Genomic DNA, 56,333 nt, shown 5'->3' with positions numbered 1-56,333 from the left:
CCCGGCGGCCACCACCGTGCCGAACCACCTCTGCGTACCGTCGCGTGCTGTGATGCGGCCCAGATCGGCGGTCTCGGTGTGGCCGTCCGCGACCACATCGGCGGCCGCCTCCGGATCGCCGGTGGGCAGCGCGTACTCCCGGGCGTGATCGTTACCGGTGCCGGCCGGGATGACGCCCAACGGGACGCCACTGTTGGCCAGCGACTGTAGAGCCAGGGAGATCACCCCGTCACCGCCGGCGACCACCAGCGCATCCGTGCCGTGCTCGAGTGCTTCCTGCACCAGCCGGGATGCGTGCGCCGCGTCGGTGCCGACGATCGCGGTGACGTCGACACCGCGCTGCTGGAAGCGGGCGATGGCCCGCTCGGCGGCGTGCGGCGCGTTGCCGTGCCCGGAAGCGGGATTGGTCAAGACGGTGACGTGCGTGATCACGGGATCAGCTTGCCGGGGTTGAGAATGCCCGCCGGATCCAGGCAGTCCTTGACGGCCCGGAGCACCTTGACGCCGACGTCGCCCACTTCGTCGGCCATCCACGGCCGGTGATCGGCGCCGACCGCGTGGTGGTGGGTGATGGTGCCGCCGGTACGCATGATGGCCCGAGAGGCAGCACTTTTCGCCGCCTGCCACTGCTCGCTCGGGTTGCCGCGCTGGCCGGCGACCACGGTGAAGTACAACGAGGCACCCGTGGCGTACACATGCGAAATGTGGCACAGCACCAGTGCGGGTGTGCCCGATTCGGTCAGCGAGGTGGTGAGTGCCTCGGTGACGGCTACTTTCAGCGTTTCGAGATTGGACCAGTTGGTGGCGGTTTCGAGGGTTTCGCACAGTGCGCCGGCGGCCAGCAGTGAATCACGCAGATACGGGGCGTTGAAACGACCGTGCTCCCAGGCCTTCGCCGGGTCCTCGCCGAGTGAGGTGGCGCCGTGCTTTTCGAGCAGGGTTCGGGTCTCGCGGTGACGGCTCTCGGTGTGCTCGTCGGTGCCCTCGAAGACGGTGATGGCCAGGCAGCCGCCGGTGATCTGCTGTTCGCCGATCTGCTCGGTGGTGGCCAGGTTGACCCCGGTTTCGGCCTCGTCGGACAGCCGGATGACCGTGGGGCCGGTGCCGGTCTGCACGACGGCCCGCAAGGCGTCGGCGCCGGTGCGGAAGTCGGGGAACGACCAGGCCTCATAGCGGGTGCAGGCGGGGGTGGGATGGACCCGCAGGCGGACGCGGGTGATGACGCCGAACACGCCCTCGGACCCGACGATCAGATGCCGCAGATCCGGACCCGCCGCCGACTCCGGTGCCCGGCCGAGGTCGAGGATTCCGATGGGCGTCACCGCGCGCAGTCCGCGGACCATATCGCTGATCCGGCCGTAGCCCGCCGAATCCTGGCCGGAGGACCGGGTGGCGGCGAACCCGCCGATGGTGGCGAATTGGAAGCTCTGCGGGTAATGGCCCAGGGAGAAACCGTGCTCGCCCAGCAGTCGCTCGGCGTCCGGGCCGGTGACGCCGGCGCCGAGCTCGGCCTCACCCGAAACTGCGTCGAGTGCGTAGAGCTGGTCGAAGCGGCGCAGGTCCAGGGAGATGACGGCGTTGCGCGAACCGCGGTCGGGGTCGAGGCCGCCGACCACGCTGGTGCCGCCGCCGAACGGTACGACGGCGATTCCGTGCCGTGAGCAGTACGCCAGCACCCCGGCGACTTCGTCCTCGGAGCCGGGGGTGAGTACGGCATCGGGCGCGTCCTGGACTTCGCGGCTGGCGCGTCGGAGCAGGTCGAGGGTGGATTTCCCGCCCGCGCGCAACAACCGGGCGTCATCGTCGGTGCTGAGATTCGGCGTGCCGACGATTGCGGCCAAACCATCCTGATCTGTGGTGCTCAACGCGGTCGGGCGCAGTCGGACGTCCTGGGGTGTGAGCTCGTCGGCGTCAGGGGAGTGGACCCCGAGTGCCTGTTCGAGCAATGAGCGGATGCCGTCGGAGAGCGGCTTGGCAGCGGCCGGGTCGCCCCAGGCATTCCATTTCATCGGAGGACGAATCATGAGTTACAGTATTACAGATGTTGTCAATCAGTAATTCTGTTGCCGAATCGGCAGGGATCGAGGACCGGATCCTCGCTGCCGCGGCCAGTTGCGTGCGGGATTACGGCATCGACCGCGTGACCCTGGCCGAGATCGCCCGCCGCGCCCGCGTCAGCCGTCCCACCATCTACCGCCGCTGGCCCGACACCCAGTCGGTCCTGGCGGCCCTGCTCACCCGCAGGATCACCGGCGTCCTGCGCGACATCCCGCGCGGCGGCACCGACCGCGCCGCGATCGTGGAGCGGGTGGTGGCCGTTGCCCAGCGTCTGCGCGACGACGACCTGATCACCGCGGTGCTGCATTCCGCGCCGGAGATGGCGATGGTGTATATCGCGGAGCGGCTGGGCACCAGCCAGCAGATCCTCATCGACGCGCTGGCCGCCGACCTGGCGGTGGCGCAGGCCGGTGGCAGCGTCCGCCCCGGTGACGCCGTCCAGCTCGCCGCGATGGTGCTGCTGATCGCGCAGTCCACCATCCAGTCGGGGCAGATCGTCGAGCCGATTCTGCCCGCCGACGCATTGGCCGCCGAGCTGACCCACACCTTGAACGGATACCTGCGCTGATGGCCGACCGGGCAGCGCTGAACGCCTCTCGACGCGCTCGTGAACTCGACGAGTTGTCCTCTGCGACAGTGGATGTGCTGGTGATCGGCGGCGGAATCACCGGCGCAGGCATCGCACTGGATGCCGCCTCGCGTGGGTTGTCGGTGGCGCTGGTGGAGAAACACGACCTGGCGTTCGGCACCAGCCGATGGAGCTCCAAGCTGGTGCACGGCGGGCTGCGCTATCTGGCCACCGGCAACATCGGGATTGCCCGGCGCAGCGCGATCGAACGCGGAATCCTGATGACGCGCACCGCTCCTCACCTGGTGACGGCCATGCCGCAGCTGGTGCCGCTGTTACCGTCGATGGGCAGGGCCGAGCGGGCGCTGGTGCGGGTGGGCTTCCTGGCCGGCGACGGGTTGCGCCGGTTGGCGGGCACACCGGCTTCCGTACTGCCGCGGTCGGGGCGGGTGCCGGCGGCCCGAGCGATGGAGCTGGCGCCCACGGTGCGCAGGTCCGGCCTGGCCGGCGCACTGCTGGCCTATGACGGACAGTTGATCGACGATGCGCGGCTGGTGACGGCCGTGGCGCGCACCGCCGCCCAGCACGGCGCCCGCATTCTCACCCGGGTGGCGGCCACCGAGGTCACCGGCGACTCGGCCACGCTGGTCGATGGTCGCGGCGGCGCCACGATGCACGTGCGGGCGCGCGCGGTCATCAATGCCACCGGGGTGTGGGCGGGGGAGGTCGATGCCGGGCTGAAGCTGCGGCCCAGCCGCGGAACACATCTGGTGTTCGACGCGCGCGCCTTCGGCAATCCTGTTGCGGCGCTGACCATTCCCATTCCGGGCGAGCTGAACCGCTTTGTGTTCGCGATGCCTGAACAGCTGGGCCGGGTGTATCTGGGGCTCACTGACGAAGACGCGCCGGGGCCGATACCCGATGTGCCGCAAGCAACTCCCGCGGAGATCGACTTCCTGCTCGACACGGTGAACACCGCGCTGGACACGCAGCTGACCACCGATGATGTGCGCGGGTCCTACGCCGGCCTGCGTCCATTGCTGGAGCCAACGGGGGATCGCAGGCCCGGAGCGAAGCGACCCCGGGAAAAGGCACAGCACACCGCCGACATCTCCCGAGACCATGCGGTGCTGGAATCGTCGTCCGGAGTGGTCAGCGTGGTCGGCGGCAAGCTCACCGAATACCGGTACATGGCCGAGGACGTCCTGAACCGGGCTGTGGCGCTACGCGGGTTGGCGGCTGGGCCGTGCCGTACGCAGGACCTGCCGCTGGTCGGCGCCGGTGCCCTCGATCGCGGGCTGCCGCCGTCGCTGGTGGCGCGTTTCGGTGCGGAGGCGGCGAAGGTGATCGCACTGGCCACCTGCGAGCGCCCGACGGACCCGGTGGCCGACGGAGTCGACGTGCTGCGCGCTGAATTCGAATATGCCGTGACGCATGAGGGCGCGCTGACCGCCGACGACATCTTGGACCGCCGGACCCGGATCGGGCTGGTGGCCGAGGATCGACAGCGGGCTTTCGCGGCGGCTCAGGAAGCGATTTCGGCGCGTTCGTAACCGCTCAGCGGTTACGAACGCGCCGAAATCACCAGGTCACAGCGGGATGTTCTTGTGCCGGCCGCGGCGGGGAGCCGCTTCGGCCAGCGCCTGGGTGAGCACGCTGCGGGTGTGGGCGGGGTCGATCTTCTCGTCCACGACACCGATCTCGATGGCGGAGTCCACCCCACCGGCGATGCGCTCGTGCTCGGCGGCCAGTTCCTCGTGCAACGCCTCGCGCTCCTCGGGAGCGGCGGCAGCCAGCTTCTTCTTGTGCAGGATGCCGACGGCGGCCTTGGCGCCCATGACGGCGACCTCGGCTTCGGGCCAGGCGAACACCTTGGTGGCGCCGAGCGAGCGCGAGTTCATGGCGATGTAGGCGCCGCCGTAGATCTTGCGGGTCACCAGCGTGACGCGCGGAACGGTGGCCTCACCGAAGGCGTGCAGCAGCTTGGCGCCGCGACGGACCACGCCGCCCCACTCCTGATCCACACCGGGCAGGTAGCCGGGGACGTCGACGACCACCACGATCGGGATACCGAAGGCGTCGCACAGGCGCACGAATCGTGCTGACTTCTCGGCGCTTTCGGAGTTCAGGCAACCGCCCAGGCGCAGCGGGTTGTTGGCGATCACACCGACCGTGCGACCGGCCAGCCGGCCCAGGCCGACGACGATCGACGGCGCCCAGCGCGACTGGAACTCCTCGAACGGCACACCCTCGTCGAGCAGGGCGGTGATCAGGGGCCGCACCTCGTAGGCGCGCCGGGCCGATTCGGGCAGCAGCGCCTTGAGGTCGGTGTCGCCGGCCTCGGCCTTGGTGCGGTCGAAATGCCCCTGCTGGCAGAACAATCCGACCAGGCGGCGGCCACGCTCGTAGGCGTCGAGCTCATCGTCGGCGACGATGTGGCACACCCCGGACTTCTTGTGGTGGGCGTCGGGCCCGCCCAGGGACACCATGTCGACGTCCTCGCCGGTGACACTGCGCACCACATCGGGGCCGGTGACGAAAACCTTGCTCTCCGGCGCCATGATGATGACGTCGGTCAGAGCCGGACCGTAGGCGGCACCGCCGGCGGCGAAGCCGACGACCACCGAGATCTGGGGGATGAAGCCGGACGCGCGGATCATCGCCTCGAACACCAGGCCGACGGCATGCAGGGCGCGCACGCCCTCGGCCAGCCGGGCGCCACCGGAGTGCCAGATGCCCACAATGGGGCTCTGCTCCTCGATGGCGGTGTCATAGGCGTTGACGATGTGGGCGCAGCCCTCGACGCCCATGGCGCCGCCCATCACCGTGCCGTCGGTGCAGAACGCGATGGTGCGCACCCCATTGACGGTGCCTGCCGCCGCGAGCACGCCGGAGCGGTCACGCTCGTGCAGCAGCTCCACGGTGCCGTCGTCGAAGAACGTGCTCAACCGCAGCAGCGGATCGCGGGGGTCGAGCGACTCGTTGACTGCCTCAGGCGCCATGGTCGTCATATGGGGTATCTCCTAGCGTTTGTTGCGTCAGTACTTGCCGAAGGCGAGTGCGACGTTGTGCCCGCCGAATCCGAATGAATTGTTGATGGCGTATTCATAGTTGCCCGGACGCGGTGAACCGGCGACCACATCGAGGTCGATCTCGGGGTCGAGGTTTTTAAGGTTACGGGTCGGCGGGATGATTCCCTCACGAATCGCGAGGACTGTGAGAATGGACTCAACGGCACCGACGGCGCCGACAGAGTGGCCCAGGGCGCCCTTGGGTGCGTACACCGCAGGCTTGTGAGCGCCGAGGGCGTTGTTGATGGCCTTGCTCTCGGCGACGTCGCCGACGGAGGTGCCGGTGGCATGGGCGTTGACGTGATCGATGTCCGACGGGGACAACCCCGCGAGCTGGACGGCGCGCGTGATCGCGTATCCGGCCTGCTCACCGTTGGGGTCGGGAGCCACGATGTGGTAGCCGTCCGAGGTGATGGACGCACCCATGAGGCGTGCGTGGATGGTGGCTCCGCGCGCCTTGGCGTGCTCTTCGGTCTCGATGACCATCAGAGCGCCGCCCTCGCCGAAGACGAACCCGTTGCGGTCCTTGTCGAACGGTTTGCACGCGCCGGGAGGATCGTCATTGGTGGTCGACAGCACGATGCGCATCTGGGCGAACCCGGCGATCGGCACGGCCTCGATCCTGGTTTCGACGCCGCCGCAGATGGCGACGTCGGCTTCGCCCAGCACGATGTTGCGCCAGGCCTGGGCAACACCTTCGGAGCCGGAGGCGCAAGCCGAGACCGGGGTGACGACCCCGGCCCTGGCTTTGCGCTCCAACCCCACCGCGGCCGCGGCCGCGTTGGGCATGTACATCTGAACTGCCAACGGGGACACGGCTTTCAGGCCTTTGGCCTTCATGCCCTCGTAGGCGAAGAGAAGCTGCTCGGTGGAGCCCATTCCGGTGCCGATCGACACCATCAGGCGGCGGGGGTCCACCTCGGGGCTTCCGGCGTGTTCCCACACCCGGCGGCTCAAGATGGTGGACATCTTCTGCAGGTACGACAGCCGACGCAGTTCAACCCGCGTCAGCTCGCCGTCGAAATCCTCCAGAAGGCGCCCACCGATGCGCACCGGGAGGTCGTACTCCTCGACGAACGGATCGGTCAGAGTGCGGATGCCACTCTCACCGTCGAGCAGTTTCTTCCACGTGGTGTCGGCGTCGGTCGCCAACGCAGTCGTCATCGCATAACCGGTGACAACGACGTTGGGAAAACCGTCCCCCGTCGATAATTTCGACCCCGCCATTACTGCCTGCAGCTTTCTATTGCTCAGTACTTACCAAAGGCCAGAGCGACATTGTGTCCACCGAAACCGAACGAGTTGTTGATGGCGTACTGGAAGTCGCCGTACCGAGGCTCACCCGCAACGACATCGAGATCGATCTCGGGGTCGGGCGTCTCGTAGTTCAGTGTCGGGGGGATCACGCCGTCGCGCAGCGCCAGCACCGTGAGGATCGACTCGAGGGCACCCACGGCGCCGATCGAGTGGCCCAGCGCGGACTTCGGCGCGTAAACCGCCGCATGCTCCACACCGGCGACACGGATGGCGTTGGCCTCCGCGGTGTCGCCGATCGGGGTGGCCGTGGCGTGGGCGTTGACGTGGTTGATGTCCTTGGCGGACAGACCCGCGGTCTCCAGTGCCCGCTTCATGGCACCGCCGGCACGCAGGCCGTCGGCCGCCGGGGCCACCATGTGGAACGCGTCCGAGGTGATGCCGGCGCCCATCAGGCGAGCCAGCGGCTTGGCGCCGCGAGCCAGGGCGTGTTCCTCGGTCTCGATGATCATCATCGCGCCCGCTTCGCCGAAGACGAAGCCGTCACGGTCCTTGTCGAACGGCCGCGACGCGCCGGCGGGATCGTCGTTGCGGGTCGACATGGCGCGCATCATCGAGAACGCCGCGATGGGCAGTGCCTCGATGCCGCCTTCCACGCCGCCGACCACGGCGAAGTCCGCGTCACCCATGACGATCTGGCGCCAACCGTGGGCGATGGCCTCCGAGCCGGACGAACACGCCGACACCGGGGTGATGACCCCGGCGCGGGCGCCCAGTTCCAGACCGGCGACCGCCGCCGCACCGTTGGGCATGATCATCTGAACGGCCAGCGGCGACACCTTGCGGGGTCCGCCTTCGTTCATCGCGTCGTAGGTCTCGACGATCTTCTCGCCGCCACCCAGGCCGGTGCCGATGATGACGGCGAAGCGGTCCGGGTCGACCTCGGGCTTGCCCGCGTTCTCCCAGAGCCGTCCCGACAGCAGCTTCGACATGCGCTGCACGTACGACATGCGGCGCATGTCGATGCGGGTCATGTGGCTGTCGACGTCGTCGACGAGGTGGCCGCCGATACGCACCGGCAGGTCCCACTTGGTGACGAAGTCGTCTTCGAGGACGCGGATACCGCTCTCGCCTGCCAGCAGGCCCTTCCACGTGCTCTCGATGTCCGCGGCGAGAGACGTGGTGGCCTCGACGGCGGTCACGACAACGCTCGGGAAACCGCCGTTAGCCGTGGAAGGCCGGCTCATTCTGCGGAGAACTTCTCGCGCAGGGCAGCAGCAGCCTCGGGGTTCTCTTCCTCGAGCTTCTGGATGTAGGCAACAACGTCACCCACGGTGCGCAGACCGGCGAGGTCCTCGTCGGGGATCTTCACGCCGTACTTGTCCTCGGTCTGCACCGCGATCTCCACCATCGACAGCGAGTCGATGTCCAGGTCGTCGACGAAGCTCTTCTCGGGGGTCACCTCGGACGGCTCGATACCGGTGACCTCTTCGATGATCTCGGCGAGACCGGCGATGATTTCCTGCTGGCTGGCGGCCACTGCGTGGCTCCCTTCATATTTTCTGGAGTCGGACCGGGAATTCGGTCCTGTTCTTGCTTGTCCTGGCTGGCCGGGCGGTCAGAGCTCGGCGAGCGTATCCAGGTCTGCGGGGGTCTTGACGGCGTGCGTCGGCGTCCCCCGAAGTTCACGTTTGGCGATTCCGGCGAGGGTGCCCGCGGGCGGGAACTCGACGATCGCCGCGACACCCAAGTCCCGCATGGTCGCCGTACACAGATCCCAGCGCACCGGCTTGGTCAGCTGAGCCACGAGCTTCTCCATGGCGTCAGCAGCGGAGGCGACGGGCTGGCCGTCGGCGTTCGACAATAGCGTGCCCGATGGTTCATCGGTGCTCACCGCGGCGGCAGCGGCGGCGTAGCCGTCCAGGGCCGAGGCCATGAAGTGGGTGTGGAACGCGCCGGCGGTGGCCAGCTGACGCACGCGGGCCTTGGCCGGCGGGTTCTCGGCGAGCTTGGCCAGTGCTTCGACGCGGCCCGCGGCGACGATCTGCCCGGCGGCGTTGCGGTTGGCCGGAACCAGTTCGAGATCCTCGAGAGCGGCCAGCACCTCGGCTTCGTCACCGCCCAGGATCGCGGACATGCCGGTGGGCTGCTCGGCGCAGGCCTTGGCCATCTCGGCGCCGCGGGTGGCGGCCAGGGCCACCGCGTCGTCGGCGGAGATGACACCGGCGATGGCGTAGGCGGCGATCTCACCGACGGAGTGACCGGCGATGACGAGCGCAGAATCCGAGAACAGGCCGCGCTTCGTCAATTCGTCATGGGCGAGCAGCGTGGCGGCGACGACCAGGGGCTGGGTGACCGCGGTGTCGGTGATCTCCTCGGCGGTGGCGGTGGCGCCGAGCTTGGCGAGGTCGAGCCCGCTGATCTCGGACCACGACGCGATGCGCTCGGCGGCCGAGCTTTCACCGGCGGGCCGGTCGAGCCACGGGGAGAGCATTCCGGGGGTCTGCGAACCCTGGCCGGGTGCGAGCAGCGCGATAGGCGTTTGGGGCACGTTATTAAGAGAACCTTGTGAGAGCCGTTTTGCGCGGTGTAAGAGATTATGAACCTTGTCTTAGGTTTTTGTGGGGAGCCTACAAAACGGCATGTGATGCGACTTCATCGATACGGTTCCGCGATCTAGCGCAGAACTCCTGGGGCGTCAGGGGCCGGTGGGATCTGCTTTGTGACCGGGATCATAAGCGCGTTTGCCGTGCTGGACGATTGCTGGTGATTGTTCAGCCTGCCGACCGTGGTGGCTACGCGCAGGACATAGGCATCGCGGGGGGTGGTGGGATCGCGTCCGGTGAAGTCGGCGATGCGCTTGAGGCGGTAGCGCACCGTATTTGGATGAACGAACAATTGGCGGGCACAGGCCTCGATGGCTCCGCCCGAGTCGAGGTACGCATCCAGGGTCTCGGTGAGCGCGGGGCCGGCGTCGGCGAGTGGGCGCATCACGTCGGTGTGCAGCGCCGCGATGGCCGAGGCGTCACCTTGTAGCGCGCGTTCTGGCAGGAGCTCGCGTGCTGCCACCGGGCGGGGTGCACCGGACCAGCCGACCACCGCATTCATGCCCGAAATCGCTTCGTTGGCGCTGTGGTAGGCCGCGGTGAGCATCGGCGCGGTCGGTCCGACGACCACCGGACCGTCGGAGAACGCGTTGAGCAGATCGGTGAGGAATTTGTCGGTCCGCGACAACTGACCCGACACGATGGCGATGAGATAGGTGCCGTGCACGTCGGTCAGCGCGGCGCGGCCGTGCCGAATGGCGACCGCGCGGACGTCTTCACTGGCGAGCTGGACGCGCCCCGGCGGCGGGGTTCCGACGACGACGGTGGCCGGCGCGGTGGTGTCCCAATTCAGCGCCGCTGCCCGGGACAACAGTTCGGCCCCGGTATCGCCGCGCACCACGGCGTCGACGACGCTGGCCTCCATCCGCGAATCCCACGCACCCCGCGACTCGGCGGCCACGGCGTAGGCCGTCGCCGCGGCGAAAGCGAGGTCGCGGCTGTAACGCAGGATGCCGACCGTCAGCGCTTTGGTCTGCTCGTCGTTACGCCCCAGCATCGGCACCAGTTCTTCGAGGAACTCGGTGGTGACCCGCACCATGTCGACGGTCTGGCGCAGCGCCACCCGGCGGGTCAGGTCCTGGGGTACGAGGGCGAACGCCTCGGCGGTGTAGCCGACGTCGCTGCTGGGGTCGTGCAGCCACTCGGCGAAGTTGACCACCGCGGTCTGCACAACGAGCTGGACGCTGGCCCGCTGGGAGGCCTCGAGTTCGGCGAAGAACGGCAACCGCTCCTGCATGGCCTGCACGGTCTCGGTGGCCAACCGTCCCGAGTACTGCTTGAGCCGGCGACGCAGCGACTCCGGCACGCTCTCGAGGATCTCGAGCGGAGAGCGCGGCTCGAGGAACGGATTGTCTGCCACAGCTAAAAGCTACGCCTCATTTCTGGCGGGAAGCTACAAGCCGTTGCTGAAATGCGGTGAGTGCGCGCTCTCGGAGGAAAATGCGCACTCACCGCAGTCTCGGCGAGGTGTCAGGCGCTGCCGGTGTCCTTGAACGACACACCGGCGGCCAGTACGTCGTCGATCTTGTATTCCTTGGCCGCGGACACCGCCACCGACGGATCGATCTCGCCGTCGCGCGCCAACGCCTCCAGCACCGCCACCACCACCGACTCGGCGTCGGTGTTGAAGTACCGGCGCGCCGCGGGGCGGGTGTCGGAGAAGCCGAACCCGTCAGCGCCGAGCGTCACATAGGTGCCGGGCACCCAGGGCCGGATCTGCTCGGGCACCGCCCGCATCCAGTCCGACACCGCGACCACGGGACCGGCCGAATCGGCCAGTGCCGTCGTCACATACGCCTCGCGGGCCTGGCGATCCGGATGGCGCAGCTTCTCCCTCTCGAGAGCCACACCGTCGCGGTTGAGCTCGCCCCAGCTGGTCACCGACCAGACGTCGGCGGCCACATCCCACTTCTCCGCCAACAGATCGGCCGCCCGCAGCGCTTCCGGCATCGCCACCCCGGAGGCCAGGATCTGCGCGGTGCTGCTGCGCTTCTCCGCGGCCGGCCGGTACTTGTAGATGCCGCGCAGCAGGCCCTCGGGATCGAAGTCCGCCGGCTCGGCCGGCTGCACGTACGGCTCGTTGTAGATGGTGATGTAGTAGAAGATGTTCTCCGGGTTCTCCCCGTACATCCTCTTGAGGCCGTCCTCCACGATGTAGGCGATCTCGTAGGCGAACGCCGGATCGTAGGCCGCCACCGCAGGGTTGGTGGACGCCAACAGCAGTGAGTGCCCGTCGGCGTGCTGCAGACCTTCACCGGTGAGCGTGGTGCGCCCGGCGGTGGCGCCGAGGACGAAGCCCTTGGCCATCTGGTCGGCTGCCGCCCAGAACCCGTCGCCGGTGCGCTGGAACCCGAACATCGAGTAGAAGATGTAGATCGGGATCATCGGCTCGTTGTGGGTGGCATACGACGTGCCCACCGCGGTGAACGACGACGTGGATCCGGCTTCGTTGATGCCCTCGTGCAGGATCTGGCCGACTTCGCTCTCCTTGTAGGCGAGCATCAGTTCGGCGTCCACCGCGGTGTAGAGCTGACCGTTGCGGTTGTAGATCTTCAGGCTCGGGAACCACGAGTCCATACCGAACGTGCGGGCCTCGTCGGGGATGATCGGCACGATCCGCTTGCCGATCTCCTTGTCCCGCAACAGTTCCTTGAATGTTCGGACCGTCGCCATGGTGGTGGCGACCTCCTGATTCCCGGAACCCTTCTTGAGCGCCTTGTAGGCGTCGCGACCCGGCAGCGTCAGCACCTTGGACTTGGTGCGACGCTCGGGGAGGAACCCGCCGAGGGCGCGGCGGCGGTCCAGCATGTAGCGGATCTCCGGAGCGTCCGAACCGGGGTGGTAGTACGGCGGCAGGTACGGGTTCTCTTCGAGCTGCTCGTCCTTGATCGGGATGCGCTGGGCGTCGCGGAAGTCCTTGAGATCTTGCAGCGCAAGCTTTTTCATCTGATGCGTGGCGTTGCGGCCCTCGAAGTGCTTGCCCAGGGTGTAACCCTTGATGGTCTTGGCGAGGATGACCGTGGGCTGGCCCTTGTGTTCCATCGCGGCGCGGTAGGCGGCGTAGACCTTGCGGTAGTCGTGCCCGCCGCGCTTGAGGTTCCAGATCTCGGCATCGGTCATCGGGTCCACCAGGGCCTTGGTCCGGGGATCCCGGCCGAAGAAGTGGTCGCGGACGTAGCCGCCGTCGTTGGCCTTGTAGGTCTGGTAGTCACCGTCGGGCGTGGTGTTCATCAGGTTCACCAGTGCGCCGTCACGGTCGGCGTGCAGCAGCGCATCCCACTCGCGGCCCCACACCACCTTGATGACGTTCCAGCCGGCGCCGCGGAAGAACGACTCCAGTTCCTGGATGATCTTGCCGTTGCCGCGCACCGGGCCGTCGAGACGCTGCAGGTTGCAGTTGATGACGAAGGTCAGGTTGTCCAGGGCCTCGTTGGCGGCCACCTGGATCAGGCCACGGCTTTCCGGCTCGTCCATCTCGCCGTCGCCGAGGAACGCCCACACATGCTGGTCGGAGGTGTCCTTGATGCCACGGTCGTTCAGGTAGTGGTTGAAGCGGGCCTGGTAGATGGCGTTCATGGGGCCCAGGCCCATCGACACCGTGGGGAACTCCCAGAAGTCCGGCATCAGGCGCGGGTGCGGGTAGGACGGCAGACCGCCGCCCGGGTGGCTGTGTTCCTGACGGAAGCCGTCCATCTGATCGGCGGTGAGGCGGCCTTCGAGGAAGGCGCGGGCGTAGATGCCGGGGGAGGCGTGGCCCTGGATGAAGATCTGGTCGCCGCCGCCGGGGTGGGCCTTACCGCGGAAGAAGTGGTTGAAGCCGACCTCGTACAGCGCGGCCGAGGACGCGTAGGTCGAGATGTGGCCGCCGACGCCGACGCCGGGACGCTGCGCGCGGTGCACCATGATGGCGGCGTTCCAGCGGATCCAGGCGCGGTAGCGCCGCTCCACGTCCTCGTCACCGGGGAACCAGGGTTCCAGCTCGGTGGGGATGGTGTTGACGTAATCGGTCGAGGTCAGAGCAGGAATCGAGACCCGCTGCTCACTGGCGCGTTCGAGCAGCCGCAACATCAGATAGCGGGCACGCGCCGGGCCGGACCGTGACACCAGATCGTCGAAGGATTCCAGCCATTCGCCGGTCTCCTCTGGATCGATGTCAGGCAGATACGAGGCAACGCCTTCCCTGATCACACGTACACGATCAGGTTCAGCTGCGGTGCCGGAGTTTTGGGCCAGGTCCTGGCGCACGAACTCGGTAGTCAACGCACTACTCCTAGATTGGGTGCGTAGGGGGTGTCCTACCTCTCCTATCTTTCCGCACTTGGATCGTTCACGACGAGCGGATCCCCATGCTCGCGGGGTCGGGGCCCCGCTGAGCCGGTAACGTCTGCATCTGTGCTGATCGGACGGCTGCGGTTGGTCTCGGGCGTGGCGGCGGGAGTGCTGATCGCGGTGCTCGGCTGCAGCAACGTGACCGGCGGTAACGCCACGGTGGACGCCTCGCAGGCCCCCGCATACCGCACGTCGGTGTCGGAGTCGCTGTCGGCCTCGGTGGCCACTTCGAGTGCCCGCGAGTCGCAGCGGCAGGAGTCGCTGACCGTCGAGGCCATTCACGCCGCCTGCGAGACCATGAGCACCAGCAGCGCCGAGGCCATCGACTCGCTGAACGTCTACGTGGACTCGATGAACGCCGGCAGTGACGGCCTGGCGACCGAAGGACCCGCCGCCGAGTCGCTCAATCGCAGCGCTGACCTGGTGCTGGCCGATATCAACGACACTCTTTCGCCGGAGATTCGCGACGCCCTCAATGCCTGGGTGGACGCGGCCAGGGCGACGGCGACGGCCGTGCTGGCGCGGGTACCGGCCGGCGAGTTCAACGATGCGGTGACCCGGCTCAACGATTCCCGGTCCAATGCGCTCAATCTGTGTGATGCGTCGTACTGAACGGGGTGTCACAGTGGCTTCTGTGACCTGTCGCACCTGGTTGTGCGACGATAAGCACTCGAACAGTGCCATTTGACGTTGAAGGAGGGTCCCACGGTGGTCGCGGCGGACAACGCAGCGAACTACGCCCGCAGTCTGGGCATCCAAAAAGAGCAGGTTGTGCAGGAGTTGGGCTGGGACGAGGACACCGACGACGACATCCGCGCCGATATCGAGGAAGCCTCCGGCGGTGAACTCCTCGACGAAGACGCCGATGAAGTCATCGACGTGGTGCTGCTGTGGTGGCGCGACGACGACGGTGACCTGGTTGACGCCCTGATGGACGCCATCACGCCGTTGGCGGATGACGGTGTCATCTGGGTGCTGACGCCCAAGACCGGCAAACCCGGTCACGTGCAGCCCGCCGAAATCGCCGAGTCGGCACCGACGGCCGGTCTGATGCAGACCTCGTCGGCCAATCTGGGGGACTGGATCGGTAGCCGCTTGGTCCAGCCGAAGTCGAAGGCAGCCGGCCGCCGCTAGATGTTGACGATCGGGAGCACCGCGCCGGACTTCAGCCTGAAGGACCAGAACGGCCGGTCGGTCACGTTGAGCACCTACCGCGGGGACAAGAACGTCCTGCTGGTGTTCTTTCCGCTGGCCTTCACCGGGATCTGTCAGGGCGAACTCGACGCCATCCGGGACAACCTCGCGTCGTACGAGAACGAGTCCACCGCGACATTGGCGATCTCCGTCGGGCCGCCGCCCACCCATAAGATCTGGGCCAGCCAGAGCGGATTCACTTTTCCCGTGCTGTCGGATTTCTGGCCGCACGGCGCCGTCGCTTCCGCCTACGGAGTCTTCAACGAGGTCTCCGGTGTCGCCAACCGGGGGACCTTCGTGGTGGACCGTTCCGGGGCCATCGCCTTCGCCGAGATGAAGCAGCCGGGTGAAGCACGCGACCAAGGGGTGTGGGTCGACGCGTTGGCGGCCCTTTCGTCGTGATCCCGGTTTTGGTTTCCGCGCTTTCCGGCGTGTAACCTGCTCCGGCACGGGCGTGTAGCTCAGTGGTAGAGCTCTGGTTTTACACACCAGCGGTCGGGGGTTCGAAACCCTCCGCGCCCACCATCAAAAGTCCCGTTCAGGGGCTTTCGGAACCCCCGTTGTGGTGGTGACGGTGGAAGATCTGCCAGCGCACACGGCGCGTCGGATCGACGTTGACGTCTCCGCGGGCTCTCCCCGCAGCCGGCAGCTGTAAACGGAGCCGTGCGACGGTTGTGCTGCTCCGGTATCCGAGCAAGCCGGCGAGCATGTCTTTGAAGTCAACTTCGATCGATTGCTGGATTCCTCTCCAGGGACGCGGACTCCACCGTCTGGACCTGACGGCGCTCCGCACCTGATCGTTGGCCGCGACGGTGCCGGGGGTGATGATCCGCGATCACCGCCACGTCGTAGCAGCGGATCGACCGCCGCAAGGAACGCATACCACCCGGCCCGGCATAGGCAGCAGCAGAAGCATTGCGCGCCAACGCATATACCCCTCAACCGCTATCGGTATTCGGGATCGCCGCCGCTGCGACGACAGTGATCGATCTGTCCACCTGTGAACGCGCTGCCCGCCGCCCAAGTCAGTCTCTGTCAACGACTGCGCGGCATCTGGGCCGTGCTCGAACTCCACGACGCCGCCGAAGCACTGCGGTCGGTTCGTGCGTTCTCGTACGTCGTGGCTTGGAGATAATCACGATCCCGGCATGACAACCTTCGCCCTGCTGCACGGGGGTTGGCACGGTGCGTGGTACTGGGGGTTGCTGACGCCGTTCTTGCAGCACGAAGGCCACGATGGGTGGCGATGGACTTGCCGTGCGACGGCGCAGTCATTCACCGTTCCTTCCCGGCCGTCAGCCCTCGCGGAGGTGTTGCTCCGAGTAGCTGGCGCGCGACCGGTATGACGGTGGGGCTGGGTCAGCTCGAAGTGCCCTCGACCGGCAATACATGTCCGCGTTCTTGCGTTTACTTGAGCATGCTGCCGGCGTCAACGGTAACGGGAAGGCCTGTGATGTAACGTGATTCGTCGGATGCCAGGAACAGCACGGCATTGCTTACGTCGACTGCTTCGACCCATCCGACAGGCAGGACGTGCATGAACTGAGCGGCAACGGCGAGATCGTCGGGGCCCGGGTTCTCCAGGTCGGGACGGAACAGCTTCATTGTGCCTTCGTTCATGAACAGGGGCGTGTTCACGTTGGTGGGGCACACCGCGTTGACGCGGATGGAATGTTGGCCCAGCTCCACCGCAAACGTCCTCATGAGTCCGATCACGCCATGTTTGGCGGCGATGTAGTGGCCGGTGTGGGCGTAGGGCTTGAGGCCACCCACTGAGCTGGTGAGGATGATGGAACCGCCGTTGCCGCCTGAGAGAATGTGCGGGACAGCCGCTTTCACTGACTTCCAGACGCCTGAGAGGTTGACGGCGATCATGTCGTCCCAGTCGGTCTCACTGGTCTTGTCCAGGGTCTGGCCGCCGTTGCCGATTCCGGCGTTGGCCACGATGATGTCCAAGCGTCCGAGTTGTTCCACACCGCTGTCGACGGCGGCTTTCAGTGCGTCGTAGTCGCGGACATCCACCTCCGCGGTCACGATTCGGCGGTTCAGGCCCTTGACCAGATCGGCGGTCTCGGTCAAGTCTTCGGGCGAAGCCGGCGGAATCTGGCTCTCCGAACTGATCTGCTTGCACACGTCGACGGCGATGATGTCGGCGCCTTCCTCCGCCAGGCGTACCGCGTGACTGCGGCCCTGACCTCGCGCTGCGCCGGTAATGAACGCAACTTTGCCCTCGAGTCGCCCGCCCATATGTACACCTCGTCGTCTCTGACCGCCGGAGAGCTGTCCCCGGGCGGCGCCGCTTGTCAACCGATACTTGTCGATCGATCAGGAATGTTGACACTCATGGCTGCGACTGTCAACCGTGTGTCGTTGTCGGAAAGGAGCCGGCGTCGAGCGGGCGACGGTCCGCGCTGGGGGCTACCGCTGTGGTGTGGCCGATGGGGGCGTCGCAGCGGCGTCCGCCAGCAGGCTTATCTGGCGCTCCACCAGTTCGCGCAACTCCTCGTGGCCCAGCGTGACGCCCACCGCGCTCTCGTTGCACAGGCTGCGCGCGGTCTGGGCGATCAGCATGGAGATCGCCATGGCGGGATACGCCTCGAGATCGACCCCACGGCTGCGCAGCGCCACCGTGACAGCGGCTGTCTCGATATCGCGGACCCGCTCGGCGTAGGTCTTGAGCTCGGCGCGAATTGCTTTGCGGTGGTTCGCCAATGCCATGAACTCGGTGTTCAGGGCGGTCAGTCGGTGGTCGCTGTTGATCAACCACAGCGCGCGTATCGGGTCGGCGTCGGAGAGCGCTGTACGCATGTTGTTCAACGAGGCTTCGGCTCCGGTGCGCAGCACCTCCACGAACAGGTCATCCATCGTCGGAAAGTAGTAATAGACCAGCGCCTGCTTGACGCCCGCCTCGGCTGCCACGCGTCGTGAGGTCGCGGCCGCATAGCCCTCGTCGCGCATGATCTTGGCGGTCGCCTCGATCAGGCGCTGCCGCGCGCCGGTATCGGCGGGCTTGGTCTTGCGCGCTGTTGCCATTCAGCTCGCCCCGACGCGGCGAATGCTTGACCGCCTGGCGCTCATTCTGGTAAGCATGGCGCATTCTAACAGTTGATCGATCGATCAGAAATTGGCGCGGTGCGGAGCCGAAATCATCACGACTGGAGGTATGGCCGGTGTTCAGAGCTCGATCACACGCATCCGTCTCTTCCCCTTTTCTGGATCAGCGGCGATGACCGTCCGCAGGAGGGTGGTGGTGGATCCGCACCTGTGCGAAGGTCACGCACTCTGCCTCGACACCGCGCCCCAGGTCTTCGCGCTGACCGACGACGACGTCGCGACCTGTACGGAACGGCCGTCCGATGGTCTCTGGGAGCAGGTCCAGGCCGCCGTCGACGCGTGCCCGCGCGGGGCCATCAGCGTGGTCGAGGACCAGTAAGCCCTCACCGACCTCTTCAGCCGATCCCTTGACCGAAAGGCCAGCCCTTCCATGACCGACCTCGCAACAGTCGACTTCTTCTCCGATCCGGCAGTCAGTCAGAGCCCCTATGAGTACTGGGACCATCTGCGTGAACAGGGCCCGGTCGTCAGGGAACCTCACCACAACGTCGTGGCGGTCACGGGTTACCAGGAGGTCATGGCGGCGTTCAAAGACCACGATTCGTTCTCGGCGGTCAACGCCATCGGCGGACCGTTCCCGCCGCTGCCGTTCGAACCCGAAGGTGATGACATCACCGAACAGATCGAGGCGCATCGCCATCTGTTCCCCATCTACGAGCACATGGTCGTCATGGACCCGCCGGCCCATGAGAAGGCTCGGTCCTTGCTGAGCAAGTTGCTCACGCCTCGTCGCCTCAAGGAGAACGAGGATTACATGTGGCGGTTGGTCGATCACCAGATCGACCAGTTCATCGCACGCGGCCGTTGTGAATTCCTGAGCGAATACGCCAAACCCTTTGCCACTTCGGCCATCATCGACCTGCTGGGCGTTCCCGAGGCGGACCGCCCCGAGTTCCTGGCGGCACTGGGCGCCGAGCGTCCGGACGGCAACCGCGTGGGCGCCCTCGACGGTGAACCGGTGGGCCTCGATCCGCTGAAGTATCTCGACGACAGGTTTGTCGGTTACCTGGCCGAACGGCGTCGCGAACCGCAGGATGACGTCCTTTCCGGGATGGCCGCCGCGGTCTACCCGGACGGGTCCACACCGGAATTGATCGAAGTCGCGAAGCCGGCCACGTTCTTGTTCGCGGCGGGGCAGGAGACGGTCACCAAGCTTCTCAGCGCCGCGGTACAGACTCTGGGAGACCGGCCTGAGTATCAGCAGATGCTGCGCGAGAACCCTGATCGCATACCGACGTTCATCGAGGAAGCGTTGCGGATGCACTCGCCGACCAAGGTCGATTTTCGGCTGGTCCGCAAGACAACCACCCTCGGGGGTGTGCATCTGCCCGCCGGCACCATCGTGATGCTGTGCCTGGGTGCGGCCAACCGCGATCCGAACAAGTTCGAGAACCCGCACGAATTCCGGCCGGATCGCAAGAACGTCCGTGAGCACATCGCCTTCGGCCGGGGCATCCACACGTGCGCCGGCGCACCCCTGGCAAGGGTCGAAGGCCAGATCACTGTTCGCCGACTTCTGGATCGCATGCGCGACATCAGGATCGACGAAACGAACCACGGTCCTGCGGACAACCGCCGTTATGCCTACGAGCCGACTTTCCTGCTGCGCGGTCTCACCGAGTTGCACATCGAGTTCGAACCCTCCGCGTAGCTTCACACCCCACCTTGCGGGGGCGGACGGCGGGGTGATGACAAACCCTGACGGGCACACTGACCACCGTTCTTGATGGCACGACCTACTTCTCGCCGGGTATGGGACAGTGACCGGCAAAGTCAGCGGCAGGCAAGTGCGCGGTGCAGAAACTCCCGCTGACTGCGCAGGAAGTCCTCCGTGACAGCTGTTTTGGGTTCGACCTTGTCAAAGCCATGGAAGGCGCCCGGCATCCTCCGTAGACCGTCGCCGTCGCGCGGGCAACGCGCGAGATACTCTCACCGTCAGGGGTGTGACCAGGGTGCGCGGCAGGTGCCGGGCGTGACGGCGAAGCTCAGGGTGAAACACTGCGGTGCCTGCCCGCCTGACCACTGGGACCTCACCGACGTTGGCCGCCGGTGGCCGGGGGTGGGAACGCAGCTCGGGCGGACATCATGGCTGTCCGGTTGGTACGGATCACCTCGACGGCCGGCAAGGGTTCGACGGGTCGAGCCGCCGCAGCCAGTGCGCGTGCTTTGAAGGCCCGCGCTGCGATGCTGAGCCGGTACTCAACAAGGTCGACCTGCGCGACCGAATCCAGTTCCGTGGGCCAGGTTTGACCCCACAACGCGACTTCGCTGCGCCCGGAGTCCAGTGCGAGTTGTACTTCGTCCCGAATGCGGTTGTCCCGGCGACACAGGTCGGACGCCACGGCGAGCGCGTCCGGGCTGAAGCGGCACCGCTGTCGCTGGCGCCCGGTCTCGAGAGCGACGACCTCACCACCGAGAATGCGTAGCGGCAGTGGGTTTTCACCCGCGCCCGCCAGCGAAATGGTCACCTCCCATCCAGCCATCGCATGATCGAACATCCAGCCACCCACGGACTCGACGACGTCCACGACGCTCGGCGCGATGACGTGGAGCCGGTATCTCTCCAGTTCAGGGAACAAGATCTCTCCTGCGACCAGCCGTACAGGCGAAACCGTGGGCCGGGCGGTCATGAGATCTCCAATCTGGTGATGGAAAGTCGACCGGTAGCCTCGGCGTCACCGCACGCCGATGCGAATGTTCTTGACTTGCTGGAACTCATGCAGTCCGTCGATTCCACCGGTTCTGCCGAATCCGCTCTGCTTGTAACCGCCGTAGGGGCCCTGGGGTGAGATTCGGCTGTTCTGATTGATCCATACCGAACCGGCCTCGAGCTGCCGCGCCACCTGATGGGCCCGGTTCAGGTCGTTGGTGTGCATGAATGCGTTCAGACCGTACGGGGTGTCGTTGGCGATGCGAACTGCGTCGGCGTCCGCACTGAAGCGCATGAGGGAGACAACGGGACCGAACGTCTCGGTTTGCGCGAGGTCGGAGCTGTTGTCGACATCGCCGAACACCGTGGGCTCGACGAAGTAACCCTGCGCCAGTTCGCCTCCCATCCTGGAGCCACCGGTGAGTAGCTGGCCGGAGCCGTCCTTGGTGGCTTGTTCGATGACGGAGACGATCCGGGCTGCCGACGCCTCGCTGATCACCGGGCCGACACTCACCGTCGGATCGAACGGGTCGCCGACCTTCGCTCTGCCGATCGCGTGGAGGAACTTGTGGACGAAAGCGTCGTACACCGACTCATGGACCAGCAAGCGGCTGGAGCACGCGCAACTCTGACCGGCTTGCATCACCGGGCCCTGGTGAGCCGACAGCGCGGCAGCAAGATCGAGATCGGCGTCGGCGAAGACGATGCTGGCCGATTTGCCGCCAAGCTCTGCCACGACTGGTGTCAGATGTGTGGCCGCGGCCTGGACCACCGCCCGCGCGGTCTGTCCGCTGCCGGTGAACCAGACCTTCCCGATGCCCGGGTGGCGCACCAGGGCGTTCCCGCCTTCGGCGGCCGCGGGAACGACGTTGACCAGACCGGTGGGCAAGCCGGCCTCGACGCAGAGTTCACCGAAGCGCAGTGCGGCCAGCGGTGCCAGCTCAGACGGCTTGAGTACCACCGCATTTCCCGCCGCCAGCGCCGGGGCTACGCAGGAGGCCGTGACTGCCAGCGACCCGTTCCACGGCGCCAAGACAGCGACCACCCCGTACGGTTCGCGCTCGACGAAGTTGAGGTCGAACGATCCGCTGACCGGAGTGCTCGATCCGTGAGGCTTGTCCGCGTATCCGGCGAAATGGCGCAGGAACTGCTCGAGCATCACGGCGGTGCCGGCATACGAGACCGGGACGGCATAGTCATGGACATTGAGCTCAGCGAGTTGGCCGAGGTGTTCGCGGACAGAATCGGCCAGATCGATCAGCAGGTCACGCCGACGATCTGCGGTCCACGACTGCCATTCTCGTTGCGCGTGGCGCGCCGATTCGACGGCGAGGTCGACGTCGGCGTCGCCCGCGAGCGCAACGGTGGCGTTGGGCAGACCGGTCGCAGGAAATATGTGCCGGTGGTATCCCCCCGAGGTGGCGGTGATGCGGTCGCCGCCGACCAACAAACCCACCGGTTCGTCAGTAGTGGCGGGCAGAACGGCTGCGGAGTCGGTCACGATGGTGAACCCGCCTCTGCCGCCCACTCCTCGGATACGCGCAGTTTCTGCTCGCCGATCACCTGGTTCAGGTGCGACGCCTTGGGCCACCCGTAGTAGGCGGCGAAATGCAAAGCCAGCTCATCCATTTCGGTGAATGAGATGTCGCGACTCTTGAGTGCGGCATAGACGTGACTCAGGATCGGATAGGGGGCGTCCTGGAAGGCGACGCAGGCCACGGTGATCAGCCGGCGTTCCTTCATGCCGAGACCCGGACGCAGCCACATCTCGCCGAAAACGAAATTCAGGATTCCCGCGCCCTGAAACGGGTTGTCGCGCAGGGGAGCGTACGGCAGGCAGTTGATGTCCTTGAACGATTGCTCACCGACCGCCAGTCGCTCTTCGGGATCGCTGGGTGTCTGCAGCGGCAGTAATGCCGGTGCAGGGGGTGGCACTGCTCCTCGCTCCCGGTGAATCCGGTCCCATTGTTCATCCACCACCCCGTTGAACCGCGACGCTTTCGGCCAGCCGGCATACACCGCGAAATGCAGTACTGTTTCCCGCATTTCGATGATCGTGACGTCACCGCTGTTCAGTGCTGCATAGACGTGATCATGCAACGGGCCGTCAGCGTCGGCAGCGGCGACGCAGGAGAGCGTGATGAACCGCCGCGCACGACGGCTCAGCATGGGCCGCTGCCACACCTCGGCAAAAACAAAGTCCAGCATGTTGGTCGTGGCCGGCGTGGAATCCTCGGGCGCGGCGAAGGTCATCACGTCCTCGAACGCGCGTCTGCCGCGCTCGAGTCTGTCGATATCAAAGGTGGTCATGTAGTTTCCTTCTGCTGGGCCGTGCTCATCGGAGCGTGACCCCAGCGTCGACTTTGAACTCCAAACCGGTGACGTGGCGGGACTCGTCGGAGACGAGGAACAGCACCGCGTTGCTGATGTCGATCGCTTCGGTCATCACGATCGGCAGGGCGTTACCGAACAGCGGCGCCAGATCGGGCCGTACCCCGGCGAGCAGGGTGTGTAGCGAATCCGGCCGCATCCCGGTCGCGACCCCCGTGGGGTGCACCGTGTTCACTCGGACACCCTGCGCCGCAAGCTCATTGGCCAGCGCTCGACTGAGCCCCACCACGCCATGTTTCGAGGCCGTGTACGGCGTGTGCAGCGGCGTGCCTTTGAGGCCGGCCGCCGAGCTGATGTTCACCACGCTGCCCCCGCGCTCCACCAGATGAGGCAGCGCAGCGGCACAGGTGTTCCAGGTGCCGATCAGGTTGACGTCCACAACTGTTCGCCATTGCTCGGAGGTGGTGGTGTCCCACGTTCCCGCGGTGAGCACTCCGGCATTGGCGACTGAGGCGTCCAAGCCACCCAATTGTGCAACTCCGTCGTCGACGGCGGCGGTCAGGGCGGCCGCGTCGCGCACGTCGACGGTGAAGCTGACTGCCCGGCCGCCATGCTCTTCCACCAGTCGCGCGGTCTCATCGAGGTCGTCCCGTGTCGACAACGGATACTCGATCTCGGGCAGGGACGCGCAGATGTCGACCAGGATCAGGTCGGCGCCTTCTTCGGCGAGTCGCACTGCGTGACTGCGGCCCATTCCCCGTGCTGCGCCGGTGACCAGCACTCGCTTACCCGCCACTCGGCCGTCACGTGCGCTCACAGTTTGTTGCAGAAGCCGGCGTCAACCGGGAATGCGACCCCAGTGACGTACTGAGCGGCGTCAGAGACCAGGTACACGATCGCGGCGCTGATGTCTTCGGGTTCGAGCAGCCCGACCGGCATCGGGTTCTGCAGGTGCGGCCCGCCGTCGGGGTAAGCCTCCAAGAAGGCCGTCATGGCAGGGTTAGTGGCCATCATCGTGTTGACCGCGGTCGGATGCACGGTGTTGACACGGATACTGTGCGGGGCAAGCGCGTTCGACAACGTACGCATCAGGCCGACGATGCCGTGCTTGGAAGCCGCATATCCCAGTCCGCCTCCCTGCATACCGCCGAAACCCACCAGGCCCGCGGTGGAACTGGTGAATACGATGGATCCGCCCCGCCCCCCGGCGATCAGGTGTGGCATCGCCGCTTTCGCGGTGTTGAAGGAACCGTTCAAGTTCACGTCCACGACGTCGGTCCACATCTCGAGCTCTTCGTCAATCGTCAACGGGCGGAACCCCATCGCGGCGATTCCGGCGTTGGCCAATACGATGTCGAGTCGGCCGAAGTGCTCGACCCCGGTGTCCAGGGCGGTCTTGAGCGCGTGGAAGTCGCGAACGTCGGCCACCGAGCCGAGCATCTTGCCGCCCTGGGCTTCGACCAGGGCGATGGTCTCGTCGAGTTCGGCGGGGGAGGCCATCGGATAGCCGTTGGAGGCGATATCGGCGCAGATGTCGATGCCGATGATGTCGGCACCTTCGGCGGCAAGCCGTATGGCGTGGCTGCGGCCCTGACCGCGGGCAACGCCCGTGATGAAGGCGACTCTGCCATCCAATGAACCCATGAATCCTCGCTTCGTTGCGCTCGCCACAGAGCTATTACGGATGTGAGCTGAGTAACGCTGTTACTCGCGGTAGAGTAACCCCGTTACTCCACGACGGCAAGGGGGTCTATCGGGTGAGCAAAACCGACCCGGCGCGGGCCGACGCGGATCGGGGAGACAGTCGGATCTTGAGCATCGTCGTCGAGATACTCGAGACAGAAGGTTATGACGCGGTGCAACTGCGCGCCGTCGCACGCCGCGCACGCACATCGCTCGCGACGATCTACAAGCACTACCCGAACCGGGATGAACTCATTCTGGCCGCGCTGCAGCAGTGGATGGACGAAAACCGATACTCCGGTTTGGTCCGCACCGAACGATCACCGGACGAATCGTTGTATGTGGCCCTGATGCGTTTGCTTCGTTCGATCTTCGAGCCCTGGGAGCGGCATCCGGCGATGTTGACCGCGTTCTATCGCGCTCGGTCATCGCCCAACGGTCACGTGCTGTTCCGCCGAGGCTTGGACATCGTCGCACCAGCGGGGTTGGACGTGCTGGCCGGCGTGGACGAAGCCTTTATCCGCGACCTCGACACCGTCCTGTCCAGCGTGGTGTACGGGCTGTTGGGCCGGTTTGCCCTCGGCGAGATCGCCATTACCGACATCGTCCCTGCCTTGGACCGCACCGTCTACTGGCTGACCGCGGGATATGGTGCCTCCAAAGGGTCACTGGTCGCCGCGGACGGGGCGGCAGAACCGGGGGCTTCGGGCCCGGGGCTGTGATGCCGGGGTTCCGGTCGGAAGGCCGCATCGACATGTCGATGCGAGAGAACAGTATTCGATCCGGGCCTGGCAGATAACAGGGTTGGCTCCTGGCTTTTCCCAGGATCGGAGCACTTTGTGCTTGTGCTCCTGGTGGGACCGGCGAGAGGATCTTGACCCGACGAAACGGGCGACTCAGAGCAGAGATGTCCCGACAGGGCGCAGGTGACGGCACAATCTCGGTCCGATTGAGATGTGATGTCACGCAGCTGCCCTGGAGTGCAGTGCTGTCATCATCGGACGAGTGGCACCAAGAACCGAGGCAAGAACCGACAGTAGACTGGCAGCTCGCCTCGCCGCGCTCGCCTCGCTGGGGGCCGCAACCATTCACTTCGCCGTGGTGCCTACCCATTGGCACGAGTGGATACCGGCGGGCGTGTTCTTCGTCGCGCTCGCAAGCTTCCAATTGTTGTGGGCGAGGGCGGTGCTCGTCCGCGTGACGACCACTGTTCTGGCCGCAGGGATCTTGCTCAACGCCGGAGCCATCGCGGTGTGGGCGTTGTCGCGGACCGCGGGTGCCCCGTTCGGCCCTCACGCCGGACAAGCCGAAGTCATCCAGGCCGCAGACTTGTGTGCTCTCTTGCTGCAGATCTACGTGGTGATGGGTGCTGGCTGGGTGTGGTACCGCGGCCTGCGCGGCGAGCCGGTGACGGCCTTGGCGAGTGCGGTGGTCCTTCTCGGTGCAGTCGGTGTGGTCGGGCTGGCTTCCACGGTGGGCGTTGCGTCTGGTCTCCGGCACGACCACCACGGGCCGGCAGGTGTCGAGCCTGCTCATCATGGACCCGACGTCGAACAGGCGGACAATCAGCACGGCGACCACCCGCATCCGCCCGCCTCCGCGCCCGTGGAGAAGGCCAACGGCACCCCGGCCCCACCGCCAGAACCTCCGGAACCGCCAGCCCAGCCGGCGAAGCCGTCCGACGACACCCATGATGCCCACGAGCACGACCACTGACGCCTGACTGCTCGGACACCTCAACCCTGTGCCCCTCCTCGTTCCTGATCGAGAACTCCTGCCGTGCCTTTGAATTGGACAGCGGCCGTCGGAAACATCGGTGTAATGAATTGCGGCACAGGTAATTCGGCACTCACCGATGGGGGCTTGGTCCTTGCACCGCACTGACCTCATCGACGTGCGCGTCGGGCCCAGTGAGACTGTCAGCCAAGGACACGACCAACCCACCCAACATGAACGCCGAGATGGCGGCCACCAGTGCACCCGTACTGAACGACGGGATGAAACGCCGGATTGCAGTGACCTGGCCGGCGCCTTGGTGGTACTGGTGCGTCAGCGCATGTCCTTTGCCGCGTTTGAGCAAATAGCGGTTGACGGGGTAGGCGGCGAAGAAGGCCGCGGTCAGGGCGATGGCCATGCCGATCCAGAAGATGGGATTGACCAGTCCGGCGTTCATGGCGCCCGGGATGGCGGCCATGACCAGGTTGTCGACGATCTCCATGGTGGCGATCGAAAGGGTGTCGGCAGCGAGGACCACGCTGAGCGCGGTGCCCAGGGCAAGGCCCGCTTTCAGCAGCGGCAAGGTGGAGAGGCTGTAGCCGAACAGGAATGCCAGCGCCACGGCGATGGCGATGGTGGCCAGATTACTCAGGCCCAATGCTGTGCCGATGATGAGGCCGACGATCTCACCAATGGCGCAGCCGGTGAGGCAGTGCAGGGTCGCGCTGACGGCCATCGTGTTGATGTTGTCCATGGCCGTGTGCTCGTGATCGTGGGAGTGGCCGTGCGAGCTGTGGTCGCGCTGGCTGGTCATCGCAAGGCCCCCTTATTGGTAGGTACAACTGCAGGTCTACCATACCCCTGGGGGGTATGCAAGGGTATGTCACTCGAATAGCGCTTATCCCTGTAGCGGCCCGGTACTTGAGTTGTGGACAGGGCTTTTCGAATCTGTTGTGAAGGTCCTCCGTGCGCACCTGCCCTGCTGCTGCGCGGTGATACCCCCGCGATGTTGTTGACGCGCGCATCGGCCACTTGCATCGCAGACCGTCGGTTGCGGCCGGGTCCCATCCGCACGCGCCGAATGCCCTCGGCAACCCTCACGGAAGGGGCCCCCGTCGCGGCACGAATCACCCGAATTGACCGACCAGAATCGGCCCGAGCGTTTCGGCGCCCATGCGACGGGTAGACCCGCACGTACGTCGTCAAAGGGAACCCTATGAACGTCATCGAAACCGCCAAAGAGCGGGCCAGAGAAGTTGCCGCAAAAGTCTTTCATCCCGGTGAGACCGAGCCTCGCTCACAATCGATCACCATTCACGCGCCCCGGCCGGCCGTCGCCGAGTTGTTCCAAGACGCCGAACGACTTTCGGTGGTCTTGGGCGATATCGCCGAAGTGGAGCACCTGGGCCCACACCGCCTGCGGTGGACGTTCTCCGGCGCGGAGAAGGCGGTGTGGGAATGCGTGGTCACCGCCGGCGAGGACCGGGTGGAGTTCACCGATGTGAAACCGGACAACGCGGCGCACGTCGTGCTGGAACTACGCGACGCCTCGCGTGACCGGGGCACCGAAGTGGTGGCACGGATCAGCGCCCCGGCGCCGGGCCTGCTGACCGGACCGTTGACATTCAAAGCGCTCTACCGGGCACGGGCGTTGTTGCAAACCGGCGAAGTGCCGACGCTGCATCACAATTCGAGCGCCCGCACGTCGGATCGCTGAGAGGAAGCCTCATGAGAGCACTGGTGTGGAACGGCGTCAACAACCTGTCGGTGGAGACCGTCGACGACCCCGAGCTGGTCAACCCGCACGATGTCATCGTGCAGGTGAAGCTGACCACCACCTGCGGATCCGACCTGCACTTCATCGACGGTTACCTGCCGGGGATGCGCGAGGGGGACATCTTCGGTCACGAATTCATGGGTGAGGTGGTCGAGGTCGGCCGCGAGGTGACCGAGACGAAGGTGGGCGCCCGCGTGGTGGTCCCGTCGTTCATCGCCTGCAACCGATGCTGGTACTGCGATCACGACCTGTATTCATTGTGTGACACCACCAACCCCAATGCCGAGATGCAGCAACCCCTTCTGGGCTCACCGACGGGAGGCATCTACGGGTACACCCACCCCTTCGGGGGTTACGCCGGCTCCCACGCGCAGTACATCCGGGTACCGTTCGGAGACGTCAACTGTTTTGCGGTACCGGACTTCGTGACCGACGAACAGGCCCTGTTCATGTCCGATGCGGTACCGACCGGCTACATGGGGGCCGACTTCTGCGATATCGCCGGCGGTGACACCGTGGCGGTGTGGGGCGCCGGCGGTGTCGGGTTGATGGCGGCAAGAAGCGCCTTGCTGCACGGGGCAGGCAGGGTGTTCTCGATCGACCGGCTCCCCGAACGGCTGGCCCTGGCCGAAAGCCTCGGCGCCGAGACCATCGACTACACCGGCGTCGACAGCGTTGAGGACGTACTGCGGGAGGCCACGGGTGGCCGCGGCCCGGATGCGGTGATCGAGGCGGTGGGTATGGAAGCCCACGGCACCGGTGTGCAGGAAGCCTATGACCGTGCCAAACAGCTGCTGCGGATGGAGACCGACCGCGCCAGCAGTCTTCGCGACGCCATCCACGCCGTCCGCAAGGGCGGGGTGGTGTCGGTGCTCGGCGTGTTCGGGCTGACCGACAAGTTCCCCATGGGCGTACTGATGAACAAGGGTCTGACGCTGCGCACCGCCCAGCAGCACGGGCAGCGCTACATTCCGCAGTTCTTCGACTACGTGCAGCAGGGCGACCTGGACCCGTCGGTGCTGATCACTCACGATTTCCCGCTCGAAGAGGGTGTCCGCGCCTACGAGTTGTTCAAGAACAAGACCGACGGGTGCATCCGCGTCGCGCTGCGGCCCTAGCGGGCACGAAGAAAGGCACCCGCGGGGCGGGTGCCTTTCTCGGTCGTCAGCGGACGTTGACGTAGGCCGTCGTCACGTTGTGCGGCGCGAACTGGCGGTCGTAACCGGTGTAGTCCTCGCCGATGATCGACTCGGTGTGGGTGAAGGTCGGCCCCACGCCCACGGAGACGACACTGGCTTCGGCGAGCGGCACATCGGACAACCGGTTGACGACTACTGTGTACCCCTCGGTCTCCAAGCTGGCGATGACGTCTTCGGCGTTGCCCGCACCGGTGGGTGCGGCGGCCGCCGGAGCGGCTAGGCCGAGAACGCCGGCGGTCAGCGCGGCGGCGGCGGATGAGGCGATTGCGTACTTCTTCATGGTCGTGCTTCTTCCGTGTTCCGATAGTTACTGCGGGACCGGGCTTCTGGTCTGTTCTGGCTTCCCGGTCTATCCCTAGCTTCCAGTGCACCCCACCGTCGGCGCGTGCGTAATCCACTACCCGAGTGGCAGACTCGGGCGCATGCCGGATGCCGTTGGTCCTGACCCGCAGTACGACGTGTTCGCCGACGAGTTCTCCGAGCACGCCCGCAGCAACCTGTACAACGCGCACTACGACCGCCCGGCGTGCCTGGCTCTGCTGGGCGACGTCGCCGGCAAGACGGTGCTGGACGCCGCCTGCGGCCCGGGGTTCTACGCCGAGGAACTGGTGGCCCGGGGTGCGCGGGTGATCGGTTTCGATCAGAGCCCGCGCATGGTCGACCTCAGCGCCGAGCGGGCGCCGGCCGGCAGCTTCCGCACCCACGATCTCGCCGCGCCGCTGGACTGGCTGCCGGATGCGTCGGTGGATCTGGTGCTGTTGGCGCTGGCCCTGGAGTACGTGGACAACCGCACCCGGGCATTGAATGAACTACGCCGGGTGCTGCGCCCCGGCGGAGCGCTGGTGCTGTCGCGTATGCACCCCACCGGAGACTGGTTACGCCACGGCGGCAACTACTTTCAGCCGCGGATCATCGACGAGACGTGGAGCGCGGGCTGGCAGGTGCGCTGGTGGCTCTCGCCGCTGGAGCGGACCTGCGAGGAGCTGCACCACGCCGGCTTCCTGATCGAACGGCTGACCGAACCGCGGCCGGTCGAGGACGCGGCGCAGATAGACCCGGAGAAATACGAGCTGCTGCACAGCGCGCCGGTCGGATTCCTGGCTATCCGGGCGATCCCTGACCCGCGGGCATCGTGACCGGAACCGCCACCTCGTTGCGCCGCAGGAACGGCAACGTCCACGGCGGATCGTAGAACCAGGCCACCGGTTCACCTTCGGGGTGGAAGTCGCTGTCGCGCAGGGTGTTCAGCAGCTGCTCGGTCTTGGCGGCGACGGCCCGGGTACTGCGGTCACCGCTGAAGCGCAGCACCGCCACCGTCTCACCCGGCACCTCCACCAACGTCACCAACCCGTCGTCGGGTTCGGGCAGGGTATCCATGCTCCATTTCGACGGCATGAAGAACCGGATCACCGAATCGCCGTCGGTGGTCCGCGCCTGGGCTACCGGGGCGGTCATGGCGATGGTCTCGCTGTGCTGAGCAACCGGCGCTGTCATCGCGATGGCGACCTTGCGGTGATTGCCGCCGAAGATGTAGCCGGCCAGGCGGCGGAACCCCGCACTGCGCGCATCCTGCCCGCTGCCGGTCACCGCGGTCTGAGCGGCGATCCGCGGCCCGTATCGGCGGATCTCGATCTCGCCGACTTGCGCCTCCCGGACATAGAACGGTTCTTCGGTGCCGACGCGCACACCGACGATACTGGGCAGACCTTCGACGAACTGCACGACCTTGCTCAACATGGGAACAGATGTACCCGGGCCGGGCGCCGCTGTATCAGCAGCAGCCCGGCTTGACGTGTCCGGCCAGGTGGGCGTGCTCGGCGTGGTCCCCGCCGCTGACCGCGGAGACGAACTCATCCAGGTCGATGCGCTGCCCACCGAGCCACGTTCCCGACACCTGCGCCTTCTCGGCGAGGTCGGCGGGGTCCACCGAATAGGGGTCGGCGGTCAATTCGACGAAATCGGCGAGCTTGCCCACGGCGATCGAGCCGACCAGATGCTCACGGCGCAGCGTCGTGGCGGCGTTGATGGTCTGGGCGCGCAACGCCTCGTCCAGGGTGATGGCCTGTTCGGGGCCGTGCACGGTGCCCGCACGGGTCCGTCGCGATGCCGCGGTGGCCACGTTGATCACCGGTGTCGGCGGCGACACCGAGCCGTCGTTGTGGAAGGACACGCACGCACCGGAGGCCACCGCGTCGGCGAACGCGGCCCATTGGCTGCCGTGCTGGTGGTCGAAGATCTGCCCGTCGAGAAGATCGCCCCAGTAGTAGTACTGGAACGGCGACATCGACACGTGCACACCGAGCCGGGCGGCCCGGTCGAAATGCCGTCGCGTCCCCGCACCGGCATGCTCGATGCGCCACCGGTGATCGGTGCCCAACAACCCGTGGCGGGTGAGCCCGTCCTCGTAGGCGTCCAGCGCCAGATCCAGGGCCAGGTCGCCGTTGGCGTGGAAGGCCATCTGCCAGCCGGCCGGCGCGGCCTTGTCGATGATCGCGTCGAGCTGTTCACGGCTGTAGTTCATCGAGGACGGGCTGCCCGCGACCGCGGGGTCGATACCCGCGGTGCGGGTGGCCTCGGTGTCGAGGTACGGAAACGAGATCGCGATGTTGCCCACCCACGGGGACCCGTCGGTCCACAACTTCACACCGGCCTTGTGCAGCTTGGTCTCCGGTGCGGTGAACGTCTCCGGTTCGGTGTAGGTGTCGGTCGTCGACACCTCCCACATGCTGACCCGCAGCGGGCAGGACGGGGCCGCGGCCAGCGCGTCGTAGCCGGCCCGGAATTTCGGGTCGTAGGTCATGTCCGAGCACGAGGTGTACCCGCCGCGCGCCATCTCGGCGTAGTAGTGCGCCGCCGAGATCAGCGGATTGCCCAGTGTGGCCAGCAGGGGACCGGTGACCGCGAGCAGCACCCCGAGCTCGAAGCCCTGGCCGTTGAGGCTGCCGTCGGGGTTGCGCCCGTACCGCGAGGCCACCGGGTCGGCGGGCGGGTTGACATCCCAGCCGTTCTGTTTGATGAGCGCGCTGCTGAAGTACACGCCGTGACCGGAGTTGTCGGTCACGACCACAACCCGATCGCCGAAGATCTGGTCCAGCTCGGGCGCTTTCGGGGCGGGGTGCCTGTGCAGCAGCGCGTCGTAACCGGCGAACCAGAGCGGGGTCCCGGGCTCGGACTCGGCGATGGCCTCGGCAAAGACGCGCTGTACGTCGTCCCAGGACGCGGCGTCCCAGGGCGCGATGGACCGGGCCGGAGGCTGGGTCGCTATCCCACTGATCAGCGGATGCCCGTGTGGCTCGACGAAGCCGGGCAGCAGGGCGGCCGCGCCGGTGTCGACGATCTCGGCCCCGGGCAGCGCATCGGTGCACTGCGCAACCGTGCCGACGGCCACGATGCGACCGTCGGACACCGCGACGGCTCCCGCCCGGGGGACGGCATCGTCCATGGTGATGACAGTGGCGGCGGTCAGGATGCGATCAGGCACGGGCACAGCGTGCCAGACGATCCGCAGCCGCGTCCGGCAAACCTCAGCGGCGGCGTCCGTAGCGATCGGCGAGCTTGTCTTCGACGGTCACCGGGGCCGCGGTCTCACCCTGCTGGGCTGCCGCGGTTTTCTCGGCGGCTTCCTTGTCGCGGCGGCGCGCCTTCACTTCGGCGTAGACGAAATAGCCCAATCCGATCGGGGCGATGATGCCGAACGCGATCCACTGGATCCCGTAGGACAGGAACGGCCCGGCGTCCAGGTGTGGCAGGGGAATCACCCCGAGCCCGCCCGGTTGGTCCTCGATCAGCTGGAGGTAGGACCCGGCCAGCGGTGTGCCGGTCAGGGCGGAGACCTGCGTGGTGTCGATCGCGTACACCTGCTGGTAGCCGTCCTGGGTGAACGGGTTCTTGCCGGGCGGGGCGGTCTCGGAGTCGCGCAGCCGGGCGGTGATGGTCACCTCACCGGTGGGCAGTGCATCGAGTTGCGGCGGTTTGGAACCCGCCTCGGGACGGACGTAGCCGCGGTCGACCAGGACCGTCGGCCCGTCGTTGACGGCGAACGGCACCAACACCTCGAACGCCGGGTCGCCCTCGACCAGGCGTAGCCGGGCCAGGAGTTGGTGTTCGGGCAGATACCTCCCGGTGGCGGTGACCTCATGCCACTGCTGATCCGGCGCCGACGAATCCTGCTGCGGCAGAACGTCGGTCAGGGGAACCGGATCAGCGGTCAGGGCCGCGTTGATCTGGTCGTTCTCGCGGGAGGTCTGGGTGTTCTTGCCGAGCTGCCAGGGCGCCAGCACCGTGAAACACAGGTAGGCGAACGCACCCACCACCACCGCCATGGCCAGCCATTGCGGTTTCAGCACGAACGCCCAGCGTTTCATCGTGAGTCCAGGTTCTCATCCACCCAGGCATGAAGGCCCGGTAGTGAGGATTCGATGACGGTGTAGACGTCCTCGAAGTCGGTGGGGGTGCCGTAGTACGGGTCCTCCACGTCCAGGGCATGTGCGGCCGAGCGCGGGTCGAAGGACCGCAGCATCCGCAGCCGGTCGGGTTCCACGCCGAGGTCGGTGAGCAGCCGCAGGTGATTGCGGCCCAGCGCCACCACCAGATCGGCTCCCAGATGGTCCTCGTCCACCTGCGCGGCGACGTGGTCGGTCGGGTAGCCGTGCGCCCGCAGCACCGCGTTGGCGCGGCTGTCGGCGCCGTCACCCACATGCCAGCCCCCGGTGCCCGCGCTGGTCACCCGTACGCGGTCGGCCAGGCCACGTTCGCTGATCTGATGGGCGAACATCTTGGCCGCCATGGGTGAGCGGCAGATGTTGCCGGAGCAGACGAACGTGACGTGCAGTTGCTCAGGCACCGAGCACCTCGCGCAGCGCGGCGATATCGGTCACATGCGTGGCGCACATTTCTGAAAGATCAGGTCCACTGAAGTCCGAGCGGCCGTACCCCCAGCCCACCACCACGGTGTCGATACCGTGTGCGGCGGCGCCCTCCACGTCATGGCGGCGATCGCCGACCATCAGCACCCGCTCGGGCAGCGGCTCGAGCTGCGCGAGGGCGTGTGCCACCACATCGGCCTTCTCGACCCGGGCGCCACCGTCAGCCCCGGCGATCACCTCGAAGTACCCGTCGAGCCCGAAGTGCTCCAGGATGCGGTGGGCCGTCTTCTCGTTCTTCGACGTGGCCACCGCCAGCCGGACACCCTTGTCCTTGAGATCGCGCAGCACGTCTTCGATGCCGTCGAACACGCTGTTCATCGACCACCCCGTGGTGGTGTAGTCGGCGCGGTAGGCGGCCATCGCGGCTTCGGCGTGCTCGCCGACCAGCGCCTCCAGCGTGCGTGCCATCGGCGGGCCCACGATCCGGCCGGCCAGATCGCCCTCCGGTACGTCCGCACCGACGGCGGCCAGAGCGTGACGGAAGCTCGCCACGATGCCCTCGGCGGAATCGGTCAGGGTGCCGTCGAGGTCGAACAACACAAGCTGGGGGTGCTCGCTTTGCAGCACGGAGGGAACTGGTTCTGCCACGCTGCCATTGTCGCCGATGACGCGACCACTACAGTTTCTGAGTGTGACTTCGAGTGCTCAGGGGACCGGCGGCGTCCCGCTTGCCGAGGTCATCGAGGTACTCGACATCGCCTATCCGCCGCAGCTGGCGCAATCCTGGGATTCGGTGGGCCTGGTGTGCGGCGACCCCGACGAGCAGGTCACCTCGGTGAGCGTCGCCGTCGACGCCACCGCCGCTGTGGTCGAGGAGGTCGCTGACGGCGGCCTGCTGCTGGCTCACCACCCGCTGCTGCTGCGCGGGGTGGACACCGTGGCCGCCAGCACCCCCAAGGGTGCGCTGGTGCACCGATTGCTGCGTACCGGGCGCGCCCTGTTCACCGCGCACACCAACGCCGATGCCGCCGCGCCGGGTGTCTCGGACGCGCTGGCCGACGCCCTGGGGCTGACGGTCGTCGACGTGCTGGACCCCGAACCCGCGGGCCCGGAGTTGGACAAGTGGGTGATCTTCGTTCCCGCCGACAACGCCGACGCGGTGCGGTCCGCGGTGTTCGACGCCGGCGCCGGGCAGATCGGTGACTACTCGCACTGCAGCTGGTCGGTGACGGGCACGGGCCAATTCCTGCCGCATGAGGGCGCCACCCCGGCGATCGGGGCCCGTGGTTCGCTGGAGCGGCTGCCCGAGGACCGGGTGGAGGTGATCGCCCCGGCGCGGGTGCGGGCCCGGGTGTTAACCGCCATGCGGGCCGCGCACCCCTACGAGGAGCCCGCATTCGACGTGCTGGCGCTGGCGCCGCTGCCGTCGGGTGTCGGCATCGGACGCATCGCGGCGCTGCCCGAGCCGGAGCCGCTGTCCGCGTTCGTGGCCCGGGTGGGTCAGCGGCTGCCGGCCACCACCTGGGGGGTGCGGGCCTCCGGTGACCCGGACGCCCTGGTGTCTCGGGTCGCGCTGTGCGGCGGTGCCGGCGATTCACTGTTGAGTGCGGTGACGCAGGCCGGCGTGCAGGCGTACGTGACAGCCGATCTTCGCCACCACCCCGCCGACGAGTACCGGCGCGGCTCGGACGTGGCCCTGGTGGACGTGGCGCACTGGGCCAGCGAACAACCGTGGTGCCATCAAGCAGCGTCCGTGCTGCGCAACCATTTCGGTGATCGTCTGCCGGTTCGGGTCAGCGATGTCCGCACCGACCCGTGGAACGTGAAGAGTCAGGGAAGCTATACATGAAAGCTGAAGTAGCACAACAACGTCTGCTCCTCGAGCTGACGGAACTGGACGCCGAGCTGAGTCGCATCGCGCACCGGACGAAGACCCTGGCCGAACAGAAGAGCCTCGATGACCTGCAGGCCCAGCAGCGCGCCGCCCAGGACCGGTTGGCGGTACTGCAGATCGCCGTCGATGATCTGGACGGGCAGGTCACCCGGTTCGAGTCCGAGGTCGACGGTGTTCGTCAGCGCGAAGACCGGGACCGGGCGCTGCTGGACTCGGGGACGGTGAATCCCAAACAGCTCGCCGAGCTGCAGCACGAGCTGGAGACCCTGGAGCGGCGACAGGCGTCACTGGAGGACTCACTGCTCGAGGTGATGGAGCGCCGCGAAGAGCTGGTCGGACAGCAAGCGGCCGAGCAGGCCGAGATCGACCGGCTGGGCGCCGATGTTGCCGTGGCCCTGCACGCCCGTGACGCCGCGTTGGCCGAGATGGAGCAGACGCGCACGGTGGCGGGGCAACGGCGCGCCGAACTGGCCCAGACCATCGCCGCGGATCTGGTGGCGCTCTACGAGCGGCAGCGCACCGCCGGCGGGGTGGGTGCCGGGCTGTTGCAGGGCCGGCGTTGCGGTGCCTGCCGGATCGAGATCGACCGCGGGGAATCCGCGCGGATCGCCGCTGCGGCCGACGACGACGTGGTGCGGTGCCCGGAGTGTGGGGCGATCCTGTTGCGTATCAAGGGGTTCGGCGCGTGAAGGTGCTGGTCGAAGCGGACGGCGGCTCGCGGGGCAACCCCGGCCCGGCCGGCTTCGGAGCGGTGGTGTTCTCCGCCGACCACGCCACAGTGCTGGCCGAGAGCAAACAAGCCATCGGCCGGGCAACCAACAACGTCGCCGAATATCGCGGCCTGATCGCGGGTTTGACCGAAGCGGCGAGCCTGGGCGCTTCCGAGGTCGCGGTGGCGATGGACTCCAAACTGGTGGTCGAGCAGATGTCGGGCCGCTGGAAGGTGAAGAACGCCGACCTGGCGGTGCTGCATCAGCAGGCCCGGGATCTCGCGTCGGGGTTCTCGGAGGTGACGTTCCGCTGGATTCCGCGTGCGCAGAACTCGCATGCCGACCGGTTGGCCAACGAAGCCATGGATGCGGCGGCCAGCGTATCCGACGAGGTGAAAGCGGTTGCACCACAGGCCAATCCGGCTGGCTGGACAGGAGCCCGCGGTGAGCCGACACGGATGCTGCTGTTGCGGCACGGACAGACTGAACTCTCGGTCGAGCGCCGCTACTCCGGGCGCGGTAATCCGGCGCTGACCGAACTCGGGCGCCAGCAGGCCGCCGCCGCCGCGGCGTATCTGGCGCAGCGCGGCGGCGTCTCGGCGGTCATCAGTTCACCCCTGCAGCGCGCCTACGACACCGCCGCGGCCGCCGCCAAAGGCCTGGGCCTCGACGTCACCGTCGACGACGATCTGATTGAAACCGACTTCGGCGGCTGGGAGGGGCTGACTTTCGCCGAGGCGTCGGCAGCCGATCCCGAACTGCACGGGCGCTGGTTGCGCGACACCAGTGTCGACCCGCCCGGCGGCGAGAGTTTCGACACCGTGCACACCCGGATACGCCGGGCCCGCACGCGCATCATCTCCGAGCACGCCGGCTCGACCGTGCTGGTGGTGTCGCACGTGACGCCGATCAAGACGATGCTGCGCATGGCCCTCGACGCCGGGCCGGGCATCCTGTACCGGCTGCATCTGGACCTGGCGTCGCTGTCGATCGCGGAGTTCTACCCCGACGGCCTGGCCTCGGTGCGGCTGGTGAACCAGACCTCGTATCTCTGATCAGGTGTGCAGGTGCAGGCGTTCGCCCTGGGCGCCGAAGATCATGATGGCCTCCACGGGCCCGTCGACCGCGCCGAACCAGTGCGGTGTCCAGGTGGTGAACTCGACGGCCTCGCCCGGTTCGATGGTGAAGTCACGATCGCCGAGGACCAGGCGCATCTTGCCGGACAGTACGTACATCCAGTCCTGACCCTCGTGCACCGGAAGCTCTTTCGGCGGAGTCCTGCGTTGCGGATTCACCCGGATCTTGAACGCGTGCAGCCCGCCGGCCGGCCCGTGGCGGGTCAGCGGCCAGAAGGTCACATCGTTGTGGGTGTGCGAGGCGCCGCGCACCCGAGGGTCGGGTTGTTCGGGTTCGCGCAACAGATCGTCGGTGCTGACGGACAATGCGGCGGCCAAGCGCGGGAGGTGGTCGAGCGCCAGCCGGCGCTTGCCCGATTCCAGCCGGCTCAGCGTCGACACGTCGATCTGGGCGCGCCGGGACACGTCGTCGAGCGTCAGTCCCTGGCGTATTCGTAATTCGCGGAGCCGGCGCCGCACCAACGTATCGACGTCGGGAGCCTCGTTTGCCTGCATGGCAAAACAGCTTGGCATTCTGGCCGACCGACTGCAAGCTCGTGTCATGGACGTTGATTGTGTGATCGTCGGTGGCGGCGCCGCGGGCCTCAGTGCCGCACTGGTTTTGGGCCGGGCCCGGCGCCGGACGCTGGTGGTGGACGCCGGACAGCAGAGCAACCGCGCAGCGCACGGGATCGGCGGGCTGTTGGGTTCGGACGGCCGGCCGCCGGCCGAGTTGTATGCCCGCGGCCGGGCCGAGCTGGCCGCCTATCCCAGCGTCGAGGTGCGTGACGGCGTGGTGGTTGATGCCCTCTCGGTCGGTGGCGGGTTCACCGTCGAACTGGCCGACGGTGCCCGCGTGGACACCCGCACCATCCTGCTGGCCACCGGAATGGAGTACCGGCCGATCCCGCTGCCCGGCGTGGACGAGCTGTGGGGCGCCTCGGTGTTCCACTGCCCGTTCTGCCACGGGTGGGAGGTCCGGGACAAGCCGTTGGCGGTGTGCGCCAACGGGGATCGCGCCATCCACACCGCCTTGTTGCTGCGCGGGTGGAGTGACGACGTGGTGCTGCTGACCAACGGCGCGGCCGAACTTTCCGAGGAGCAACGTGACCTGCTGGTCGCGGCCAAAGTCTCGATCGACGAGCGGCCGATCGCCGAATTGGCCGGCGTCAACGGTGAGCTGGACGCGGTGGTGTTCACCGACGGAGATCGACTGCCGCGCAGCGCAATGCTGGTTTCCACGACCATGCACCAGCGGTCGGCGCTGGCCCAGCGCCTGGGCGCGGAGTTCGCCGAGCCCGGACCCGTTGCCGTCGACGCGCTGAAAATCGATCCGTTCTGTCGCACCAGTGTGCCGGGGCTGTTCGCCGCCGGTGACGTGAGTGCTCAGATGCCGCAGGTGGCGGCTGCGGTGGCCGCGGGTTCGCTGGCCGGGGCCGCCGTGATGCAGACGAAGATGTCCGAGGATTTCGGACTGCCCATCCCACAACCCAGGAGCTGACCATGCCGGAAAGCAGTGAAACACAGCAGATGTGGAACGCCATGTATCGCGAGTCGCCGCGGCGCTGGACCGGTGAGGCGAATGTGCGGTTCGCCGAGGTGGTATCGGCGCTGCCGCCGGGACGGGCGCTCGATCTGGGATGTGGGGAAGGGGGCGACGCCAAGTGGCTGGCCTCTCGGGGCTGGCATGTGGTGGCCGTCGACATCTCCGATGAGGCGCTGCGGCGCGCCGCCGAGGATGCCGGAGAGCTGGCCTCGCACATCGACTTTGCGCACCACGATCTGACGCAGACGTTCCCCGAGGGCGAGTTCGATCTGGTGTCCGCCCAGTTTCTGCAGTCCCCGGTGGACTGGGATCGGTACACCCTGCTGCGGCGGGCCGCCGCAGCCGTCGCCCCCGGTGGCACCTTCGTCCTGGTGGATCACGGCGCTGCGCCGCCGTGGTCGGCGCACAAGCATGCCCATCACGTCTTCACGACCCCGCAGCAGGTCGTCGACGGGTTGGCGCTCGACATGTCGGTGTGGCAGGTGCTGCGCGCCGAGGTCGTGGAGCGCGAGGCCGTCGGTCCGGACGGCCAGCACGCTCACATACCCGACAACGTGATCGTGGTGCGGCGCACGGCCTGATGCGGTCAGGCGGCGTCGTGGAACACCAGGCCAAGGGTGAACCGGGTGCCGCTGCGAACCTCGGAGACGCCATGCCGAACGGGCGCGGCCGACCATCCACGCGTTGACGGCACCGGCCGGTCGCGGGTGGTGAACACGAAGCCGTGCCGCCACGGGATCTGGACGGCGGTCCCGCGTGACTGCGCGCGGGGCCGCTGTTCGACGAGCAGGAACTCGCCGCCGGTGTAGTCGACGCCCGGCTCGCTGAGATTGATCACCACTTGCAGGGGAAACACCAACTCTCCGTACAGGTCTCGATGCAGTGCATTCCAGTCGCCGGCGCCGTACCGCAGCAGGAGGGCGGTGGGTTTGTCCTGCTGGGCGCGATGGCACATCCCCAGCCAGTCGTCGAGGGTGTCCGGCCACGGCGCCTCCCGGCCCAGCCGGTGATACCAGTCGCGGGCGATCGGAAGAAGCCCTGGATACAGCCGTTCTTTGAGGGACTGAATGGGTTCGGGGTAGGGCGTATCGAAGTAGCGGTACTGCCCGGACCCGAACCGGTGTCGCGACATGTCGATGGTGGCCCGGAACAGCCGGTCCTCGGCATAGAGACCGCGGAGCCTGGCCGCGTCGCCGGCGCTGACCAGTTCCGGCAGCAGAGCGCCGCCAGTGCGGTCCAACTCGTCGGCCACCTGCGCCCAATGGATGCTCATATCTCGTAGACGCCCCCGGTGTTCGGAATGTGAGGTCTGTCGAGGAACACTTCCGCGCCCGCGGAGGTTGTGACCTGAGACACCGCCGACGAGAGGTTCAGCCATGCCGACGATGACCAGTGACGAACGTGAAGCCTTCCTGGCCGAGAAGCGGGTGGGGGTGATCGCGGTGGAGCGGCCCGACCGGGCGCCGCTCTCGGTGCCGATCTGGTACGGCTACGAACCTGGCGGCGAGGTGCTGCTCTGGACCGACGCCGGTTCGCTGAAGGAGAAGCTGATCCGTGCGGCCGGGCGGTTTGCCATCACGACGCAGGTGGAGGAGCCGCCGTATCGCTATGTGACGGCCGAGGGGGACGTGACCGCCATCGAGTCGGCCACCCGCGACGTCGTCGAGGCGATCGCGGTGCGGTATCTCGGTGCCGAGGCCGGTGCGGAGTTCACCGATCAGAGCCTCGGCTCGACGTCGGTGGTGATCCGGATGCGCCCGCAGCGCTGGTTGAGCACGGACTACTCGAAGGAGTAGCTCGCCGGTCCCAGACACGATGACGTTTTGCCCTTTTCGGTCGGGGACCGCGGGGTTATCCGTCGCCGACGTACTTCACTTCGGAGTGCGGGGCGTGTGTGTCCAATGAGAACCTCGCCGTCTAGGTCCGCCACCCGCGGGGGGATCATCGGGCCGCTGCGAGATCGCAAAGACGGACGCGCGGATCGATGGGTTCATTAAGGGCCACCCCCGCCGTTTTGGAGCGCAAGTGTCACCACCACGACCACCGGAACTGTCACCGATGTCTTGGGAGATGTCAGCATCAATGTCAGTGGGGCCCGATAGTATTCGAACATGCTTTCGAATGATGCGCTCAACGAGGTGATGCTGCAGCTCAGCGCCGATTACTCGCTCCGAGAGTCCCGGATTCGGGCCTCGTGGGCACTCATTGCACGCATGTACGCCGTCGACATGCAGTGCTGGCACCCGAGAGCCGGCACTGTCGGTATGCGGGGCCACCGCGTGCGTCTCGGCGGCCTTGACACGGCCGGCATCGCTTCCGCCGCTAGGGGTCTCAACGGTCCCGGTGCGCACGGCCGCGCCCGCGTGTCCGGCCGGCTACCCGGGCTGCACACCGGCCCCAGCCCTCCAGCGGAGGTCGTGCCCGCTCTTCGTCGACGATGAAGAGCATCACGTCACCGCCGAGAAACGACGGGCGGTGAACCGGCCATGCACTGGCAGTACGGGCGTTCGGGGCGAGTGCGGCTTGACGAGCTGTCTCGATCACGTGCGGACTGTCTGCCGGTCGATGTCGGGTGAGCGGCGTGCGCCGGGCCGCTGCCGCGGGATGAACGGGACCGACGCGTATTGGTCTTTGACCGGCGTCAACCAGTACCTTGGGTGGGCGAACGAGTTGGCCGGGCGGCCGCGGGTGACCGACCGGTCCTGCAGAGGGGGAGGAGGGACGGTCGGCCATTCGAGGAAAGTCCGGACTTCACAGAGCAGGGTGATTGCTAACGGCAATCCGAGGTGACTCGCGGGACAGTGCCACAGAAAACAGACCGCCGGAAACGGTAAGGGTGAAACGGTGCGGTAAGAGCGCACCAGCATCCCGGGTGACCGGGGTGGCTAGGCAAACCCCACCCGAAGCAAGGCCAAGAAGGTCGCGTGGGGGCGCGACTGCGCAGACGCCCGAGGGTTGCTCGCCCGAGTCTGCGGGTAGGCCGCTCGAGGTACCCGGTGACGGTGTGCCCAGATGGATGGTCGCCACTGAGCGGCTCCGGAGACGGAGCCGCTCAGGACAGAATCCGGCTTACAGGCCAGCTCGTTCGCCTCTACAGCTTGCGCACGGACTTGTCGAGCTTGGCCAGTGCCTCCTCGACCTGCTCCCGCGCGTGATCGGCGAGCTCGTGCTCGCGCTGGAACAGCAGCCCGTAGGTGAAAGTGTCTTCGCCCGCGGCGTGGGCGACGTCGGCTTGCTGACTCAGATGCGCCCGGCTGACGTAGCTGTCCTGGTGTTCCCCCAGCAGCGTCTGGATCTCCTTGGCGGCGCCCGACACCTTGTCGGCGCCCAGTGCCGAGGCTGTGTAACGCAACCGCTTGGCGCTCTTACGGATTCGGTGCAGGGCCTCGTCGCGGTCCTCGGTGGCCTCATCGGCGGCCTTGGCGGCCTTGCGCACACGCTTGTAAGCCGAGTCGATGGTCACCGGAGACGCGTGCTTACCCTCGGCCGTCGTCGGCTCGGCCGTCACCAGCTCTTCGAGAGCATCGAGCAACCGGAAGTACCGGGACGTACGCATGGCCGCCAGCGAGCGACGGTGCCCCACCTCGTAGCGTTTCTTGGCGCCCTCGACCAGACGTTCGCGCACCGGGCCGCGCACCAGTTCGGCGGGCAACCCGTCAAGTGCGTTCTCGTAGCGCTCGGCCAGTACCTCCGCATCGCGGGCCACGCCCAGGATGGCCGCGAGCGCGCGCAGTTCGTCGAGTACCCAGCTGTCGTCGGTCAGCCCGAACGACTCCTCGGACTCCTTGAGCAGGCTGCGCAACTTACGCGTCGTGACCCGCATCTGGTGCACCGAGTCCCACACATCGGCGCGCACCGCGCGGTCCCATTCGATCAGCTCTGCCACCTGCTGGGCCACGGCGCGGTGCACCGGATCCGCGGGCAGGGGCGCCTCGGCCTTCGGCTCCGCGCCGGTTGCGAGCACCCGCGCGAGTTTCGACCCCGAGCCGGCCGGGACGGCCCCGGCGTCGAGCAGCCGATTGCCCAGGCGATCCAACAGAGCAGGTTCCGCGTCAGGAGTCAGCAACTCCAGCTCCCACTCCCGCCACGCCTGCTCGTCGCCGCCGACCGCCCATGCGGTGACCTGGTCATCGCAGAATTCGGCCAGCGCGGTGCCGTCGCTGCCGTGCAGCAGCTGGATGTGGCGGGTGGTGCTGATCTGCGCCACCGGCGCCAACGGCCGGTCACGAACGATGGCCAACACCACGTCGAGCAGCTCGGCCGGCACCGTCTCGGTACCAGCATCCAGCGGTAACCGGACCTCCGTGCGAGCGTCTGCGCCGGCGGGCAGCTTGAGGTGCCAGCCCTCGTCGGCGCCACCGGTGCGCCGGCGCAACGTGATCTTGTGTGCCGCCAGGTCGTGATCGGCGGTGTCGAAGTACACGGCGTCCAAGGACTCGGCCGGCGACAGCTCTACCCGTGCTACAGCCGACAGTCCGTCGAAGGACGGAGATACCGTCGATTCGGTCACGTCGAACTTGCGCTCGACTTCCTTGTGCCGGGTCGGTTTCGCGCTGGCCATGTCCACCTTCGCTCGTGCGTGCCTCCAAGAGTCTGAACAGAGTGCCACATCCAGGTGAACAAACAGGTCCGGGCGATCGCGCCGTCAGCTGGCGATCTGTCGCCTGAACTCTCCGGCGTTGTCCCACGCCTGCCGCTCGGCCGCGAACGCCTCGGCCTGTTGGCGGCGGAACGCCGCGATGGGGTCGGCGTCGCGCTCCAGGAAAGCGAGGTACTCGGCCATCGAGAACTTGCCGTCGGTGATGGCGACATCGCCGCGGCCGGCGGCCATCTCCGCCCGCATGTCCAGCAGCTCCTCGGCACTCACGGGATAGAAGCTGATCCGGTCGAAGTACCGCAGCAGCCACGGCGTGCCCGGCTCGAATGACCGGGAATCGCGTGGGTGGCTGTGGTTCCACACCTGGGTGGTGCGTCCGACGAACTGGTAACCGCCCGGTCCCTCCATCCCGTAGATGCACATGTAGGCCCCACCGATACCCACCGCGTTCTCCGGTGTCCAGGTCCGGGCCGGGTTGTACTTGGTGGTGACCAGACGGTGCCGGGGGTCCAGGGGAGTGGCCACCGGCGCGCCCAGGTAGACATCGCCGAGGCCGAGCACCAGGTACTCAGCCCCGTACACCACGTCATGAACCTCGGACACATCGCCGAGTCCGTTGATCCGCCGGATGAACTCGATGTTCCACGGGCACCACGGGGCATCGGCGCGCACGCCATGGATGTAGCGCTGGATCGCCTCGTGCGTGGCCGGGTCGTCCCATGACAACGGGAGCGACACGGTGCGGCTCGGCACCACCAGTTCGTCTGTCGCGGGCAGAGTCTCGTCGATGCCGGCCAGCAGACCGGTGATCTCGCCGATGCTGAGCCGGCCGGGGTCGAACTGCACCTGCAGTGACCGCACCCCGGGGACCAGCTCGGTGATGCCGTCGAGACCGCGGGCACGAAGCTCCTCGTAGAGCACATGCACCCGGGCCCGCATGGCCAGGTCGAGCACCATCGGCCCGTACTCGACGAGCACCCCGCCGTCACCGGCACGCCGCAGCGTCACTTCGGTGCCGTCGGCGGTGGCGTACCGGTTCAGCACTCCGTCGTCGGCGTCGCCGGCTTTCGACAGCACCAGCGGTAACGACGCCCGCCGGTCGACGTCGAGGCTGTGCACCGAGGGTGCCCGGTCGGCGCGCACCGGCACGAACCGCACCGAGTCGCCCGGCGCCAGCTGGCCGAGCTTCCAACGGTCACCGCTGACGACGGTGACCGGGCAGACGAAGCCACCGAGGCTGGGTCCGTCGGGACCGAGGAGGATCGGGGTGTCACCGGTGAAATCAAGTGCACCAACACAATAGGCGGTGTCGTGGATGTTCGACGGGTGCAGTCCGGCCTCTCCGCCGTCGCTGCGCGCCCACCGCGGTTTCGGTCCTTCGAGGCGCACGCCGGTGCGGTCGGAGTTGAAATGCACGGTGTAGTCGGTGGCCAGCAGGGTGTCGATGTCGTTGCGGGTGAAGAACTCCGGTGCGCCGTGTGGTCCTTCGGTGACGGCCAGCTCCCAGCGATGACCGATGCTGGGTTGCTCCTCGATGGCCGCCCGGGCCGCGCGGTCCTGGCGCAGCTCGTGCGGGCCGGGGTCGGTGCCGATGGTCAGGTCGTCACCGGCGCGCAGCGCGCGACCGTCATGACCACCGAATGCTGCGAGGGTGAATGTGGCTGTGCTCTCGAGGTATTCGGGCTCGACAAGTCCGCCGGCGAACAACACGTAGCAGCGCATGCCCGGCCCGGTCATGGTGCCGACCTCCAGCGTGCCTCCCGCGGGAATCGAGATCGACTGCCACATGGGGGCGGGTGCCCCGTCGACGCTCACCGGCACGGGCGCTCCGGTGACACATACCCGGGCGCCGTCGGGGAACCGCAGACTCGGACCACTGCGGGTGCACTCCAGGCCGCCGACACCTTCGGTATTGCCGAGCAGCCGATTGCCGATCCGGAACGACAGGTCGTCCATCGGCCCCGACGGCGGAACGCCGATGTGCCAGTAGCCGATTCGACCCGGCCAGTCTTGCACCGTGGTCAGCATTCCGGGGCTGACCACGTCGATTTTTGTGGTCATGAGCCGGTGATCACCATGCGCACCGGCGTGGGGTCGAAGCCGTTGCACGGATTGTTGATCTGCGGGCAGTTGGACACCAGTACCAGGGTGTCGGAGTCGGCGCGCACGGTCAGCGACTTGCCGGGGGCCGACAGCCCGTCGACGATACCGAGGGTGCCGTCGGCTTCCACCGGGACGTTCATGAAGAAGTTGATGTTGGGCACGATGTCGCGCTTGCCCATACTCCACTTCGAGGCCTCGGCGAGGAAGTTCTCGGCGCAGGCGTGCTGGTGCACGGTGTGGTGTCCGTACCGCAGGGTGTTGGACTCCTTGGAGCAGGCGCCGGCAAGGGTGTCGTGGTTACCCACCTCGTCGGCGACGATGGTGACCAGGGGGGTGCCGTCGGCGGCGCGCAACACCGAACCGGTGGTGAGGAAGATGTTGCCCTGGCCGGCGACGGTGGCCTGGCAGCTGTAGCGCTTGGACGGGTCCACCCGATCGGTGCCGGGGTGCACGCCGTAGAAGAGTGTGTCGACGGCCTGATTGCCGTGCAGATCGATGATCTGCAGCTGCTGGCCGGCACGCAGGATCGCAGACCACGGCGCGCAGGCGGCCACGATTTCATCGGAGATGACGGTGATTTCGGGGGCGAGTGTCATGGGGTGTCCTAGCTGATCGCGGCGGCGTTCTGGGCGCAGGCCCAGGTGCTCTCGGTGTTGAACAGGGCGCGTAGGTACTCGGGGTCGGTGCTCACCGGTGTGCGCAGTTCCTCGTCGGCGCGCCAGGCCAGGACGTCGAGCCCCGTCGTCTCACCGCGGGGATCGAGCGGATGGGCCGCGTTGACCAACGCCACCACCACGGGCAGGTGGATCAGCAGGTCCACCGCGGCGCCCGGGCCGGCGGATCCGATGAATTCCAGCGCACCGTCCTGCGCGGCCCGCACGCCCTGGAAGAACGACGCCGACGGGGCGACGTCGCGGGCGTCCATGCCGTGTTTGGCCGCAGCCAGCAGCATTGCGCTCTGCCCGGCGGGGGTCATACCGCACAGCAGGTCGTGGTGCCCGGAGGAGTCGGCGACGACGGTGGCGAGCACCCGACCCTGGTCGGACAACAGGGGGTGACCGGTACCCAGGTAGGCCTGCCACGGCACCTTCATGGTGTCGGCCACGTTCAGCCGTTCCCAGTTGGCGTCGGCGCGGAACAACAGCAGGTGTGCGCAGGCATGGCCGTCGGGGTCGATGAGGCGCAGGCGGCTGCCGCGCCCGAGGACGCGGGTGGTGTAGGACCCGCCGGGAACGCTTTCGGCCCAGACCAACCGGGTGGGGTCGATGCCCTCGGGGGTGGCGGGGACCCGCATCTGCGCACCCGAGGCCTGTGACCGGGCATGCGATCGGGCGCCGTCGGTGGACGCGGTGCTCATAGTTCCTCCCTGACCGATTAACTGTCGGGTGAAAGTTTTGTGGCAGCGCGTTCCGGGGTCATGTCTGCGCTGTTACGTTCGCGTGACACTTTCTGTCGATTGACAGGTAATGGGATCGGCGCAGGTGGCGCACCCTCCGCGGCATCGCCAATGCAACAATGTGACGCATGCGCACCGACGGCCGTGGGCGGCCGCGCCTGGAGCAATCGCGTCGTCCGGGCAAGACGGCCCGTGAGGAGATCCTCGACGCGGCCGCCGAACTCTTCACCACCCACGGCTACTCCAGCACGTCGACGCGCGCGATCGCCGATGCAGTGGGCATGCGGCAGGCCTCGCTCTACCACCATTTCGCCACCAAGGACGACATTCTCGACGCGCTGGTTGCCGGCACCGTCGACGCACCGTTGGTCCTGGCCCATGAGCTGCTGGCCGAATCCTCGCCGGCTGCCCCGCGGCTGCACCTTCTGGTGGTCAGCGACGTGACCCAGCTGTGCGGCAGCCGCTGGAATCTGGGCGCGCTGTACCTGCTGCCGGAGCTGCGAGTGGACCGGTTCGCGGGCTTTCGCGCCCGTCGCGCCGAGTTGCGTGAGCACTACCGGCTGCTGGCCCGTCAGGTCATCGCCGAGTGCGCCGGTCCCGTCGACGCCGACGATCTACCGTTCCGCCTGGTCGAGACCGTGATCAACCGGCGCTCCGATGACAACGGGTGCCCGCCGGAGCAGCCGTGGGTGATCGCCGACGGCGCGCTGCGCTCGCTGGGCTGGTCGGGGGATTTCGACGCGCTTCGGCGGGGGACCGCTGATCGACTGCTCAGCCCACCGGCTAACGTCTCGGCATGACCTTCGAGACACTGCAGTTCGACCAGGCCGGCGCCATCACCACCATCACGCTGAACCGCCCCGAGGCCGCCAACGGGATGAACGACACCATGACCCGTGAACTCGCCGAGGCCGCCGTGCAGGCGGACACCGCCGAGACCAAGGTCGTGGTGATCACCGGTGCGGGCCGATTCTTCTGCGCCGGAGGCGATCTCAAGGCGATGGCCGCGTCACCGCTGGGACCGGGCCCCTTCGTCAAGGGCATCGCCGACGATCTGCATCGCGCCGTCTCGACGTTCGCCCGGATGGACGCCGTGGTGATCACGGCCGTCAACGGCGTGGCCGCCGGTGCCGGTTTCTCGTTGGCGATCAGCGGCGACCTGGTGCTGGCCGCCGATACCGCGGCGTTCACCATGGCCTACACCAGAGCGGGGCTGAGCCCCGACGGCAGTGCGTCGTATTACCTGCCGCGGCTCATCGGTGTGCGGCGCACGCAGGAACTGATGCTGACCAACCGCACCCTGTCGGCGGCCGAGGCTCATGCGTGGGGCCTGGTCAACGAGGTCGTCGAGGGTGCGGCACTGGCCCGGCGGGCCGCCGAGTTGGCCGACCAGATTGCTTCTGGCGCAAAACAATCCCACGCCGCCGTGAAGAAGCTGGTGCTGGCTTCGTTCGGCAACGACATCGAGACCCAGATGGCGCTCGAGGCCGACCTCATCGCGGAGAACGCCGACGGACCCGACGGTGGAGAGGGGATCGACGCGTTCCTGAACAAACGCGCGCCCAGGTTCGCCTGAGCCCGCGTCGGTTCGGGTTCGGGGGCTAGAAGGAGTGTTCTTCGGCGGGGAAGGTACCGCTGGCCACCTCGGCGGCGTATTCGGTTGCCGCGCGGCGCAATTCACCGCCGACATCGCCGAAGCGCTTGACGAACTTCGCGGTGCGGCCGGAGGTCATCCCGGCCATGTCCTGCCACACCAGTACCTGGGCGTCGCAGTTGGGGCCCGCACCGATACCGACGGTGGGGATGGTCAGCTTGCCGGTGATCTGCGTGGCCAGTTCGGCGGGCACCATCTCCAGCACCACGGCTACGGCACCTGCCTCGGCCACGGCAATGGCGTCGTGGATGGTCTGCTCGGCGGCGTCGCCGCGCCCCTGCACCTTGAAACCGCCCAAGCCGTTGACACTCTGCGGGGTGAAGCCGATGTGCGCGATCACCGGGATGCCGGCCTGGGTCAGGGTGGCGATCTGGTCGGCCACCCGCTCGCCGCCCTCGAGTTTGACCGCGTGGGCGCCGGTCTCCTTCAGGAACCGCGTCGCACTGGCCAGGGCCTGCATGGCGCCGGCTTCGTAACTGCCGAAGGGCAGGTCGGCGACCACCAGCGCGTGCGGAGCCCCCTTGACCACACCGCGGACCAGCGGGATCAGTTCGTCGATGGTGATGGGCACGGTGGTGTCGTAGCCGTAGACGACATTGGCCGCGGAATCACCCACCAGGAGAACCGGGATCTCGGCCTCGTCGAACACCCGGGCGGTGGAGTAGTCGTAGGCGGTGAGCATGGACCACTTGTGGCCTTCGCTCTTCCAGGCCTGTAGATGATGCGTGCGAACCTTGAAGCGCTTCTTGGGCTGATCGGAGGCAGCGCCATAAACATGCTGCTCTTGCATTCCGGCTTTTTCAGACATCACTGTCCTCTGCGGTGGTCGGTTCGATCCTCGAGGCCCATCAGGGTCCCCGGGTCTGCTGACGCCACCAGTCTGCCAGCCGGGTCCGTTCACGTGAACTGCAAGTTAAGTGGAGTTCCTCACACCCTTCGCTTCTTGGACATACGATCGCCGGATGCAACGGCTCAGCGGGCTCGACGCCAGCTTCCTCTATCTCGAAACTCCGTCGCAGCCCTTGCACGTGTGCTCGATCCTGGACGTCGACACCTCGACGATGCCGGGCGGATACACCTTCGAACGTCTGCGCGACGAACTGGTGGTCCGGATCGCGGCGATGCCGGAATTCCGCGACAAACTGGCCGACAGCCGGTTCAACCTCGATCACCCAGTGTGGGTGGAGGACAAGGACTTTGACGTCGACCGGCACCTGCACCGCATCGGGCTGCCCGGTCCCGGCGGACGGGTGGAGCTGGCCGAGATCTGCGGGCACATCGCCTCGCTTCCGCTGGACCGCTCCCGCCCGCTGTGGGAGATGTGGGTGATCGAGAACGTCGCGGGCACCGACGCGCACGCCGGTGGCCGGCTGGCCGTCATGACCAAGGTGCATCACGCCGCCGTGGACGGGGTCACCGGAGCCAACCTGATGTCCCAGTTGTGTTCCCCCGAACCCGACCCGCCTGCGCCGGATCCGGTGCCGGGTTCCGGCGACGCCAATCAGCTCGACATCGCCGCCCGCGGTCTGGTGCGGTTCGCCAACCGGCCGGTGCACCTGGCCACCAAGGTGCTGCCCTCGACGGTCACCACGGTGGTCGACACGGTACGTCGTGCTATCAGCGGTTCGGCGATGACGAGCCCGTTCACCGCCCCGCAGACCGCGTTCAACGCCAACGTGACCTCACACCGCAATGTCGCCTACGCCCAGCTGGACCTCGAGGACGTCAAGAAGGTCAAGAACCACTTCGGGGTCAAGGTCAACGATGTGGTGATGGCGCTGGTCTCCGGGGCGCTGCGGGAGTACCTGCTCCAGCGCGACGAACTGCCCGACAGCTCCCTGGTGGCCATGGTGCCGGTGTCCGTCCACGACAAATCCGACCGCCCCGGCCGCAACAAGGTGTCGGGGATGTTCGCCAGTCTGTACACCACCATCGCCGACCCGGCCGAGCGGCTGACTGCCATCGCGGAGGCGACTTCGGTTGCCAAGGAACACAGTTCGGCCATCGCGGCGACACTCCTGCAGGACTGGTCGCAGTTCGCGGCGCCCGCGGTGTTCGGCGTGGCGATGCGGGTCTACGCCCGGTCGCGGCTCACCGAGGCGCGCCCGGTGCACAACCTGGTGCTGTCCAACGTCCCCGGTCCGCAGGTGCCGCTGTACTTCCTGGGATCGGAAGTCAAGGCGATGTATCCGCTCGGGCCGATCTTCCACGGGTCCGGGCTCAACATCACGGTGATGTCGCTGATCGGCAAGCTGGACGTGGGCTTGGTCTCCTGCCCGGAGTTGCTGCCGGACCTGTGGACGATGGCCGACGACTTCCAGGTCGGGATGGAAGAACTGCTCGCCGCGGCCAACCGCTGACAGCCGCACCGCCAGATGGCGCGCCTACCAGCGCCTGAGCGGTTCCGGGCTGGGCTCATGGCAGCATATTGCCCATGAGCAAGCTCGCCCGTCGCCGTCCTCTGCGTGCCACCTTGATCGGGGTGACGATCGCGGGACTGGTGTTCGGGGCGGCCGGGTGCAGCAGGCAGGTCGACGGCCAACCGACCGCGGCGGGCGCCCGTGCGGGTGCACCGGTGGCCTGGGAGGCCTGTCAGTTCACGGAGCCGTCGCAGATCGAGCTGCCCGAAGGCACCGAGTGCGGACTGTTGGCAGTACCCGTGGACTACGACGAGCCCGACGGTGACGCGCTGGACCTGGCGCTGATCCGGTTCCCCGCCACGGGAGAGAAGATCGGCTCGCTGGTGTTCAACCCGGGCGGGCCGGGGGAGTCGGGTATCGAGGCCGCGTTCGGCTTGCTGCGCACCCTGCCCGACGAGATCCGGGAGCGCTTCGATTTCGTCGGCTTCGACCCACGCGGGGTGGCCTCGTCGAGCCCGGCCCTGTGGTGCAACTCCGACGCCGACAACGACCGGCAACGCGCCGAACCGCTCATCGAGTACACCCAGGAGGGCGTCGACCGCCTGAACCGGGACACCGAGGAGTACGTCCAGCGGTGCATCGACAAGATGGGCACCGAGTTCCTGGCCAACGTCGGCACCGACAACGTCGCACGAGACCTCGACCGCATCCGCGAAGCGCTCGGTGAGGAGAAGCTGACCTTCCTGGGCTACTCCTACGGCACCCGGATCGGGTCCACCTACGCCGAGCAGTTCCCGCAGAACGTCCGCGCCATGATCCTCGACGGCGCCATCGATCCCAACGCCGACCCGGTGGAAGCCGATATCGCCCAGGCGAAAGCGTTCCAGTCGGCGTTCAACGACTTCGCCGCGGACTGCGCCACCAACCCGGACTGCCCGCTGGGCACCGACCCGGCGAAAGCCGTTGAGGTGTACAAGGATTTGCTGGCCCCGTACGAGCAGACGCCGGCACCGACCCAGGATCCGCGCGGCTTGTCGCACTTCGATGCCACCACGGCCACCATCATGGCGCTGTACTCACCGGCGCTGTGGCGGCACCTGACGCAGGGCCTGTCGGAGTTGCGCGACGGGCACGGCGACACGCTGCTGATCCTGGCCGACATGTACATGCGCCGTGACGGCAACGGTCACTACACCAACGCCACCGACGTCCGGATGGCGGTGAACTGCATGGACAAACCGCGGATCACCGACATGTCGGTGCTGGTGGACGAAGACCGCAGACTGCGCGAGGCCGCGCCGTTCCTGTCGTTCGGCGAATTCACCGGTCTGGTCCCGGAACCCACGTGCAACCTCTGGCCGGCCGAACCCACCAGCGAACCGCACGAGCTGTCGGTACCGGACCTGCCGGCGACGCTGGTGGTCTCGATCACCGGTGACCCGGCCACGCCCTACGAGGCGGGGGTGAAGCTGGCCGATCAGCTCGGCGGCGGGCTGGTGACCTTCGACGGCACCCAGCACACCGTGACGTTCCAGGGCAATGCCTGTGTGGACGACTACGCGACGCGCTACCTGATCGACGGGGCGATGCCGCCGCCGGACGCCAAGTGCTGATGCGCCGTGGTTATTGATACCGGAGCGTGACCCGCTCGGGTGCGACGCCCGCGGGCGGGCATGCGACGATGTGTCGCATGCGTCGTTCCTTGTTCTCGGGCTCGATGCTGCTCTCGATCGCTCTGCTGTCCGGCATCACTGCGCCCAGTGCGCAGGCCGAGCCGGAACCTGTTGCCACACAACACGTTTGGGCAGACTGCACGCAGTTCGGGTACGGCGTCGACGTGCTGCCCACCGCACAGTGCACCACGGTGCCGGTGCCGGTGAGCGCGGACAACCCCACCGGTCCCCAGGCGGAACTGGCGGTGATCCGCATCCCCGCCAGCGGCACCCGGATCGGTCCGCTGTTCGTCAACCCCGGTGGGCCCGGCGCCTCGGCGGTCGACACGGTGGCCGGTATGGGCCGCGCTCTGGCGGGCAGCCCGATCGCCGAACACTTCGACCTGGTGGGCGTCGACCCCCGCGGGGTCGGGCACTCCACACCGCAACTGCGATGCCGCACCGACGCCGAATTCGACGCCTGGCGGCGCGATCCGATGGTCGACTTCAGCCCGGCCGGGGTGGCGGCCATCGAAGCTCAGTACCAGCAGTTCGCCGACCGCTGCGCCGAACGGATGGGAACCGACTTCCTGGCCGGCGTCGGCACGGTCAACGCGGCGCGTGATCTCGACACGGTGCGGCAGGTGCTCGGCGACGAGCAGCTGAACTACCTCGGGTTCAGCTACGGCACCCAGATCGGCACCTCCTACCTCGAGCAGTTCGGCCAGCATGTGCGCACGATGGTGCTCGACGGTGCGATCGACCCGGCGGTGCCGCCGATGGACGAAACCCTGCGCCAGAACGCCGGTTTCCAAACGGCGTTCAACACCTACGCCGCCAACTGCGCGCGGTCGGAGGGCTGCCCGTTGGGTCAGGACCCGGCGCAGTGGGTCAGTCGGTACCGCGCGCTGGTGGACCCGCTGGTGCGCCAACCAGGCCGGACCGCCGACCCGCGGGGGCTGAGCTATTCCGACGCCATCATCGGCACCGGCAACGCGTTGTACACCCCGCGCTACTGGGATTACCTGACCAGCGGGCTGCTGGGACTGCAGCGTGGCACCGAGGCCGACGACCTGCTGGGGCTGGCCGATCTGTACCAGGGACGCGACGCTGCGGGCCACTACCGCAACAAGCAGGACGCCTTCAACGCGGTGCGCTGTGTCGACGCGCCGGTACCGCAGGACCCGGCCGCCTGGGCGGCCTTCGACCTGCGGATGCGTCAGGTTGCGCCGTTCCAGTCCTACGGTGCCTTCACGGGTTTCGCGCCGCGCGACATCTGCGCATTCTGGCCGGTGCCGGCCACGTCGGTGCCCGCACCGGCGCCGGCCATGCCACCGGGCAAGGTGGTGGTGGTGTCGACGACGCGGGATCCGGCGACGCCGTACCAGGCCGGGGTGGATCTCGCCGGCCAGTTGCAGGCGCCGCTGATCACCTTCGACGGGACCCAGCACACGGTGGTGTTCAACGGGCAGCAGTGCATCGACACGGCGACGGTCAACTACTTCGTCGACCAGGTGCTGCCACCTGCGAATCTGTTTTGCTGAGCGCAGCCGACTCACCGCCGTAACACAGAGTTAACAGGTCTTGCATACGCTCGCCGTCATGGATCGCCAGAAGGAATTCGTGCTGCGCACATTGGAGGAACGGGACATCCGTTTTGTGCGGCTGTGGTTCACCGATGTGCTCGGATTCCTGAAGTCGGTGGCGATCGCGCCCGCCGAACTGGAAGGCGCTTTCGAAGAGGGCATCGGCTTCGACGGCTCGTCGATCGAAGGTTTTGCCCGCGTGTCCGAATCGGACACGGTGGCCCGGCCCGACCCGTCGACTTTCCAGGTGCTGCCCTGGACCACCAGCGGTGGAGATCACCACTCGGCGCGGATGTTCTGTGACATCACCATGCCCGACGGTTCACCGTCGTGGGCCGATTCGCGCCACGTGCTGCGCAGGCAGCTGGCCAAGGCCAGTGACCTGGGCTTCTCCTGCTACGTGCATCCGGAGATCGAGTTCTTCCTGCTGCAGCCCGGTCCCTACGACGGCAGCGTGCCGGTGCCCGCGGACAACGGCGGCTATTTCGACCAGGCCGTGCACGATTCGGCCCCCAACTTCCGGCGGCATGCCATCGATGCGCTGGAGCAGATGGGCATCTCGGTGGAGTTCAGCCACCACGAGGGTGCGCCGGGCCAGCAGGAGATCGACCTGCGCTACGCCGACGCCCTGTCGATGGCCGACAACGTGATGACCTTCCGGTACCTCGTCAAAGAGGTGGCCCTCGGCGAGGGAGTGCGTGCGTCGTTCATGCCCAAGCCCTTCGCGGAGTACCCGGGCTCGGCCATGCACACCCACATGAGCCTGTTCGAAGGCGAGACCAACGCCTTCCACAGCGCCGATGACCCGCTGCAGCTCTCCGACGTCGGCAAGTCGTTCATCGCCGGCATCCTCGAGCACGCCAGCGAGATCAGCGCCGTCACCAACCAGTGGGTGAACTCCTACAAGCGCCTGGTGCACGGTGGCGAGGCGCCCACAGCAGCCTCCTGGGGCGCCGCAAACCGCTCTGCACTGGTTCGTGTGCCGATGTACACGCCGAACAAGTCGTCCTCACGGCGCGTCGAGGTGCGCAGCCCCGACTCGGCCTGCAACCCGTACCTGACGTTCGCGGTGCTGCTGGCCGCCGGCCTGCGCGGGGTCGAAAAAGGTTACGTGCTGGGGCCGCAGGCCGAGGACAACGTGTGGAGCCTGACCGCTGAAGAACGGCGCGCCATGGGCTACCGCGAACTGCCCAACAGCCTCGGCAACGCCTTGGAGGCCATGGAAGGCTCCGAGCTGGTGGCCGAAGCCCTCGGCGAACACGTCTTCGACTTCTTCCTGCGCAACAAGCGCACCGAGTGGGAGAC

At 67.1% G+C, this 56,333-nt stretch carries 54 protein-coding genes, 1 tRNA gene and 1 other RNA gene (2 of these 56 running past the window's edge); 26 read left to right on the top strand and 30 right to left on the bottom strand.

Annotated features, from left to right (window positions below; genetic code table 11):
• Both NL241_RS22110 and NL241_RS22105 read right to left on the bottom strand, forming a co-directional pair.
• Positions 1–432, bottom strand: partial view of a diacylglycerol kinase gene (locus NL241_RS22110; RefSeq protein WP_494395032.1) — the 5' end (the start) only. Its footprint begins 480 nt before the window's first position; the window shows 432 of its 912 coding nt (coding positions 1–432); the start codon lies at positions 430–432; its stop codon lies beyond the left edge, outside the window.
• Positions 429–2,009: an FAD-binding oxidoreductase gene (locus NL241_RS22105; protein ID WP_494398362.1), complete on the bottom strand. Its 1,581-nt coding sequence runs from the start codon at positions 2,007–2,009 to the stop codon at positions 429–431. The genes NL241_RS22110 and NL241_RS22105 overlap by 4 nt, the downstream gene beginning before the upstream one ends.
• 32 nt (positions 2,010–2,041) lie before the next feature.
• On the opposite strand from NL241_RS22105, the gene NL241_RS22100 reads away from it, so the two are divergent.
• Both NL241_RS22100 and NL241_RS22095 read left to right on the top strand, forming a co-directional pair.
• Positions 2,042–2,626, top strand: coding sequence for a TetR/AcrR family transcriptional regulator (locus tag NL241_RS22100; protein ID WP_487687865.1), 585 nt, complete (start codon positions 2,042–2,044; stop codon positions 2,624–2,626).
• Positions 2,626–4,179 (top strand): glycerol-3-phosphate dehydrogenase/oxidase, encoded by a 1,554-nt coding sequence (locus tag NL241_RS22095; RefSeq protein WP_494395031.1) that lies wholly within the window; start codon positions 2,626–2,628, stop codon positions 4,177–4,179. The genes NL241_RS22100 and NL241_RS22095 overlap by 1 nt, the downstream gene beginning before the upstream one ends.
• A 36-nt stretch (positions 4,180–4,215) precedes the next feature.
• On the opposite strand, the gene NL241_RS22090 is transcribed toward NL241_RS22095, so the two are convergent.
• The 7 genes from NL241_RS22090 to aceE form a co-directional block, all read right to left on the bottom strand.
• Positions 4,216–5,637 (bottom strand): acyl-CoA carboxylase subunit beta, encoded by a 1,422-nt coding sequence (locus tag NL241_RS22090; protein ID WP_487687870.1) that lies wholly within the window; start codon positions 5,635–5,637, stop codon positions 4,216–4,218.
• Positions 5,638–5,664: 27 nt separating this feature from the next.
• Complete coding sequence (gene kasB, locus NL241_RS22085) at positions 5,665–6,924, bottom strand: 3-oxoacyl-ACP synthase KasB (protein WP_494395030.1); 1,260 nt, start codon at positions 6,922–6,924, stop codon at positions 5,665–5,667.
• A 23-nt stretch (positions 6,925–6,947) separates the two neighbouring features.
• The gene (gene kasA, locus NL241_RS22080) at positions 6,948–8,198 is read right to left on the bottom strand and encodes a 3-oxoacyl-ACP synthase KasA (protein WP_487687876.1); all 1,251 of its coding nucleotides are present in this window, start codon (positions 8,196–8,198) and stop codon (positions 6,948–6,950) included.
• A complete protein-coding gene (gene acpM / locus NL241_RS22075; protein WP_487687878.1) occupies positions 8,195–8,491 on the bottom strand; it encodes a meromycolate extension acyl carrier protein AcpM in 297 nt (98 codons plus the stop codon). Before acpM ends, kasA begins: the two co-directional genes overlap by 4 nt.
• A gap of 78 nt (positions 8,492–8,569) precedes the next feature.
• Complete coding sequence (locus NL241_RS22070; RefSeq protein ID WP_494395029.1) at positions 8,570–9,502, bottom strand: ACP S-malonyltransferase; 933 nt, start codon at positions 9,500–9,502, stop codon at positions 8,570–8,572.
• Between the two features lie 125 nt (positions 9,503–9,627).
• On the bottom strand, positions 9,628–10,917 hold the full coding sequence (locus NL241_RS22065) for a PucR family transcriptional regulator (RefSeq protein WP_487687880.1): 1,290 nt from the start codon (positions 10,915–10,917) through the stop codon (positions 9,628–9,630).
• Positions 10,918–11,027: 110 nt separating this feature from the next.
• On the bottom strand, positions 11,028–13,817 hold the full coding sequence (aceE, locus tag NL241_RS22060) for a pyruvate dehydrogenase (acetyl-transferring), homodimeric type (RefSeq protein WP_487687882.1): 2,790 nt from the start codon (positions 13,815–13,817) through the stop codon (positions 11,028–11,030).
• Positions 13,818–13,949: 132 nt separating this feature from the next.
• Here aceE and NL241_RS22055 point away from each other — a divergent pair, with 132 nt between their 5' ends.
• From NL241_RS22055 to NL241_RS22040, 4 genes are all read left to right on the top strand, one after another.
• Entirely contained in the window at positions 13,950–14,498 is a 549-nt protein-coding gene (locus NL241_RS22055; protein ID WP_494395028.1) for an Rv2240c family protein, read from the top strand.
• A gap of 96 nt (positions 14,499–14,594) precedes the next feature.
• The gene (locus NL241_RS22050; RefSeq protein ID WP_487688154.1) at positions 14,595–15,020 is read left to right on the top strand and encodes a DUF3052 domain-containing protein; all 426 of its coding nucleotides are present in this window, start codon (positions 14,595–14,597) and stop codon (positions 15,018–15,020) included.
• Entirely contained in the window at positions 15,021–15,482 is a 462-nt protein-coding gene (locus tag NL241_RS22045; protein WP_494395027.1) for a peroxiredoxin, read from the top strand.
• Positions 15,483–15,530: 48 nt separating this feature from the next.
• Positions 15,531–15,605: transfer RNA gene (locus NL241_RS22040), tRNA-Val, on the top strand.
• Positions 15,606–16,487: 882 nt separating this feature from the next.
• Here NL241_RS22040 and NL241_RS22035 read toward each other — a convergent pair.
• Positions 16,488–17,327 carry a mycofactocin-coupled SDR family oxidoreductase gene (locus tag NL241_RS22035; RefSeq protein WP_494395026.1) on the bottom strand — a complete coding sequence of 280 codons (840 nt, stop codon included), beginning with the start codon at positions 17,325–17,327 and terminating at the stop codon, positions 16,488–16,490.
• Positions 17,328–17,498: 171 nt separating this feature from the next.
• Positions 17,499–18,113 (bottom strand): TetR/AcrR family transcriptional regulator, encoded by a 615-nt coding sequence (locus NL241_RS22030; protein ID WP_494395025.1) that lies wholly within the window; start codon positions 18,111–18,113, stop codon positions 17,499–17,501.
• Positions 18,114–18,306: 193 nt separating this feature from the next.
• On the opposite strand from NL241_RS22030, the gene NL241_RS22025 reads away from it, so the two are divergent.
• Both NL241_RS22025 and NL241_RS22020 read left to right on the top strand, forming a co-directional pair.
• Positions 18,307–18,513, top strand: coding sequence for a ferredoxin (locus NL241_RS22025; protein WP_494395024.1), 207 nt, complete (start codon positions 18,307–18,309; stop codon positions 18,511–18,513).
• Positions 18,514–18,564: 51 nt separating this feature from the next.
• The gene (locus tag NL241_RS22020) at positions 18,565–19,845 is read left to right on the top strand and encodes a cytochrome P450 (RefSeq protein ID WP_494395023.1); all 1,281 of its coding nucleotides are present in this window, start codon (positions 18,565–18,567) and stop codon (positions 19,843–19,845) included.
• 379 nt (positions 19,846–20,224) lie between these two features.
• Here the strand turns inward: NL241_RS22020 and NL241_RS22015 are convergent, their stop codons facing one another.
• Genes NL241_RS22015 through NL241_RS21995 form a run of 5 tightly spaced genes read right to left on the bottom strand, consistent with a single transcriptional unit; the run spans position 20,225 to position 24,819 of the window.
• Positions 20,225–20,824, bottom strand: a complete 600-nt coding sequence (locus tag NL241_RS22015) for a hypothetical protein (protein ID WP_487687939.1) — start codon at positions 20,822–20,824, stop codon at positions 20,225–20,227.
• Positions 20,825–20,869: 45 nt separating this feature from the next.
• Positions 20,870–22,324 (bottom strand): aldehyde dehydrogenase family protein, encoded by a 1,455-nt coding sequence (locus NL241_RS22010; protein WP_494398361.1) that lies wholly within the window; start codon positions 22,322–22,324, stop codon positions 20,870–20,872.
• A 17-nt stretch (positions 22,325–22,341) separates the two neighbouring features.
• On the bottom strand, positions 22,342–23,154 hold the full coding sequence (locus NL241_RS22005) for a carboxymuconolactone decarboxylase family protein (RefSeq protein WP_494395022.1): 813 nt from the start codon (positions 23,152–23,154) through the stop codon (positions 22,342–22,344).
• A 25-nt stretch (positions 23,155–23,179) separates the two neighbouring features.
• Complete coding sequence (locus tag NL241_RS22000; protein WP_494395021.1) at positions 23,180–23,992, bottom strand: mycofactocin-coupled SDR family oxidoreductase; 813 nt, start codon at positions 23,990–23,992, stop codon at positions 23,180–23,182.
• Complete coding sequence (locus tag NL241_RS21995; RefSeq protein ID WP_494395020.1) at positions 23,989–24,819, bottom strand: mycofactocin-coupled SDR family oxidoreductase; 831 nt, start codon at positions 24,817–24,819, stop codon at positions 23,989–23,991. Before NL241_RS21995 ends, NL241_RS22000 begins: the two co-directional genes overlap by 4 nt.
• A 113-nt stretch (positions 24,820–24,932) precedes the next feature.
• Between NL241_RS21995 and NL241_RS21990 the strand changes: the two genes are divergently transcribed.
• Together NL241_RS21990 and NL241_RS21985 are read left to right on the top strand one after the other, a co-directional pair.
• Entirely contained in the window at positions 24,933–25,580 is a 648-nt protein-coding gene (locus NL241_RS21990) for a TetR/AcrR family transcriptional regulator (RefSeq protein WP_494395019.1), read from the top strand.
• Positions 25,581–25,863: 283 nt separating this feature from the next.
• Positions 25,864–26,574, top strand: a complete 711-nt coding sequence (locus tag NL241_RS21985) for a hypothetical protein (protein ID WP_494395018.1) — start codon at positions 25,864–25,866, stop codon at positions 26,572–26,574.
• Positions 26,575–26,707: 133 nt separating this feature from the next.
• On the opposite strand, the gene NL241_RS21980 is transcribed toward NL241_RS21985, so the two are convergent.
• Entirely contained in the window at positions 26,708–27,388 is a 681-nt protein-coding gene (locus NL241_RS21980) for a DUF4396 domain-containing protein (RefSeq protein WP_494395017.1), read from the bottom strand.
• A gap of 402 nt (positions 27,389–27,790) precedes the next feature.
• Here NL241_RS21980 and NL241_RS21975 point away from each other — a divergent pair, with 402 nt between their 5' ends.
• On the top strand, positions 27,791–28,291 hold the full coding sequence (locus tag NL241_RS21975; RefSeq protein ID WP_494395016.1) for a hypothetical protein: 501 nt from the start codon (positions 27,791–27,793) through the stop codon (positions 28,289–28,291).
• Between the two features lie 11 nt (positions 28,292–28,302).
• Entirely contained in the window at positions 28,303–29,469 is a 1,167-nt protein-coding gene (locus NL241_RS21970) for a zinc-dependent alcohol dehydrogenase (protein WP_494395015.1), read from the top strand.
• A 46-nt stretch (positions 29,470–29,515) separates the two neighbouring features.
• Here NL241_RS21970 and NL241_RS21965 read toward each other — a convergent pair whose 3' ends face one another.
• Positions 29,516–29,830 (bottom strand): hypothetical protein, encoded by a 315-nt coding sequence (locus tag NL241_RS21965; protein ID WP_487687963.1) that lies wholly within the window; start codon positions 29,828–29,830, stop codon positions 29,516–29,518.
• Between the two features lie 142 nt (positions 29,831–29,972).
• Here NL241_RS21965 and NL241_RS21960 point away from each other — a divergent pair, with 142 nt between their 5' ends.
• Positions 29,973–30,686: a class I SAM-dependent methyltransferase gene (locus NL241_RS21960; protein WP_487687966.1), complete on the top strand. Its 714-nt coding sequence runs from the start codon at positions 29,973–29,975 to the stop codon at positions 30,684–30,686.
• Here NL241_RS21960 and NL241_RS21955 read toward each other — a convergent pair.
• Genes NL241_RS21955 through NL241_RS21935 form a run of 5 tightly spaced genes read right to left on the bottom strand, consistent with a single transcriptional unit; the run spans position 30,652 to position 35,063 of the window.
• Positions 30,652–31,287, bottom strand: a complete 636-nt coding sequence (locus tag NL241_RS21955; RefSeq protein ID WP_487687969.1) for an SOUL family heme-binding protein — start codon at positions 31,285–31,287, stop codon at positions 30,652–30,654. The genes NL241_RS21960 and NL241_RS21955 overlap by 35 nt on opposite strands.
• A 34-nt stretch (positions 31,288–31,321) precedes the next feature.
• Positions 31,322–33,031, bottom strand: coding sequence for an amidohydrolase (locus NL241_RS21950; RefSeq protein ID WP_494395014.1), 1,710 nt, complete (start codon positions 33,029–33,031; stop codon positions 31,322–31,324).
• A 43-nt stretch (positions 33,032–33,074) separates the two neighbouring features.
• Positions 33,075–33,914 carry an SURF1 family cytochrome oxidase biogenesis protein gene (locus NL241_RS21945; protein WP_487687975.1) on the bottom strand — a complete coding sequence of 280 codons (840 nt, stop codon included), beginning with the start codon at positions 33,912–33,914 and terminating at the stop codon, positions 33,075–33,077.
• A complete protein-coding gene (locus tag NL241_RS21940) occupies positions 33,911–34,393 on the bottom strand; it encodes a low molecular weight protein-tyrosine-phosphatase (RefSeq protein ID WP_494395013.1) in 483 nt (160 codons plus the stop codon). The genes NL241_RS21945 and NL241_RS21940 overlap by 4 nt, the downstream gene beginning before the upstream one ends.
• On the bottom strand, positions 34,386–35,063 hold the full coding sequence (locus NL241_RS21935; protein WP_494395012.1) for an HAD-IA family hydrolase: 678 nt from the start codon (positions 35,061–35,063) through the stop codon (positions 34,386–34,388). Before NL241_RS21935 ends, NL241_RS21940 begins: the two co-directional genes overlap by 8 nt.
• A 43-nt stretch (positions 35,064–35,106) precedes the next feature.
• Here NL241_RS21935 and NL241_RS21930 point away from each other — a divergent pair, with 43 nt between their 5' ends.
• From NL241_RS21930 to NL241_RS21920, 3 genes are read left to right on the top strand one after another with little or no spacing between them, the layout of a single operon-like run.
• Positions 35,107–36,264 (top strand): Nif3-like dinuclear metal center hexameric protein, encoded by a 1,158-nt coding sequence (locus NL241_RS21930; RefSeq protein WP_494395011.1) that lies wholly within the window; start codon positions 35,107–35,109, stop codon positions 36,262–36,264.
• Positions 36,261–36,998: a zinc ribbon domain-containing protein gene (locus NL241_RS21925; protein WP_487687985.1), complete on the top strand. Its 738-nt coding sequence runs from the start codon at positions 36,261–36,263 to the stop codon at positions 36,996–36,998. Before NL241_RS21930 ends, NL241_RS21925 begins: the two co-directional genes overlap by 4 nt.
• A complete protein-coding gene (locus NL241_RS21920) occupies positions 36,995–38,074 on the top strand; it encodes a bifunctional RNase H/acid phosphatase (RefSeq protein ID WP_494395010.1) in 1,080 nt (359 codons plus the stop codon). The genes NL241_RS21925 and NL241_RS21920 overlap by 4 nt, the downstream gene beginning before the upstream one ends.
• On the opposite strand, the gene NL241_RS21915 is transcribed toward NL241_RS21920, so the two are convergent.
• Positions 38,075–38,650, bottom strand: a complete 576-nt coding sequence (locus NL241_RS21915) for a helix-turn-helix domain-containing protein (protein ID WP_487687991.1) — start codon at positions 38,648–38,650, stop codon at positions 38,075–38,077.
• Positions 38,651–38,696: 46 nt separating this feature from the next.
• Between NL241_RS21915 and NL241_RS21910 the strand changes: the two genes are divergently transcribed.
• The gene (locus NL241_RS21910; protein WP_494395009.1) at positions 38,697–39,635 is read left to right on the top strand and encodes an NAD(P)/FAD-dependent oxidoreductase; all 939 of its coding nucleotides are present in this window, start codon (positions 38,697–38,699) and stop codon (positions 39,633–39,635) included.
• A gap of 2 nt (positions 39,636–39,637) precedes the next feature.
• The gene (locus tag NL241_RS21905) at positions 39,638–40,261 is read left to right on the top strand and encodes a class I SAM-dependent methyltransferase (RefSeq protein WP_494395008.1); all 624 of its coding nucleotides are present in this window, start codon (positions 39,638–39,640) and stop codon (positions 40,259–40,261) included.
• A gap of 5 nt (positions 40,262–40,266) precedes the next feature.
• Here the strand turns inward: NL241_RS21905 and NL241_RS21900 are convergent, their stop codons facing one another.
• Positions 40,267–40,953, bottom strand: a complete 687-nt coding sequence (locus tag NL241_RS21900; protein WP_487687997.1) for a 2OG-Fe(II) oxygenase — start codon at positions 40,951–40,953, stop codon at positions 40,267–40,269.
• Positions 40,954–41,056: 103 nt separating this feature from the next.
• On the opposite strand from NL241_RS21900, the gene NL241_RS21895 reads away from it, so the two are divergent.
• Entirely contained in the window at positions 41,057–41,476 is a 420-nt protein-coding gene (locus tag NL241_RS21895; RefSeq protein ID WP_494395007.1) for a pyridoxamine 5'-phosphate oxidase family protein, read from the top strand.
• 870 nt (positions 41,477–42,346) lie between these two features.
• Positions 42,347–42,768, top strand: an RNA gene (gene rnpB, locus NL241_RS21890) — RNase P RNA component class A.
• 3 nt (positions 42,769–42,771) lie between these two features.
• Here the strand turns inward: rnpB and NL241_RS21885 are convergent.
• From NL241_RS21885 to NL241_RS21870, 4 genes are all read right to left on the bottom strand, one after another.
• Positions 42,772–44,247 (bottom strand): CYTH and CHAD domain-containing protein, encoded by a 1,476-nt coding sequence (locus tag NL241_RS21885; protein ID WP_494395006.1) that lies wholly within the window; start codon positions 44,245–44,247, stop codon positions 42,772–42,774.
• Positions 44,248–44,325: 78 nt separating this feature from the next.
• Complete coding sequence (locus NL241_RS21880) at positions 44,326–46,338, bottom strand: 5-oxoprolinase/urea amidolyase family protein (RefSeq protein WP_494395005.1); 2,013 nt, start codon at positions 46,336–46,338, stop codon at positions 44,326–44,328.
• Positions 46,335–46,976 (bottom strand): urea amidolyase associated protein UAAP2, encoded by a 642-nt coding sequence (locus NL241_RS21875; RefSeq protein ID WP_494395004.1) that lies wholly within the window; start codon positions 46,974–46,976, stop codon positions 46,335–46,337. Before NL241_RS21875 ends, NL241_RS21880 begins: the two co-directional genes overlap by 4 nt.
• 8 nt (positions 46,977–46,984) lie before the next feature.
• Positions 46,985–47,737, bottom strand: a complete 753-nt coding sequence (locus tag NL241_RS21870) for a DUF1989 domain-containing protein (RefSeq protein ID WP_494395003.1) — start codon at positions 47,735–47,737, stop codon at positions 46,985–46,987.
• A 167-nt stretch (positions 47,738–47,904) separates the two neighbouring features.
• Here NL241_RS21870 and NL241_RS21865 point away from each other — a divergent pair, with 167 nt between their 5' ends.
• Entirely contained in the window at positions 47,905–48,576 is a 672-nt protein-coding gene (locus NL241_RS21865; RefSeq protein WP_487688012.1) for a TetR/AcrR family transcriptional regulator, read from the top strand.
• A complete protein-coding gene (locus NL241_RS21860) occupies positions 48,573–49,352 on the top strand; it encodes an enoyl-CoA hydratase/isomerase family protein (RefSeq protein WP_487688014.1) in 780 nt (259 codons plus the stop codon). The genes NL241_RS21865 and NL241_RS21860 overlap by 4 nt, the downstream gene beginning before the upstream one ends.
• A gap of 25 nt (positions 49,353–49,377) precedes the next feature.
• On the opposite strand, the gene panB is transcribed toward NL241_RS21860, so the two are convergent.
• Complete coding sequence (gene panB / locus NL241_RS21855; protein ID WP_487688159.1) at positions 49,378–50,220, bottom strand: 3-methyl-2-oxobutanoate hydroxymethyltransferase; 843 nt, start codon at positions 50,218–50,220, stop codon at positions 49,378–49,380.
• A 172-nt stretch (positions 50,221–50,392) separates the two neighbouring features.
• Here panB and NL241_RS21850 point away from each other — a divergent pair, with 172 nt between their 5' ends.
• The 4 genes from NL241_RS21850 to glnA form a co-directional block, all read left to right on the top strand.
• Positions 50,393–51,790, top strand: coding sequence for a WS/DGAT/MGAT family O-acyltransferase (locus NL241_RS21850; RefSeq protein WP_487688017.1), 1,398 nt, complete (start codon positions 50,393–50,395; stop codon positions 51,788–51,790).
• A 74-nt stretch (positions 51,791–51,864) separates the two neighbouring features.
• Complete coding sequence (locus tag NL241_RS21845; RefSeq protein ID WP_487688020.1) at positions 51,865–53,403, top strand: alpha/beta hydrolase; 1,539 nt, start codon at positions 51,865–51,867, stop codon at positions 53,401–53,403.
• Positions 53,404–53,471: 68 nt separating this feature from the next.
• Positions 53,472–54,986 (top strand): alpha/beta hydrolase, encoded by a 1,515-nt coding sequence (locus tag NL241_RS21840; RefSeq protein ID WP_494395002.1) that lies wholly within the window; start codon positions 53,472–53,474, stop codon positions 54,984–54,986.
• Between the two features lie 58 nt (positions 54,987–55,044).
• Positions 55,045–56,333: the 5' portion of a type I glutamate--ammonia ligase gene (gene glnA / locus NL241_RS21835; protein ID WP_487688025.1), read on the top strand. The gene runs 52 nt beyond the window's last position; 1,289 of the gene's 1,341 nt are visible here — the first part of the coding sequence; it begins with the start codon at positions 55,045–55,047; the stop codon falls past the right edge of the window.

Source organism: Mycolicibacterium sp. SMGY-1XX, assembly GCF_059132455.1.
Note: the sequence above shows the minus strand (reverse complement) of the source record. Positions and strands in the feature narration are given on the sequence as shown.

What these genes read in the sequence shown, in the direction of transcription:
- NL241_RS22105 (WP_494398362.1), bottom strand. Translation starts at nt 2,009, where the DNA reads ATGAAATGGAATGCCTGGGGCGACCCGGCCGCTGCCAAGCCGCTCTCC.
- NL241_RS22100 (WP_487687865.1), top strand. Translation starts at nt 2,042, where the DNA reads ATGTTGTCAATCAGTAATTCTGTTGCCGAATCGGCAGGGATCGAGGAC.
- NL241_RS22095 (WP_494395031.1), top strand. Translation starts at nt 2,626, where the DNA reads ATGGCCGACCGGGCAGCGCTGAACGCCTCTCGACGCGCTCGTGAACTC.
- NL241_RS22090 (WP_487687870.1), bottom strand. Translation starts at nt 5,637, where the DNA reads ATGACGACCATGGCGCCTGAGGCAGTCAACGAGTCGCTCGACCCCCGC.
- kasB (WP_494395030.1), bottom strand. Translation starts at nt 6,924, where the DNA reads ATGGCGGGGTCGAAATTATCGACGGGGGACGGTTTTCCCAACGTCGTT.
- kasA (WP_487687876.1), bottom strand. Translation starts at nt 8,198, where the DNA reads ATGAGCCGGCCTTCCACGGCTAACGGCGGTTTCCCGAGCGTTGTCGTG.
- NL241_RS22045 (WP_494395027.1), top strand. Translation starts at nt 15,021, where the DNA reads ATGTTGACGATCGGGAGCACCGCGCCGGACTTCAGCCTGAAGGACCAG.
- NL241_RS22035 (WP_494395026.1), bottom strand. Translation starts at nt 17,327, where the DNA reads ATGGGCGGGCGACTCGAGGGCAAAGTTGCGTTCATTACCGGCGCAGCG.
- NL241_RS22030 (WP_494395025.1), bottom strand. Translation starts at nt 18,113, where the DNA reads ATGGCAACAGCGCGCAAGACCAAGCCCGCCGATACCGGCGCGCGGCAG.
- NL241_RS22025 (WP_494395024.1), top strand. Translation starts at nt 18,307, where the DNA reads ATGACCGTCCGCAGGAGGGTGGTGGTGGATCCGCACCTGTGCGAAGGT.
- NL241_RS22020 (WP_494395023.1), top strand. Translation starts at nt 18,565, where the DNA reads ATGACCGACCTCGCAACAGTCGACTTCTTCTCCGATCCGGCAGTCAGT.
- NL241_RS22015 (WP_487687939.1), bottom strand. Translation starts at nt 20,824, where the DNA reads ATGACCGCCCGGCCCACGGTTTCGCCTGTACGGCTGGTCGCAGGAGAG.
- NL241_RS22005 (WP_494395022.1), bottom strand. Translation starts at nt 23,154, where the DNA reads ATGACCACCTTTGATATCGACAGACTCGAGCGCGGCAGACGCGCGTTC.
- NL241_RS21995 (WP_494395020.1), bottom strand. Translation starts at nt 24,819, where the DNA reads ATGGGTTCATTGGATGGCAGAGTCGCCTTCATCACGGGCGTTGCCCGC.
- NL241_RS21980 (WP_494395017.1), bottom strand. Translation starts at nt 27,388, where the DNA reads ATGACCAGCCAGCGCGACCACAGCTCGCACGGCCACTCCCACGATCAC.
- NL241_RS21975 (WP_494395016.1), top strand. Translation starts at nt 27,791, where the DNA reads ATGAACGTCATCGAAACCGCCAAAGAGCGGGCCAGAGAAGTTGCCGCA.
- NL241_RS21970 (WP_494395015.1), top strand. Translation starts at nt 28,303, where the DNA reads ATGAGAGCACTGGTGTGGAACGGCGTCAACAACCTGTCGGTGGAGACC.
- NL241_RS21965 (WP_487687963.1), bottom strand. Translation starts at nt 29,830, where the DNA reads ATGAAGAAGTACGCAATCGCCTCATCCGCCGCCGCCGCGCTGACCGCC.
- NL241_RS21960 (WP_487687966.1), top strand. Translation starts at nt 29,973, where the DNA reads ATGCCGGATGCCGTTGGTCCTGACCCGCAGTACGACGTGTTCGCCGAC.
- NL241_RS21955 (WP_487687969.1), bottom strand. Translation starts at nt 31,287, where the DNA reads ATGTTGAGCAAGGTCGTGCAGTTCGTCGAAGGTCTGCCCAGTATCGTC.
- NL241_RS21945 (WP_487687975.1), bottom strand. Translation starts at nt 33,914, where the DNA reads ATGAAACGCTGGGCGTTCGTGCTGAAACCGCAATGGCTGGCCATGGCG.
- NL241_RS21925 (WP_487687985.1), top strand. Translation starts at nt 36,261, where the DNA reads ATGAAAGCTGAAGTAGCACAACAACGTCTGCTCCTCGAGCTGACGGAA.
- NL241_RS21915 (WP_487687991.1), bottom strand. Translation starts at nt 38,650, where the DNA reads ATGCAGGCAAACGAGGCTCCCGACGTCGATACGTTGGTGCGGCGCCGG.
- NL241_RS21910 (WP_494395009.1), top strand. Translation starts at nt 38,697, where the DNA reads ATGGACGTTGATTGTGTGATCGTCGGTGGCGGCGCCGCGGGCCTCAGT.
- NL241_RS21905 (WP_494395008.1), top strand. Translation starts at nt 39,638, where the DNA reads ATGCCGGAAAGCAGTGAAACACAGCAGATGTGGAACGCCATGTATCGC.
- NL241_RS21900 (WP_487687997.1), bottom strand. Translation starts at nt 40,953, where the DNA reads ATGAGCATCCATTGGGCGCAGGTGGCCGACGAGTTGGACCGCACTGGC.
- NL241_RS21895 (WP_494395007.1), top strand. Translation starts at nt 41,057, where the DNA reads ATGCCGACGATGACCAGTGACGAACGTGAAGCCTTCCTGGCCGAGAAG.
- NL241_RS21880 (WP_494395005.1), bottom strand. Translation starts at nt 46,338, where the DNA reads ATGACCACAAAAATCGACGTGGTCAGCCCCGGAATGCTGACCACGGTG.
- NL241_RS21875 (WP_494395004.1), bottom strand. Translation starts at nt 46,976, where the DNA reads ATGACACTCGCCCCCGAAATCACCGTCATCTCCGATGAAATCGTGGCC.
- NL241_RS21870 (WP_494395003.1), bottom strand. Translation starts at nt 47,737, where the DNA reads ATGAGCACCGCGTCCACCGACGGCGCCCGATCGCATGCCCGGTCACAG.
- NL241_RS21865 (WP_487688012.1), top strand. Translation starts at nt 47,905, where the DNA reads ATGCGCACCGACGGCCGTGGGCGGCCGCGCCTGGAGCAATCGCGTCGT.
- NL241_RS21860 (WP_487688014.1), top strand. Translation starts at nt 48,573, where the DNA reads ATGACCTTCGAGACACTGCAGTTCGACCAGGCCGGCGCCATCACCACC.
- panB (WP_487688159.1), bottom strand. Translation starts at nt 50,220, where the DNA reads ATGCAAGAGCAGCATGTTTATGGCGCTGCCTCCGATCAGCCCAAGAAG.
- NL241_RS21850 (WP_487688017.1), top strand. Translation starts at nt 50,393, where the DNA reads ATGCAACGGCTCAGCGGGCTCGACGCCAGCTTCCTCTATCTCGAAACT.
- NL241_RS21845 (WP_487688020.1), top strand. Translation starts at nt 51,865, where the DNA reads ATGAGCAAGCTCGCCCGTCGCCGTCCTCTGCGTGCCACCTTGATCGGG.
- NL241_RS21840 (WP_494395002.1), top strand. Translation starts at nt 53,472, where the DNA reads ATGTGTCGCATGCGTCGTTCCTTGTTCTCGGGCTCGATGCTGCTCTCG.